The 57,671-nt window shown below is 70.4% G+C and carries 46 protein-coding genes, 1 tRNA gene and 1 pseudogene (1 of these 48 running past the window's edge); 9 read left to right on the forward strand and 39 right to left on the reverse strand.

The window, feature by feature from the left end:
• From N1028_RS08525 to uvrC, 4 genes and pseudogenes are all read right to left on the reverse strand, one after another.
• Window positions 1-78 (reverse strand): annotated as a pseudogene (locus tag N1028_RS08525) (superoxide dismutase); the annotation flags it as partial.
• A 108-nt stretch (window positions 79-186) separates the two neighbouring features.
• A complete protein-coding gene (gene whiA, locus N1028_RS08530) occupies window positions 187-1,164 on the reverse strand; it encodes a DNA-binding protein WhiA (RefSeq protein WP_259526593.1) in 978 nt (325 codons plus the stop codon).
• 44 nt (window positions 1,165-1,208) lie between these two features.
• Entirely contained in the window at window positions 1,209-2,087 is an 879-nt protein-coding gene (rapZ, locus tag N1028_RS08535; RefSeq protein WP_259526594.1) for an RNase adapter RapZ, read from the reverse strand.
• Window positions 2,088-2,126: 39 nt separating this feature from the next.
• Complete coding sequence (gene uvrC, locus N1028_RS08540) at window positions 2,127-4,046, reverse strand: excinuclease ABC subunit UvrC (protein WP_259526595.1); 1,920 nt, start codon at window positions 4,044-4,046, stop codon at window positions 2,127-2,129.
• A 95-nt stretch (window positions 4,047-4,141) separates the two neighbouring features.
• On the opposite strand from uvrC, the gene N1028_RS08545 reads away from it, so the two are divergent.
• A complete protein-coding gene (locus N1028_RS08545; protein ID WP_259526597.1) occupies window positions 4,142-5,428 on the forward strand; it encodes a plasmid pRiA4b ORF-3 family protein in 1,287 nt (428 codons plus the stop codon).
• A gap of 31 nt (window positions 5,429-5,459) precedes the next feature.
• Here the strand turns inward: N1028_RS08545 and uvrA are convergent, their stop codons facing one another.
• The gene (gene uvrA, locus N1028_RS08550; RefSeq protein ID WP_259526599.1) at window positions 5,460-8,348 is read right to left on the reverse strand and encodes an excinuclease ABC subunit UvrA; all 2,889 of its coding nucleotides are present in this window, start codon (window positions 8,346-8,348) and stop codon (window positions 5,460-5,462) included.
• Window positions 8,349-8,355: 7 nt separating this feature from the next.
• Between uvrA and N1028_RS08555 the strand changes: the two genes are divergently transcribed.
• Window positions 8,356-8,700: a hypothetical protein gene (locus N1028_RS08555; RefSeq protein WP_259526600.1), complete on the forward strand. Its 345-nt coding sequence runs from the start codon at window positions 8,356-8,358 to the stop codon at window positions 8,698-8,700.
• On the opposite strand, the gene uvrB is transcribed toward N1028_RS08555, so the two are convergent.
• Entirely contained in the window at window positions 8,670-10,739 is a 2,070-nt protein-coding gene (gene uvrB, locus N1028_RS08560; RefSeq protein ID WP_259526604.1) for an excinuclease ABC subunit UvrB, read from the reverse strand. The genes N1028_RS08555 and uvrB overlap by 31 nt on opposite strands.
• Before the next feature lie 100 nt (window positions 10,740-10,839).
• Here uvrB and N1028_RS08565 point away from each other — a divergent pair, with 100 nt between their 5' ends.
• Window positions 10,840-11,865 carry a 6-phosphofructokinase gene (locus N1028_RS08565; protein ID WP_259526607.1) on the forward strand — a complete coding sequence of 342 codons (1,026 nt, stop codon included), beginning with the start codon at window positions 10,840-10,842 and terminating at the stop codon, window positions 11,863-11,865.
• Window positions 11,866-11,871: 6 nt separating this feature from the next.
• Here the strand turns inward: N1028_RS08565 and N1028_RS08570 are convergent, their stop codons facing one another.
• From N1028_RS08570 to N1028_RS08615, 10 genes are all read right to left on the reverse strand, one after another.
• Window positions 11,872-12,912: a 5-oxoprolinase subunit C family protein gene (locus N1028_RS08570; protein ID WP_259526612.1), complete on the reverse strand. Its 1,041-nt coding sequence runs from the start codon at window positions 12,910-12,912 to the stop codon at window positions 11,872-11,874.
• Window positions 12,902-13,516 (reverse strand): 5-oxoprolinase subunit B family protein, encoded by a 615-nt coding sequence (locus N1028_RS08575; protein WP_259526613.1) that lies wholly within the window; start codon window positions 13,514-13,516, stop codon window positions 12,902-12,904. The genes N1028_RS08570 and N1028_RS08575 overlap by 11 nt, the downstream gene beginning before the upstream one ends.
• An 11-nt stretch (window positions 13,517-13,527) precedes the next feature.
• On the reverse strand, window positions 13,528-14,292 hold the full coding sequence (locus N1028_RS08580) for a LamB/YcsF family protein (protein ID WP_259526614.1): 765 nt from the start codon (window positions 14,290-14,292) through the stop codon (window positions 13,528-13,530).
• Window positions 14,289-14,960 (reverse strand): dephospho-CoA kinase, encoded by a 672-nt coding sequence (coaE, locus tag N1028_RS08585; RefSeq protein WP_259526618.1) that lies wholly within the window; start codon window positions 14,958-14,960, stop codon window positions 14,289-14,291. The genes N1028_RS08580 and coaE overlap by 4 nt, the downstream gene beginning before the upstream one ends.
• Before the next feature lie 87 nt (window positions 14,961-15,047).
• Window positions 15,048-16,499 carry a 30S ribosomal protein S1 gene (gene rpsA, locus N1028_RS08590; RefSeq protein ID WP_259526619.1) on the reverse strand — a complete coding sequence of 484 codons (1,452 nt, stop codon included), beginning with the start codon at window positions 16,497-16,499 and terminating at the stop codon, window positions 15,048-15,050.
• A 137-nt stretch (window positions 16,500-16,636) separates the two neighbouring features.
• On the reverse strand, window positions 16,637-19,192 hold the full coding sequence (locus N1028_RS08595; RefSeq protein WP_259526621.1) for a helix-turn-helix transcriptional regulator: 2,556 nt from the start codon (window positions 19,190-19,192) through the stop codon (window positions 16,637-16,639).
• A gap of 27 nt (window positions 19,193-19,219) precedes the next feature.
• Entirely contained in the window at window positions 19,220-19,645 is a 426-nt protein-coding gene (locus tag N1028_RS08600; protein WP_259526624.1) for a DUF4166 domain-containing protein, read from the reverse strand.
• 37 nt (window positions 19,646-19,682) lie between these two features.
• Window positions 19,683-20,669, reverse strand: a complete 987-nt coding sequence (locus tag N1028_RS08605) for an epimerase (RefSeq protein WP_259526626.1) — start codon at window positions 20,667-20,669, stop codon at window positions 19,683-19,685.
• A complete protein-coding gene (locus N1028_RS08610; protein ID WP_259526627.1) occupies window positions 20,666-21,328 on the reverse strand; it encodes a DUF4166 domain-containing protein in 663 nt (220 codons plus the stop codon). Before N1028_RS08610 ends, N1028_RS08605 begins: the two co-directional genes overlap by 4 nt.
• Window positions 21,325-23,025 carry a DUF885 domain-containing protein gene (locus N1028_RS08615; protein ID WP_259526629.1) on the reverse strand — a complete coding sequence of 567 codons (1,701 nt, stop codon included), beginning with the start codon at window positions 23,023-23,025 and terminating at the stop codon, window positions 21,325-21,327. The genes N1028_RS08610 and N1028_RS08615 overlap by 4 nt, the downstream gene beginning before the upstream one ends.
• A 49-nt stretch (window positions 23,026-23,074) precedes the next feature.
• Here N1028_RS08615 and imuA' point away from each other — a divergent pair, with 49 nt between their 5' ends.
• The 3 genes from imuA' (at window position 23,075) to N1028_RS08630 (ending at window position 29,148) form a co-directional block, all read left to right on the forward strand.
• Window positions 23,075-23,917: a DnaE2-dependent mutagenesis accessory factor ImuA' gene (gene imuA' / locus N1028_RS08620; protein WP_259526630.1), complete on the forward strand. Its 843-nt coding sequence runs from the start codon at window positions 23,075-23,077 to the stop codon at window positions 23,915-23,917.
• Complete coding sequence (locus N1028_RS08625) at window positions 23,917-25,527, forward strand: DNA polymerase Y family protein (protein WP_259526631.1); 1,611 nt, start codon at window positions 23,917-23,919, stop codon at window positions 25,525-25,527. The genes imuA' and N1028_RS08625 overlap by 1 nt, the downstream gene beginning before the upstream one ends.
• Before the next feature lie 135 nt (window positions 25,528-25,662).
• Window positions 25,663-29,148 (forward strand): error-prone DNA polymerase, encoded by a 3,486-nt coding sequence (locus N1028_RS08630; RefSeq protein WP_259526633.1) that lies wholly within the window; start codon window positions 25,663-25,665, stop codon window positions 29,146-29,148.
• A 190-nt stretch (window positions 29,149-29,338) separates the two neighbouring features.
• Here N1028_RS08630 and polA read toward each other — a convergent pair whose 3' ends face one another.
• Entirely contained in the window at window positions 29,339-32,008 is a 2,670-nt protein-coding gene (gene polA, locus N1028_RS08635) for a DNA polymerase I (RefSeq protein ID WP_259526638.1), read from the reverse strand.
• A gap of 53 nt (window positions 32,009-32,061) precedes the next feature.
• Between polA and N1028_RS08640 the strand changes: the two genes are divergently transcribed.
• A complete protein-coding gene (locus tag N1028_RS08640) occupies window positions 32,062-32,514 on the forward strand; it encodes a PaaI family thioesterase (protein WP_259526642.1) in 453 nt (150 codons plus the stop codon).
• Window positions 32,515-32,584: 70 nt separating this feature from the next.
• Here the strand turns inward: N1028_RS08640 and N1028_RS08645 are convergent, their stop codons facing one another.
• A complete protein-coding gene (locus N1028_RS08645) occupies window positions 32,585-33,190 on the reverse strand; it encodes an ANTAR domain-containing response regulator (RefSeq protein ID WP_259526646.1) in 606 nt (201 codons plus the stop codon).
• 39 nt (window positions 33,191-33,229) lie between these two features.
• Here N1028_RS08645 and N1028_RS08650 point away from each other — a divergent pair.
• Window positions 33,230-33,312 (forward strand) — tRNA-Leu (locus N1028_RS08650).
• Window positions 33,313-33,327: 15 nt separating this feature from the next.
• On the opposite strand, the gene N1028_RS08655 is transcribed toward N1028_RS08650, so the two are convergent.
• From N1028_RS08655 to N1028_RS08720, 14 genes are all read right to left on the reverse strand, one after another.
• On the reverse strand, window positions 33,328-34,107 hold the full coding sequence (locus tag N1028_RS08655) for a hypothetical protein (RefSeq protein ID WP_259526647.1): 780 nt from the start codon (window positions 34,105-34,107) through the stop codon (window positions 33,328-33,330).
• Between the two features lie 179 nt (window positions 34,108-34,286).
• Window positions 34,287-35,732: a pyruvate kinase gene (gene pyk, locus N1028_RS08660; RefSeq protein WP_259526648.1), complete on the reverse strand. Its 1,446-nt coding sequence runs from the start codon at window positions 35,730-35,732 to the stop codon at window positions 34,287-34,289.
• Between the two features lie 77 nt (window positions 35,733-35,809).
• Complete coding sequence (locus tag N1028_RS08665; protein ID WP_259526649.1) at window positions 35,810-37,267, reverse strand: glutamate synthase subunit beta; 1,458 nt, start codon at window positions 37,265-37,267, stop codon at window positions 35,810-35,812.
• Window positions 37,260-41,843, reverse strand: coding sequence for a glutamate synthase large subunit (gltB, locus tag N1028_RS08670; RefSeq protein ID WP_259526650.1), 4,584 nt, complete (start codon window positions 41,841-41,843; stop codon window positions 37,260-37,262). The genes N1028_RS08665 and gltB overlap by 8 nt, the downstream gene beginning before the upstream one ends.
• A gap of 169 nt (window positions 41,844-42,012) precedes the next feature.
• Window positions 42,013-42,807: a tryptophan synthase subunit alpha gene (trpA, locus tag N1028_RS08675; protein WP_259526651.1), complete on the reverse strand. Its 795-nt coding sequence runs from the start codon at window positions 42,805-42,807 to the stop codon at window positions 42,013-42,015.
• A complete protein-coding gene (trpB, locus tag N1028_RS08680; protein WP_259526652.1) occupies window positions 42,804-44,075 on the reverse strand; it encodes a tryptophan synthase subunit beta in 1,272 nt (423 codons plus the stop codon). Before trpB ends, trpA begins: the two co-directional genes overlap by 4 nt.
• Window positions 44,072-44,845 (reverse strand): indole-3-glycerol phosphate synthase TrpC, encoded by a 774-nt coding sequence (gene trpC / locus N1028_RS08685; protein WP_259526653.1) that lies wholly within the window; start codon window positions 44,843-44,845, stop codon window positions 44,072-44,074. Before trpC ends, trpB begins: the two co-directional genes overlap by 4 nt.
• Before the next feature lie 5 nt (window positions 44,846-44,850).
• Window positions 44,851-45,081 (reverse strand): DUF6704 family protein, encoded by a 231-nt coding sequence (locus N1028_RS08690; protein WP_259526654.1) that lies wholly within the window; start codon window positions 45,079-45,081, stop codon window positions 44,851-44,853.
• Window positions 45,078-45,848 (reverse strand): Trp biosynthesis-associated membrane protein, encoded by a 771-nt coding sequence (locus N1028_RS08695; RefSeq protein ID WP_259526655.1) that lies wholly within the window; start codon window positions 45,846-45,848, stop codon window positions 45,078-45,080. The genes N1028_RS08690 and N1028_RS08695 overlap by 4 nt, the downstream gene beginning before the upstream one ends.
• Window positions 45,848-47,386: an anthranilate synthase component I gene (locus N1028_RS08700; protein ID WP_259526656.1), complete on the reverse strand. Its 1,539-nt coding sequence runs from the start codon at window positions 47,384-47,386 to the stop codon at window positions 45,848-45,850. Before N1028_RS08700 ends, N1028_RS08695 begins: the two co-directional genes overlap by 1 nt.
• A complete protein-coding gene (gene hisI / locus N1028_RS08705; protein ID WP_259526657.1) occupies window positions 47,383-47,733 on the reverse strand; it encodes a phosphoribosyl-AMP cyclohydrolase in 351 nt (116 codons plus the stop codon). The genes N1028_RS08700 and hisI overlap by 4 nt, the downstream gene beginning before the upstream one ends.
• Window positions 47,730-48,500 (reverse strand): imidazole glycerol phosphate synthase subunit HisF, encoded by a 771-nt coding sequence (gene hisF / locus N1028_RS08710; RefSeq protein WP_259526658.1) that lies wholly within the window; start codon window positions 48,498-48,500, stop codon window positions 47,730-47,732. Before hisF ends, hisI begins: the two co-directional genes overlap by 4 nt.
• The gene (hisG, locus tag N1028_RS08715; protein ID WP_259526659.1) at window positions 48,500-49,339 is read right to left on the reverse strand and encodes an ATP phosphoribosyltransferase; all 840 of its coding nucleotides are present in this window, start codon (window positions 49,337-49,339) and stop codon (window positions 48,500-48,502) included. Before hisG ends, hisF begins: the two co-directional genes overlap by 1 nt.
• Before the next feature lie 52 nt (window positions 49,340-49,391).
• Window positions 49,392-49,655 (reverse strand): phosphoribosyl-ATP diphosphatase, encoded by a 264-nt coding sequence (locus N1028_RS08720; protein WP_259526660.1) that lies wholly within the window; start codon window positions 49,653-49,655, stop codon window positions 49,392-49,394.
• A 142-nt stretch (window positions 49,656-49,797) separates the two neighbouring features.
• On the opposite strand from N1028_RS08720, the gene N1028_RS08725 reads away from it, so the two are divergent.
• Window positions 49,798-50,202 carry a hypothetical protein gene (locus N1028_RS08725; RefSeq protein ID WP_259526661.1) on the forward strand — a complete coding sequence of 135 codons (405 nt, stop codon included), beginning with the start codon at window positions 49,798-49,800 and terminating at the stop codon, window positions 50,200-50,202.
• Window positions 50,203-50,210: 8 nt separating this feature from the next.
• Here N1028_RS08725 and N1028_RS08730 read toward each other — a convergent pair whose 3' ends face one another.
• The 7 genes in view from N1028_RS08730 to gmk are tightly spaced (at most 31 nt apart) and all read right to left on the reverse strand, a layout consistent with a single transcriptional unit that may run on beyond the window.
• Window positions 50,211-51,755 (reverse strand): RsmB/NOP family class I SAM-dependent RNA methyltransferase, encoded by a 1,545-nt coding sequence (locus N1028_RS08730; RefSeq protein WP_259526662.1) that lies wholly within the window; start codon window positions 51,753-51,755, stop codon window positions 50,211-50,213.
• The gene (gene fmt / locus N1028_RS08735) at window positions 51,752-52,681 is read right to left on the reverse strand and encodes a methionyl-tRNA formyltransferase (protein ID WP_259526663.1); all 930 of its coding nucleotides are present in this window, start codon (window positions 52,679-52,681) and stop codon (window positions 51,752-51,754) included. Before fmt ends, N1028_RS08730 begins: the two co-directional genes overlap by 4 nt.
• The gene (locus tag N1028_RS08740; protein WP_259526664.1) at window positions 52,678-54,696 is read right to left on the reverse strand and encodes a primosomal protein N' family DNA-binding protein; all 2,019 of its coding nucleotides are present in this window, start codon (window positions 54,694-54,696) and stop codon (window positions 52,678-52,680) included. The genes fmt and N1028_RS08740 overlap by 4 nt, the downstream gene beginning before the upstream one ends.
• 29 nt (window positions 54,697-54,725) lie before the next feature.
• Window positions 54,726-55,934, reverse strand: a complete 1,209-nt coding sequence (gene metK / locus N1028_RS08745) for a methionine adenosyltransferase (RefSeq protein ID WP_259526665.1) — start codon at window positions 55,932-55,934, stop codon at window positions 54,726-54,728.
• Window positions 55,931-57,181 (reverse strand): bifunctional phosphopantothenoylcysteine decarboxylase/phosphopantothenate--cysteine ligase CoaBC, encoded by a 1,251-nt coding sequence (gene coaBC / locus N1028_RS08750; RefSeq protein ID WP_259526666.1) that lies wholly within the window; start codon window positions 57,179-57,181, stop codon window positions 55,931-55,933. The genes metK and coaBC overlap by 4 nt, the downstream gene beginning before the upstream one ends.
• A 31-nt stretch (window positions 57,182-57,212) precedes the next feature.
• Window positions 57,213-57,476 carry a DNA-directed RNA polymerase subunit omega gene (gene rpoZ / locus N1028_RS08755; RefSeq protein WP_259526667.1) on the reverse strand — a complete coding sequence of 88 codons (264 nt, stop codon included), beginning with the start codon at window positions 57,474-57,476 and terminating at the stop codon, window positions 57,213-57,215.
• Between the two features lie 7 nt (window positions 57,477-57,483).
• Window positions 57,484-57,671 carry the final stretch of a guanylate kinase gene (gmk, locus tag N1028_RS08760; RefSeq protein ID WP_259526668.1) on the reverse strand. It continues 739 nt past the right edge of the window, so the window shows 188 of its 927 coding nt (coding positions 740-927); its start codon lies off the right edge, out of view; the stop codon is at window positions 57,484-57,486.

Below are 57,671 nucleotides of genomic sequence, written 5' to 3' on the forward strand. Positions count from 1 at the left end.
CTGCATGATCTTGCCCGAGATGTGGGGCTCGAGAGCGGCGTAGTCGTACGGCAGGTCCGGCAGAGTGTACTCAGCCATAAGAGATCTCCTCGTGATTGAGGCCGCCGACCCGGTGAGTGGCGGCTGTGAGTGACATGTTCAGTCTATTGCGTTCGGCTGAACAGGGGGTTGACGGCGGGGAGCCGTTCAGTCGTCGAGATCGGGCGGGAGGTTGGCCTCGGTGCCGGGGATGCCCTCGTCGGCGGCCTGTTTGTCGGCCATGGCGAGCAGGCGGCGGATGCGGCCCGCGATCGCGTCCTTCGTCATGGGCGGGTCGGCGTGGTGGCCGAGCTCGTCGAGGCTCGAGTCGCGGTGCGCGAGGCGGAGCTCGCCTGCGTACTTGAGGTGGTCGGGGATGTCGGGGCCGAGGATCTCCATGGCGCGCTCGACCCGCGCGCACGCGGCGACCGCGGCCTGGGCGGATCGGCGGAGGTTCGCGTCGTCGAAGTTGACGAGGCGGTTGGCGGTGGCGCGCACCTCGCGGCGCTGACGCATCTCCTCCCACTTCGTGACGGTCGCAGCCGCACCCATCACCGCGAGCATCGCGGCGATCGCCTCGCCGTCGCGGATGACGACGCGGTGGACGCCGCGGACCTCGCGCGCCTTCGTCGAGATGCCCAGGCGCGACGCCGCGCCCACGAGCGCCATGGCCGCCTCGTTGCCAGGGCAGGTGACCTCGAGGGCGGCGGACCGCCCCGGATCGGTGAGCGTGCCGCTCGCGAGGAACGCGCCGCGCCAGACGGCGGCGAGGTCTTCGCGCGTGCCCGTGGTGAGCCGGTTCGGAAGGCCGCGGATCGGCCGGCGGCGCGCATCCAGGAGCCCGGTCTGGCGGGCGAGGGTCTCGCCGCCGTCGAGCACGCGCACGAGGTAGGTGCCCTCACGTCGACCGCCGGAGGGGGCGACGAGCGAGACGTCGCCCTTCACACCGTAGAGCTCCACGAGGTCGCGGAGCACGCGCTTCACGATGTCGAGCGTGTCGACCTCCGCCTCGATGGCGATGCGGGACGAGATGAGGTGCAGACCTCCCGCGAACCGCAGCACGGTGGCGAGCTCGGCGGCCCGCACGGTGGTCTTGCTGACCGCGACGCGGGCCAGCTCGTCTTTGACGTCGGCTGTCAGAGCCAAGGAAACCTTCTTCTACTTCTGGGTCGTGAACGAGGGGTGGTCGCTCACTCGCGACCGAGGTCGCGGTGCTTCACATTCACCACGACACCCGGGTAGGTGCCGATCTTCTCGGCGAGCTCGCGCGCGATGGCGACGGAGCGGTGCTTGCCGCCCGTGCATCCGATGGCGATCGTCGCGTGGCGCTTGTTCTCGCGCTGGTAGCCCGCGAGCACGGGCTCGAGGGCCTTGGCGTAGGCGTCGACGAAGTCGCGCGCCCCCGTCTGGCCGAGCACGTACTCCGAGACCTCGGAGTCGAGCCCCGAGTGGGCGCGGAGCTCCGGCACCCAGAACGGGTTCGGCAGGAACCGCGCGTCGGCGATGCCGTCGGCGTCGGTGGGAGCTCCGTACTTGAAGCCGAAGCTCATGACCGTGACCTGCACGCCCGCGGTGTCGGCGTGCGAGAACCGCTCCTGCACCGTCGTGGCGAGCTGGTGGATGTTGAGGTCCGACGTGTCGATGATGATGTCGCTCGACTCGCGGATGGGGCTGAGCCGGGAGCGCTCGGCGCCGATGCCGTCGAGCAGCGTGCCGTTGCCCTGCAACGGGTGCGGCCGGCGCACCTGCTCGAACCGGCGGACGAGCGCCTGATCGGTGGCCTCGAGAAACACGACGCGGAGCTGCGTGCCGCTCCGGAGCGCCTGGATGATCTCCTGGAGGTCGGAGAAGAAGTCGCGGCCGCGCACGTCGACGACCGCGGCGATGCGCGGCAGCGTCGACCCGGCGTGTTCGGCGAGGTCGACGAGCGGCCGCAGCATCTGCGGCGGGAGGTTGTCGACGACGTACCAGCCCAGGTCTTCGAGCGCATTCGCCACGGTCGACCTGCCGGCGCCGGACATGCCCGTGACGATCAGCACTTCCTGCTGCTGAGGGGTGTCGGGTGCCATCGTGCGCTTTCGCTCGGTGTTCGGGATCGTTGGACCAGCCTACCTGGACAGGGTCTCGCGGATGGTCGTCGCCAGCTGAGGGCCGATGCCCTTGACCTCGGCGATGGCCTCGGGCTCCGCAGCCTTGAGCTGCGTGACCGAGCCGAAGTGCTTCAGCAGCTCGCGCACCCGGGAGGGGCCGAGACCGGGGATATCGGAGAGCACCGAGGTGATGTCGCGCTTGCGCCTGGACCGCTGGTGCGTGATGGCGAAGCGGTGGGCCTCGTCGCGGAGCCGCTGGATCATGAACAGGGCCTCGCTGCCGCGGGGCAGGATGACGGGGTAGTCGCTGTCGGGCAGCCATATCTCCTCGAGGCGCTTGGCGATGCCCGCGAGGAAGATGCCCTGCACGCCCGACTCCTCGAGCGCGCGCGCCGCCGCGTTCACCTGCGGCTGGCCGCCGTCGACGATCAGGAGGTTCGGCGGGTAGGAGAACTTCTTGCGCTTCGCGGGCTCGACCGGCGACTCGCCGTCGCTGAAGATCTGCGCCTCGGCCTCGGCCCGCTCGGCGGCCTGTGGATCCTCCTTGAGGTAGGCGAGCCGGCGGGTGAGCACCTGGTGGATGGAGTCGGTGTCGTCGGTCGACTCGGCGATCGTGAACCGGCGGTACTGGTCCTTCCGTGCCAGGCCGTCCTCGAAGACGACCATCGACGCCACGATGTTCGTGCCCGACAGGTGCGACACGTCGTAGCACTCCATCCGGAGCGGCGCATCGGTCATGCCGAGGGCCTCCTGGATGTCGGTGAGCGCCTGGGAGCGCGCGACGAAGTCGGAGGAGCGCCTGGTCTTGTAGAGCATCAGATTGTTCTTGGCGTTCATCGTGGCCGTGGCCATGAGCGCCGCCTTCTCGCCGCGCTGGGCGGTGCGCAGCTGCACCTTGCCCGTGCCCCTCCCCCTGGCCTCCGCCCGTCGGGTGCCGAGCCAGGTCTCGAGCTCCTCCTTGTCGTCCGGCAGCGCCGGCACGATGATCTCCTTGGGCGGCTCCTGGCCCTCGTAGGCGGACTGGAGGATCGAGTCGACGAGTTCCGCGGTGTCGAGGTCGAGTTCCTTGTCGACCGTCCACGACCGCTCGCCCCGGATGCGCCCTCCGCGCACGATGAACTGCTGCACGCTCGCCGCCAGCTCGTCGTGCTCGATGGCGAACAGGTCGGCGTCGACGCGGTCGCGCAGCACCACCGCGCTCTTCGCGAGCACCGCCTCGAGGGCCTGCAGCTGATCGCGGTACTTGGCCGCGGCCTCGTAGTCCTGGCGCTCCGCGGCCGCCCTCATGTTCTTCGTGGCCGCCGTGACGAAGCGCTTGTCCCCGCCGGCCATGAACGCCACGAAGTCGTCGACGATCGCGCGGTGCTCCTCGATCGTGACCTTGCCCGAGCACGGGCCGCCGCAGCGGCCGATCTGGCCCGGGAAGCACGGGCGCCCGGTCTGCATCGCGTGCTTGTAGCTCGAGTCGGAGCAGGTGCGGATGGGGAACGCCTTGATCATGAGGTCGATCGTGTCGCGCACCGCCCAGATCTTCGGATAGGGGCCGAAGTACCGCGCCCCCCTGACCTTGTGGTTGCGGGTCACCATCACGCGCGGCGCCTCGTCGGCGAGGGTGACCGCGAGGAACGGGTACGTCTTGTCGTCGCGGAACTTGACGTTGAAGGGAGGATCGAACTCCTTGATCCAGGTGTACTCGAGCTGCAGCGACTCGATGTCGGTCGCCACCACGGTCCACTCCACGCCCGCGGCGCTCGTGACCATGCGCCGGGTGCGCTCGTGCAGGCTCCGGAGCGGCGCGAAGTAGTTGCTGAGGCGCGCGCGCAGGTTCTTCGCCTTGCCGACGTAGAGCACCCGGCCGTTCGCGTCCTTGAAGCGGTACACCCCTGGCTGGGTCGGGATCTCCCCCGCCTTCGGGCGGTAGCTCACTGTGTCTGCCATGTCACCTACGATTCTTCCACTCGGGACCGACACCCGTGTCGGCCTAGGATCGATGCTCGGATGCCCGGTCGTCGGGCACGACGAGAGGATGCGCGATGGCTGACAAGGGGAACGACCGGGGTCGCTCGCAGGGAGCGGCCACGACGGCGCTGCTGATCCGCTTCGACAGGTGGTACACGAAGCACGTCGGCGCGGTCGCCGAGCACGATCACCTCGCCGCCGAGGAGTCGAAAGCCCTGCTCGGCGAGCTGTTCCAGCTCTCGTCGGGTGCCCTCCGCACCCCCACGGAGTCCGTCCTCGGCGCGGTCCTCGATGCGGTCGAGGCCGATCCGGAGCTCTCGCCGATGACGCCGCACCTCGTCGACACCCTCGAGCACTACCTCGACTTCGCGGTCGAGACGGGCATGTGGGCGCCGGCCGAGTCCGAGATCGACGCGAGCTACGAGCTGCTGGCCGACGCGGTCGACGAGGGCTCGGGACTGCTGCTCGACCTGATCGATGCGCTCGAGCTCGTGCCGGACGTGCCGTCGGCATCCGCTCGTCAGGCCCTCGAGGCGCTCGCGCCCCTGGTGCGGTCGGAGGAGGACCTGCTGGCCCGGATGCAGGGCGCTCTCGCAGACCTCGACCCCGCCGGCCCGATCGGCGCGCTCGTCATCGAACGCGTGCTCGGCGTGCTGTGCGTCGCGGTCTCGCCGGAGCTGCTCCCCGGCCTCGCGACCGCGCAGATCCTCGAGCTGCTCGACGAGGACGCGGGGGCCTCCGTGCCGGAGCTCGCCCTGGCCTCGCCGCTCACCGACACCATCCTCGCGGGACTCGTGCAGGACGGGATCCTGACGAGTGATGCCGCCGGTCGACTCGTCGCTCCCGTCGGGCTGCGGCCCGCGCTGGCGGACGTTCTGCTTGAACTCGCCGACGAGTTCGGGCTGTCCGAGGGCAATCCGCACCCCGAGGGCACGGTGCTCGAGATGACGGCCGCGCTCGAGGGCTCCGATCCGGCCGTGTGGCGGCGTCTCGAGATCGACGCGGACGCCGACCTCGGCGAGCTGCATCTCGCGCTCCAGCTCACGCTCGACTGGGCGAACACCGAGGAGCATCGCTTCACCACCGATCTGGAGCAGGGGTCGTCGGGCGCATCGGCGGAGGCCGGAGGGCCGGACGACGGATTCGAGGAGGATGACGTCGAGATCGGCGAGCTCCTCGTGGAGGACGGCGACGCGCTCGGGTATGACTACGACGGCGCTCGCGTGATCGTGACGCTCGAGCGCGTGACGGAGCCGCAGACGGCCGCCGCACCGGTCAAGCTGCCGCGCTGCGTCGGCGCCTCCGCGGAGATCGGGGCGGAGGAGGCCGATCGCCTCCTCGCCCCGCTCCGCGTGCGGTAGCGCTCGCGCGTGGGTCAGCGCTTGCGTGTGGTCAGCGCTTGCGTGTGGGTGCCGGCAGGATCTCGCGCAGGAACGACCCCGTGTGGCTCGCTTCGATGGTGGCGAGCTTCTCGGGGGTGCCGGCGCCGATGATCGTGCCGCCGCCCGCTCCGCCCTCGGGGCCGAGGTCGATCAGCCAGTCGGCCGACTTGATCACGTCGAGGTTGTGCTCGATCACGATGACCGTGTTGCCCTTGTCGACGAGGCCGTTGAGCACGAGCAGGAGCTTTCGCACATCTTCGAAGTGCAGACCCGTGGTCGGCTCGTCGAGCACGTAGACGCTCCGGCCGTTGGAGCGGCGCTGCAGCTCGGTGGCGAGCTTCACGCGCTGCGCCTCGCCGCCCGAGAGCGTCGTGGCGCTCTGACCGAGCCGCACGTAGCCGAGGCCGACCTCCACGAGGGTCTTGAGGAAGCGGTGGATGGCCGAGATGGGCTCGAAGAACTCGGCCGCCTCGGAGATCGGCATGTCGAGCACCTCGGCGATGTTCTTGCCCTTGTAGTGCACGCTCAGGGTGTCGCGGTTGTAGCGCGCACCCCCGCAGACCTCGCACGCGACGTAGACGTCGGGCAGGAAGTTCATCTCGATCTTGATCGTGCCGTCTCCCGAGCACGCCTCGCAGCGGCCGCCCTTGACGTTGAACGAGAACCGGCCGGGCAGGTAGCCCCTGGCCTTCGCCTCGGCCGTCTCCGAGAAGAGGTTGCGGATGCGGTCGAAGACTCCCGTGTAGGTCGCCGGGTTGGAGCGCGGGGTGCGGCCGATGGGGTTCTGGTCGACGTGCACGACCTTGTCGAGGTTCTCGAGGCCCGTGACGCGCTTGTGCTTGGCGGGCAGCTTGCGGGCGCCGTTGAGCTTGTTGGCGAGCACCCGGTAGAGGATGTCGTTCACGAGACTCGACTTGCCCGATCCGCTCACGCCGGTGACGGCCGTGAGCACCCCCAGCGGGAAGTCGGCCGTGACGCCTCGGAGGTTGTTGGCCTCCGCGCCCTGCACGGTGACCATGCGCTTGCGGTCGATCGGCCTGCGCTTGGCCGGGATGTCGATCGACTTGCGGCCCGAGAGGTAGTCGCCCGTGAGAGAGTCGGTGTTGGCCAGCAGCTCGTCGTAGTGGCCCGAGTGCACGACGGTTCCGCCGTTGACCCCGGCGCCCGGCCCGATGTCGACGATCCAGTCGGCGGTGCGGATCGTGTCTTCGTCGTGCTCCACCACGATGAGGGTGTTGCCGAGGTTCTTGAGCTTGACGAGGGTGTCGATGAGACGCCGGTTGTCGCGCTGGTGCAGGCCGATCGAGGGCTCGTCGAGCACGTAGAGCACTCCGGTGAGACCCGATCCGATCTGGGTGGCGAGACGGATGCGCTGGGCCTCGCCGCCGGACAGCGAACCGGCGGCGCGCGCCAGGTCGAGGTAGCTGAGGCCGACCTCGATGAGGAAGTCGAGCCGGGCCTTGATCTCGCGCAGAACCTGGGCGCCGATCATCGCCTCACGGTCGGTGAGGGTGAGGGTGCCCATGAAGCTCTGCGCGTCGGCGAGGCTGAGCTCGGCGACGTCGGCGATGCTGCGGTCGTTGACCGTCACCGCGAGCACCTCGGGCTTCAGGCGCTTGCCGTCGCAGACGGGGCAGGGCACCTCACGCAGATACTCGCTCCAGCGCACGCGCTGCGAGTCGGAGTCGGCCTGCAGGAACTGGCGCTCGATGTAGGGCATGACGCCCTCGAAGCCGGAGGTGTAGCTCATCTCGCGGCCATAGCGGTTCTTCCACTTGACCTTGACCTCGAAGTTGTCGCCGCGGAGGATCGCCTCCTGAACCTCGGGCTTGAGCTTCTTCCACGGCGTGTCGAGCGAGAACTTGAGGTCGCGCGCGAGGCCGTCGAGCAGCTTCTCGTAGTACTGGTAGAGGCCCTTGCCCTGTGTGGTCCAGGGGATGATGACGCCGTCGTTGATGCTGAGGTCCTCGTCGCCCAGGAGGAGATCCTCGTCGACCGACATGCGCGTGCCGAGACCGGAGCACTCGGGGCAGGCGCCGAAGGGGGCGTTGAACGAGAAGGTGCGCGGCTCGATCTCGGTGAGCTGGATCGGGTGCTGGTTGGGGCAGGAGAGCTTCTCGGAGAAGGTCTGCCAGGCCTCGGGGCCGTTCTCGTCGACGTAGTTGATCTGCACGAGGCCGTCGGTGAGGCGGAGGGCCGTCTCGAGCGAGTCGGTGAGGCGGCCGAGGATCTCGGGGCCGGCGACGAGGCGGTCGATGACGACCGAGATGTCGTGCTTGAACTGCTTCTTGAGCTTGGGCGGATCGCTCAGCTGGATCATGTCGCCGTCGACGATCGCGCGCGAGTAACCGCTCGCCGAGAGCTCCTTGAAGAGGTCGACGAACTCGCCCTTCTTCTGCGAGACGACGGGGCTGAGGATCTGGTAGCGCACCCCCTGCTCGTGCTCCATGAGCTGGTCGGCGATCTGCTGCACGGTCTGCGCCGCGATCCGCTCGCCGCAGACGGGGCAGTGGGCCACGCCGATGCGGGCCCAGAGAAGGCGCATGTAGTCGTAGATCTCGGTGATCGTGCCCACGGTGGAGCGCGGGTTGCGGTTGGTCGACTTCTGGTCGATCGACACCGCGGGGCTGAGGCCCTCGATGAAGTCGACGTCGGGACGGTCGACCTGGCCGAGGAACTGGCGCGCGTAGGCGCTCAGCGACTCGACGTAGCGGCGCTGGCCCTCGGCGAAGATCGTGTCGAACGCGAGGCTCGACTTGCCCGAGCCTGACAGCCCGGTGAACACCACGAGCGAGTCGCGTGGGATCTCGATGTCGACGTCTCGGAGATTGTGCACACGGGCCCCGTGCACGCTCAGTTTGCCCGTCGCCTGAAGCGGCTTCACAGGCTCAAAATCCATGGTTTCAATGCTCGAAATCGACACCCCGAAAGTCTATGTCGACCCACCGACACCGGCTCCCGATTACGCTCTGGGCGGCATCGCCCGGAGCGTTGACCGGTACCGCGCTCTGGGCGGCATCGCCCGGAGCGTTGACCGGTACCGCGCTCTGGGCGGCATCGCCCGGAGCGTTGACCGGTACCGCGCTCTGGGCGGCATCGCCCGGAGCGTTGACCGGTACCGCGCTCTGGGCGGCATCGCCCGGAGCGTTGACCGGTACCGCGCTCTGGGCGGCATCGCCCGGAGCGTTCACCGGCACCGCGCTGTCGGCGGCATCCGGCGTCAGCTGATGTGGCCGGCCTTCTCCATCTGACGGAGTTCGCGCTTGAGGTCCTGCACCTCGTCGCGCAAGCGGCCGGCGAGCTCGAACTTGAGCTCGGCGGCGGCCTCGAGCATCTGGCCGTTGAGGTCGGCGATGATGGCCTCGAGGTCGTTGGCGCCTTGAGCGGCGATGCCCTCGCGGCGGAGGTTGGGCGTGGGGCTCTTCTTGCCCCGGCCCGAGCGGTCGCTGAGCAGGGCCGCCGTGTCGGCGCCCTCGCGGGCGAGCGCCTCCGTGATGTCGGCGATCTTCTTGCGGAGCGGCTGCGGATCGATGCCGTGCAGGGTGTTGTAGGCCACCTGCTTCTCGCGCCGACGATCCGTCTCGTCGATGGCGAGGCGCATCGAGTCGGTCATCTTGTCGGCGTAGAGGTGCACCTCGCCCGAGACGTTGCGGGCCGCGCGGCCGATGGTCTGGATGAGCGAGGTCGACGACCGGAGGAACCCCTCCTTGTCGGCGTCGAGGATCGCCACGAGCGACACCTCGGGCAGGTCGAGGCCCTCGCGTAGGAGGTTGATGCCCACAAGCACGTCGTAGACGCCCATCCGGAGCTCGGTGAGCAGCTCGACCCGGCGCAGGGTGTCGACGTCCGAGTGCAGGTAGCGCACACGCACCCCGGCCTCGGTGAAGTAGTCGGTGAGCTCTTCCGCCATCTTCTTGGTGAGCGTCGTCACGAGCACCCGCTCGTCGCGCTCGGCCCGGATGCGGATCTCCTCCAGCAGGTCGTCGATCTGGCCCTTGGAGGGCTTGATGATGAGTGCGGGGTCGATGAGGCCGGTGGGGCGGATGATCTGCTCCACCACGCCATCCGCGATGCCCATCTCGTACCGCCCCGGCGTGGCCGAGAGGTAGACCGTCTGGCCCACGCGCTCCTTGAACTCGTTCCACTTCAGCGGCCGGTTGTCGAGCGCGCTCGGCAGCCGGAAGCCGTGGTCGACGAGGGTGCGCTTGCGCGAGGAGTCGCCCTCGTACATGGCGCCGATCTGCGGCACGGTGACGTGCGACTCGTCGATGACCACGAGGAAGTCGTCCGGGAAGTAGTCGAGCAGGCAGTGCGGCGCCTCGCCGGGGCCGCGCGCGTCGATGTGCCGGGAGTAGTTCTCGATGCCCGAGCAGAAGCCGATCTGCTCCATCATCTCGAGATCGAAGGTGGTGCGCATGCGCAGGCGCTGCGCCTCGAGCAGCTTTCCCTCGCGCTCGAGCTCGGCGAGCCGGTCGTGCAACTCGGTCTGGATGGTCTCGATGGCGCGGTGCATGACGCTCGTGTCGGCCACGTAGTGCGAGCCGGGGAACACCGAGACGCTGTCGAGCTTCTTGACCACGTCTCCCGTGAGCGGGTGCAGCGTGTAGAGGGCCTCGATCTCGTCTCCGAACATCTCGATCCGGATCGCGAGCTCCTCGTACATCGGGATGATCTCGATCGTGTCGCCGCGCACCCGGAAGTTGCCGCGCGAGAAGTCGACGTCGTTGCGCTGGTACTGCATGGAGACGAACTTGCGGATGAGGTGGTCGCGGTCGATCCGCTGACCCACCTGCAGCGCCATCATGGCGTTGAGGTACTGCACCGGGGCACCGAGGCCGTAGATGCAGGAGACCGTGGAGACGACGATCACATCGCGCCGCGACAGCAGCGAGTTGGTGGTGGAGTGGCGGAGCCGCTCGACCTCCTCGTTGATCGAGGAGTCCTTCTCGATGAAGGTGTCGGTCTGCGGCACGTAGGCCTCGGGCTGGTAGTAGTCGTAGTACGACACGAAGTACTCGACCGCGTTGTTCGGCATGAGCTCACGGAACTCGTTCGCCAGCTGCGCCGCGAGCGTCTTGTTGTGGGCCAGCACGAGGGTGGGTCGCTGCACCTGCTCGATCAGCCAGGCGGTGGTGGCCGACTTGCCCGTTCCCGTGGCGCCGAGCAGCACCACATCGGTCTCGCCCGCGTTGATGCGGCCCGCGAGCTCGGCGATGGCGGCGGGCTGGTCGCCGCTGGGGGTGTATTCACTGATGACCTCGAACGGGTGTACAGAGCGGGTCGGTTCCATGCGTTAAGTTTAGGGAGGACCACCGACATCAATGTCGGTGCTCGCTCACAGCGTGACGCGGAGCGACCCCTCTTCCACCACATCAGAGGCAGACATCACCATGCGAATCGGAATCCTCACCTCCGGCGGCGACTGCCCCGGCCTGAACGCGGTCATCCGCGGTGCCGTGCTCAAGGGCACCGAGATCAACGGCCAGGAGTTCGTCGGGTTCAAGGACGGCTGGCGCGGCGTCGTCAACGGCGACATCATCCCGCTCGAGCGCAGCGACGTGCGCGGCATCGCCAAGCAGGGCGGCACCATCCTCGGCACCTCCCGCACCAATCCGTTCGAGGGCAACGGCGGGCCGGAGCGCATCCAGGAGAACCTCGACCGGCTCGGCATCGACGCCATCATGGCGATCGGCGGCGAGGGCACCCTCGCGGCGGCGAAGCGGCTCACGGATGCCGGGCTCAAGATCGTGGGCGTGCCGAAGACGGTCGACAACGACCTCGACGCCACCGACTACACCTTCGGCTTCGACACCGCCGTCGAGATCGCCACCGAGGCCATGGACCGCCTGCGCACCACGGGCGACTCGCACAGCCGCTGCATGGTCGCCGAGGTGATGGGCAGGCACGTGGGCTGGATCGCGCTGCACTCTGGCATGGCCGCGGGCGCCCACGCGATCCTCATCCCCGAGCAGAAGACGAGCATGGAGCAGGTCGCCGAGTGGGTGCAGAGCGCCGCCGATCGCGGACGTGCACCGCTCGTGGTGGTGGCCGAGGGCTTCACGCCCGACCACGCCGACGACCCGCACTCCGAGCGCGGCCTCGACGCCTTCGGTCGGCCCCGGCTCGGCGGCATCGGCGAGCGGCTGGCGCCCATGATCGAGGACATCACGGGCATCGAGACCCGCGCCACGACGCTCGGCCACATCCAGCGCGGCGGCGTGCCGACCGCCTACGACCGCGTGCTCGCGACGCGCCTGGGCATGGCGGCCTCCGACATCGTGCAGGACTCCGCCTGGGGCCGCATGGTCGCGCTCCGCGGCACCGACATCGTGACCGTGGGGTTCGAGGACGCCCTCGGCAAGCTCAAGACCGTGCCGCAGCACCGTTACGAGGAAGCGGCGATGCTGTTCGGCTGATCAGCACTACTCGGTTCGATCGACGAATCGGACGGGGTCGCCCGGCCGCAGCTGCGCCGCGCGGTCGATGCTCGCCTCGGTGAGCACGCCGATCACCGGGTAGCCGCCCGTGACGGGGTGGTCGCGGAGGAAGACGACGGGCTGACCGTTCGGCGGCACCTGCACGGCACCCGCCACCATGCCCTCGCTCGGCAGCTCGCCGGTGGCGGCGAACAGGGGGGCGACGGCGATCGACGATTCGAGCCTGACGCCGATGCGGTTCGAAGCGGAGCCCGTCGTCCACGCCGCGTCGAGCAGAGCGCGCCACCCCGCTTCACCGAAGCGGTCGTCGCGCGGACCCCTCAGCAGGCTCAGGCGCATGGTCTCCGCCGCCGGCGGGATGCGCGTGGCGGGGCGCACGAAGTCGGCGGAGGGCCACGAGCCCGGGGCGTGGGCTGCGGCGGTGTCACGCGCGGTCGCGAACAGGGCCCCTGCAGCGAGCGGAGGAGGGCCGAGCCCGCTGAGGACGTCGGTGGAGCGGCTGCCGAGGGTCGGGGCTGCCGCGAATCCGCCCCGCACGGCGACGTAGTTGCGGAGCCCGCGCTCGGGCGGACCGAGGTGGAGGGTGTCCCCCGCGAACACGACGAACGACCGGTCGGTGGGGTGCGTGAAGACGGCGGTGCGACCGGCCTCGGCGGCGAGGACGGCTCCAGCGGCGAGGACGGCTCCGGTGCTCGGGCCTGTCCCGGCGAGCGGCGCGACCGGATGCGCGGGCAGGCCGAACGGGTCGCACGCGGGGCGGGTCACGGTCACGATGGCGGGGGCGCCCGTCACGGCGACGAGCGCTGTGCGCAGCACGCGCAGATCGAGGCCGCCGAAGACCGTCTCGAGAGCGGCCGCGCCGACCTGGTTGCCCACGAGCCGGTTCGCCGCGACGAAGGAGCCGCGATCGGCGGCGCCGGACGCCGTGACCCCGAGGTGGGCGTGTCCGGCGCGACCGCCGTCCTGGAGGAGGGCGAGCGGACCCGTTCGCAGGACCTCGAACACAGCTGACTGCTCAGTCGACACGCCGGAACCCTACCTCTGTGCCGGGGGCGACGAGCGCGGGATCGGCGCGCTCGGCGTCCCACAGCACCGCATCGGTCGTGCCGATGAGGTGCCAGCCGCCTGGCGACTCCCGCGGATAGATGCCGCAGTACCCCGCCGCGAGAGCGACCGCCCCCGGTGGCACGGCGGCCCGCGGTGTCGCGCGCCGCGGCACGTCGAGCCGGCCGTCGGCAGCCCTGAGATAGGCGAAACCCGGTGCGAAGCCGATGAAGGCAGCTGACCAGACCGCTCCGGTGTGTGCGGCCACGACCTCATCGGCCGTGATGCCCAAGAGCGTGGCGACGTCGGCGAGATCGGGGCCGTCGTAGCGCACGGGGATCGTCACGGCGCTGCCGCCCGCAGCCGGGATGCCATTCGGGTCCGCACCCGGCGCATCCGCCGCCGTGGCCTCGAGCAGCCACCGCTCGGCGGCCGCACGCGAGCCGGGATGCGAGACCACGAGGACGGTGCGCTCCGCGGGGACGAGATCCACCACCGACGGAGGCGGTTCGGCGAGGAGGCGACGGTAGAGCGTAAGCGTCGTCGTGGCATCCGGGAGCTCGACGAGGATCGCGGACTCCCCCATCGGGCGCAGTCTCATCGGGCCGTGAACGCCGCGATCGTGAGGCCGGCGCCCTCGAGCGCCGCCCGGACCGCTCGGGCGACGGCCACCGCACCGGGAGCGTCGCCGTGCACGCAGACCGTCTCGGCCGAGAGGGCGATGTCGGTGCCGTCGATGGCGGTGAGGATGCCTTCGGTGGCCAGACGCAGCATCCGCTCGGCGATCTCGGCGGGGTCGTGCAGCACGGCACCGGGCTCGGAGCGGGGCACGAGTGTGCCGTCCGGCCGGTAGGCGCGATCGGCGAAGGCCTCGGGCACGAAGCGGATCCCCTCGGCCTCGGCCAGACGGCCGATCTCGGAGTCGGGCAGGCCGACGATCGCGAGGGTCGGGTCGACCGCGATCACCGCGTCGACGACCGCGGCGGCCTGCACCTCGTCGTGCACCACGCGGTTGTAGAGGGCGCCGTGCGGCTTGAGGTAGAGCACGTGGGTGCCGGCGGCGGCTGCGATCCCCCGCAGGGCGCCGATCTGGTAGATGACGTCGGCCATCAGGTCGGCGGCGGGCAGGTCGAGGTCGCGGCGGCCGAAGCCGCGGAGGTCGGGGTAGGAGACCTGGGCGCCGAGGGCCACGCGACGGGAGGTGGCCAGGCGTGCGGTCTCGAGCAGGGTCGTGGGGTCGCCGGCATGGAAGCCGCAGGCGAGGTTGGCGCTCGTGACCACATCGAGCAGGGCGCGGTCGTCGCCGAGCCGCCAGGCGCCGTAGGACTCGCCGAGGTCGGCGTTGAGGTCGATGGAGGTCATGGCGCGGGCGGTCCCGAGGTGGGGGTGGGAGCATCCGGAGCCTCTCCACCGTGCTTCGCCGCTGCCCGCCGACGCACGACCTCCCACGCCGCATCGATCTGCTCGAGCGTGTGCTCGAGACTCCCACCGGAGTCGATGACGACGTCGGCGAGTGCTCGCCGTTCCGCGTCGCCGGACTGGGAGGCGATGCGTCGCTCGGCCTCGGACCGGTCCATCCCCCGCAGCTCCACGAGCCGGCGGATCCGCTGCTCCTCGGGCGCCTCGACCACGATCACGAACTCGAACGTGCCACCGCGCCGCCCTCCGGTCTCGGCCAGCAGCGGGATGTCGTAGACGACGATCGCCGACGGGTCGGCGGCCTCAGCGGCGCGCAGCCGCTCCTGGAAGAGCGCGATCACGGCCGGGTGCGTGATGCCGTTGAGATCGAGCCGTGCCGACTCGTCGGCGAACACGATGGCGCCGAGCGCCGGGCGGTCGAGGGCGCCGTCCGGCCCGATGACCCCCTCACCGAAGCGGGAGCGGATGGCGGCGAGCCCCGGCGATCCGGGAGCGACGGCCTCGCGCGCCAGCTGGTCGGCGTCGATGGTCACGGCGCCGAGCTCGCCGAGCCGCTTCGTCACCGTCGACTTGCCCGCGGCGATTCCTCCGGTGAGTCCGATCACGTACACGGGCCCAGCCTAGCGGGAGCGATCGACCCGGTTAACGGCCGGAAGGCCGCCCCCTGCGGGACGGCCTTCCGGATGTTCGGAACGAGATCAGCTGTTGGAGCTGAGCTTCTCGCGGAGCGCTGCGAGGGTCTCGTCGTCGGCGAGGGTGCCGGCGCCGGTCGACTCGCTCGAGAACGAGTTGCCCGCGGAGGGGACATCGCTGTTGAGCGCCTCGGCCGCAGACGTGGCGACCTGCTTCTTGTGGGCCTCCCAGCGAGCCTGGGCCTCAGCGTACTGCTGCTCCCATGCCTCGCGCTGGGTGTCGAAGCCCTCTTTCCACTCGTTGGTCTCCGGGTCGAAGCCCTCGGGGTACTTGTAGTTCCCCTGGTCGTCGTACTCGGTGAGCATGCCGTAGAGAGCCGGGTCGAACTCGGTGCCCTCGGGGTCGACGCCCTCGTTCGCCTGCTTCAGCGAGAGGCTGATGCGGCGACGCTCGAGGTCGATGTCGATGACCTTGACGAAGACCTCGTCGCCGACGGAGACGACCTGCTCGGCGAGCTCGACGTGCTTGCCGGAGAGCTCGGAGATGTGCACCAGACCCTCGATGCCCTCGGCGACGCGGACGAACGCACCGAACGGCACCAGCTTGGTGACCTTTCCGGGCGCGACCTGGCCGATGGCGTGGGTACGGGCGAACACCTGCCACGGGTCTTCCTGCGTTGCCTTGAGCGACAGGGAGACGCGCTCGCGGTCGAGGTCGACCTCGAGGATCTCGACGGTGACCTCCTGGCCCACCTCGACGACCTCGGAGGCGTGCTCGATGTGCTTCCAGGAGAGCTCGGAGACGTGGACGAGACCGTCGACGCCGCCCAGGTCGACGAACGCACCGAAGTTGACGATCGACGAGACGACGCCCTTGCGGACCTGCCCCTTCTGGAGGTTGTTGAGGAAGGTGGTGCGGCTCTCGGACTGCGTCTGCTCGAGCAGTGCACGGCGCGACAGGACCACGTTGTTGCGGTTCTTGTCGAGCTCGAGGATCTTGGCCTCGATCTCCTGACCCAGGTAGGGGGTGAGATCGCGCACGCGGCGGAGCTCGATGAGCGACGCCGGGAGGAAGCCGCGGAGTCCGATGTCGACGATGAGGCCACCCTTGACGACCTCGATGACCGAACCGGTCACCACGCCGTCGGCGTCCTTGATCTTCTCGACATCGCCCCAGGCACGCTCGTACTGAGCGCGCTTCTTGGAGAGGATGAGGCGGCCTTCTTTGTCTTCCTTCTGGAGGACGAGCGCCTCGACACTGTCACCGACCTGAACGACCTCGCTCGGGTCGACGTCGTGCTTGATGGAGAGTTCTCGCGAAGGGATGACGCCCTCCGTCTTGTAACCGACGTCGAGGAGGACCTCGTCGCGGTCGATCTTCACGACGACACCCTCGATGAGGTCTCCGTCGTTGAAGAATTTCAGAGTCTTTTCGACCGCGGCGAGGAAGTCTTCAGCAGATCCGATGTCATTGATGGCGACCTGCTTGGGTGCCTTTTCGGTCGTTGCGATTGTCATGTAGTGGTTGCTCCGTTATGGACATGATTCGGGCCGGTCGCGAGTAATGCGATAGTGGTTCCGCGACTGGCGGGCGGATAGATGGTCACAGAAGTGACGCTCTAGTCTAGCTATCTCCAACCGGGCGGAGCAACCGCTTATTCCGCGCCGTCGCCGACTCGCATCGGTGTCGGAACGACCCGGCTCGAGCTGGTGAGGGCTTCGGACAGACCCGTGCGCCCGCGGATGCCGAGCTTTCGATAGACCCGCAGCAGGTGGGTCTCGACGGTTCTGATCGAGAGCACGAGCCGATCCGCCACCTCACGGTTGGAGTGGCCTTCCGATGCGAGCTGCGCGATCTCCGCTTCTCGATCGGAGAGCTGCACCTTCTCGTGCCCCCGCACCAGCGCCGGCCGGACCGGGCCGCACAGCGCGAGCTGCTCCTCGGTGAGACGAGCCGCAGCTGCAGCCGGCCGTTCGCGCCCGCACCGGCGGAACAACGCGGAAGCTGCAGAGTACGCCTCAGCGGCGTACGAATGCATACCGAGAGTCGCGTAGTCGTCTCCGATTCGATTGAATTCCTCGCCGGTGCGGCCCATTTCCGCCGGGTCCGACGAACCCGACTGGTTGGAGGCGAGCGCTCGCACGAAGCGGACGGCTGTCTCCGCGTACCTGCCTTCGACGACCTCTCCCAGACTCTCGACGCGGGCGAGAGTCACGCCGGCGCGCCCGGCGCGGGCCGAGTCGAGCAATGCGAGCAGGCTCCAGAGTCGGTATCCCGAACTCTCATAGGCATCGGCGGCTTCGCAGAACGTCGCTTCCGCCTCCTCCGATTGCATGGCCGCCGTACGGACGCACGCCAGACCGTGCAAGGCCCATCCTTCGAGAAAGGGCTGCTTCTCCGAGAGCAGGAGAACTGGTTCAAGGCAATCCAGCGCCGATTCCACCGAACCACGGGCTGCCAACGCGATCGCCAGAGATACCCGTGCCAGATAAGCGGATTCATGGATGCCGTTCGATTCGAGAGCAGCAACGGCCCTCGTCAGTTCGGGGATCGCCTCATCGACCTTGCCGCAGGCGGCGAGAAGCGCTCCGTCCATCCACTCGCACAGTCCGAGGTCACCACCTCGACCGGCCGCAGCCGCCTCCACGCTCAGTTTCTGCATTCTGAGTCGGGAGACCTCGACAGGACACTCGTAGAGCCCGGCGAACACCCTCCCCCAACGAACGCGGAAGGAGTCGGCACCGTGGGCGCGCAGGAGCGCCTCCGCCTGGTCGAGGAGCGCGTTCGCCGCCTGCATCCTGCCGTCGAGCGACGCCACCGATGCCTCCAGCGCGAGCCGCTCCCCCTCGAGAACCACCGGGTCATCTGTCGATGCCGCCCCGCCGCCCCGCCCGTCGAGCGGCGGCTGGACTGCAAGAGCGCTCAGCTGGATCGACGTGATGAGGTCGAGTTCGCCGTCGGGCACCGCCGGCATCGACGCCAGACTCCACGCAGATGCCCGATCCGCGAGCCGAGAGGCGACCAATCCTCGCAGGTCGTCCCGCGCCTGGAATCGATCGGGCTCGAGAAGGGGATCGATCAGCAGTCCGTCGAGCCTCGCCAGCGCCTGTTCCGACCGGCCGAGTTGTGACTCCGCCAGGGCCATGACCAACTGGGCCTCGTTCGATCCCTGTGCCACAGCGAGCGTCGCGAGCTGCCACGCCAGTTCTGGGCGAGCTGATCTCACTGCCAGTTCCGCGGCACGTTTCAGTGCCAGGGGATGGACTCCGCGGCCGTTCTGGAGTGCGTGCTGCACAAGAGCAAGAGCTTCGCTGGTCACGAGTTCGCGCGTCGGGCGGTCGTTCACCACCTCGATGATCGCAGTGCCCATGCGCCGTCGCCGGACACGACCCATGGTCTGCGGAAGGAGGAGCTCGATGATGGGATCACGGAGGCGAGGCCGGAGAATGCCGGAGCGCTCGAAGACCTCGATCACTCCGAGGGCTTCCAACCTCTCCACCTCCCAGGCCGGATCTCCCGGAACGAGGTTGCCCACGATCATCTCGAGGTGCTCCACTGAGAGTTCGGGTGCCATAGCAATCACATCGAGCAGCGTGACCGCCGGCGCCGCCTCAGGGCCTTCACCGAGCCTTGCGAGGATCAAGCGGCGGAGGTCGCCGTCGGGCGGCACGTGCGATGTCAGCCGCCACCCACCGGATCCGTGGGCCAGAACCCCTGCGCCCCGTGCGGCTGCAAGAGCCTCACGGAGGATGACGAGGTCCCCTCCTGGGCGGGACGGGACGAACGCCGGCACGGACTTCGGATCGAGGGGACCACCGAGGAAGCTCTCGGCGACACGCAGAACCTCCGCGCTCTTCAACGGACTCAGGCGGAGCTGAGTCACCAGGCCGTCACGCACGAGCAGATCGATGGGTGAACCATGTTCCGGTGCGGTCGCCATGACCGGTACGACGCGTCCGGCGCGGACGGCATCAGCCACTTTCGATGACCGCTCGGCGTCGAGGCGATCCACATCGTCTCCGATCCAGACCCGTTCTCTCACCGCCGGTTCGAGGAGGCGGATCAGTGACTGGAGGAAGTGGGTTCGGCCTGCACCGCGGTCGCCGACGACGAGCAGGCCACGAGCGTTCCCGACGTGGGACCGCGCCACGTCGAGAAGGTCACCGCGCTCGGAGTCGCTGTCGAACATCTCTCCCATCGTCACCACCATCGCCCCCTCCCCCCGCGGCGAGTCCGCTCAGATCGCCCGCCCGCCATTCCGATGGAACATTCTCGCTCGTGGATCGTCGTCCTCGCCATACCCAGAACGGTGGGCACCGAACGGAGGGCGCAGAACGGTGGACGCCCGACGCCCGCCGGGTCTCGCGGGGCGGATCTCGTAGTGGAAGGTGCCCGTGTACTCGTAGAGGGCACCCTCCCCCGCGTTCGCGGCGTCGTCGAAGCGTTCGACCACCGTGACCCGCGGGCAGAGCGAGGCCGGCAGAGCGACGTGCAGCCGGCCGATGCGGAGCTCGAGCGCGGTAGAGGTGAGGTGCAGCTCGCCGAGCCAGGCTTCGGGCGGATGCCGCGGTGCGGTCACGAGGACGGGTACCACATCCCTCTTCGACACGGCCTCGGCCAGTCGCCATCCGGCCTGCTCGCCGAGCGTCCGATCGTCGTCCACCAGGCCTCGACGCGTTTCGGGTCGGACAGCGAGACTGCTACGTCCGACTGCTTCCACCCACGATGTGCGCGAGGGCCTCCTCGTGGTGGGGGTGGAGGAAGCGGTAGCCGGCGGACTCGAGGCGCTCGGGGAGCACCCAGCGGCTCTTCAGCACGAGCTCGGTCTCGGTGCGGATCACGGCCGAGCCGACCTCGAGCATCCAGCGCCAGGTGGGCAGGCCGAAGCGCGCTCCGACCGCGCGGCGCACCGAGGCCATGAAGATGCGGTTGTCGGTGGGGTGCGGGGCCGCGGCGTTGATCGGGCCCTCGAGCTCGGGGTGGGCGTCGAGGAAGCGGATGATGCCCACCACGTCGTCGAGGTGCACCCAGCTGAACCTCTGGCGTCCGTTCTTCGTGCGCGGGCGGTACTCGTGAAAGGTGCCCGCTGCGCGCCTGGCCCGGGTGGCGAGCCAGCGGCCGTCGAACTGGGGGCCGCCGAGACCCGCGCGGGCGAGCGCGCGGATGGGCCCGAGCGCGCTGCCGTCGCCCAGCACGATGGCCATCCGGAGCGCGACCCGGCGGGTGCCGGGCAGGGTCCCGCGGAAGAGCTCCTCCTCCCAGCTGGTCGCCACGTTCACCGAGAAGCCCTCGCCGATCTCGCCCGTCGACTCGGTCATCGGCCGGTCGTCGGCGTGCCGGTAGATGGTGGCCGTCGAGGAGTTGATCCAGAGGGTGGGCGGACGTGCCGCGGCGGCGATCGCGGCGTGCAGCTGCCGCGTGGTGTCGAGCCGGGAGCGGAAGATCTCGGCGCGGTTCGCGGGGGTGTAGCGGCAGTTCACGCTCTTGCCCGCCATGTTGATGAGCAGGTCGGCGCCGTCGACGAGGGCGCCGATCGCCGCGGCATCGCCCCAACGGGCGTCTGGCCCGTTGCGGCCGATGAGCGCGACCTCGGCACCGTCCTCCCGGAAGGCCTCGGCGAGCCGGGCGCCGATGAATCCGGATGCTCCGGCGATGACGACACGACGGACGGGGGCTGCTGCAGTCATTCGGGGCGCACCTCATAGCGGAAGGAACCGGTGTATTCGTAGAGCCGGCCGAGCACGGGGGCGTCGACGACGACGGAGACGCGCTGGGCGCCCTCCGCCGTCTCGCTGCTGCCCGGCGCTCCCCCGTCGGCGTGGTCGTCGAAGCGCTCGGTGAGCAGCACGCGGGGAGAGATCGCCGCCGGCAGCACGATGTGGCGACGACCGAGGCGCACGGCGAACTCCGTCGAGACCAGGTGCAGCTCGCCCCGCACGACCCGCGCCGCGAGCCGCACCCGGAAGCGGCGGCCCCTGCCGAGGTGGTCGACGAGACCGTCGGCTCCTCCCGAGTCGGCGGTGATCGCATCCACCATCTCGCCGGCGCCGCGGGAGAAGTGGAAGCGCCGCACGGCGACGACGGCGGTGCGGCCGTCGCGGTCGGTCAGCGGTGCGTTGACGACGGTGAAGGGCACGGATCGCTCCCAGGCGGGGAAGAGGATCGACTCGCGGGCGAGCAGCCGCAGCACCGGCCAGAGCCAGCGCCGCGGCGTGCCGGCGAGCTCGAACACGCCGCTGCCGTAGCCGCGGCTGCCCTCCGGGATGGCCGCGAAGTACCGCCGGAGCGCGGGGTGCAGGTCGTCGAGCGCCGATCCCACCGTCAGTTCATAGGGCGAGCGTGTCACGCGGGGCCGAGCAGCGTCGAGCGCAGGGTGTCGAGACCCACGCCGCCGAGGTCGAGCGCGCGGCGGTGGAACTCCTTGGCCGAGAACGCGGATCCTTCCCGGGCGCGGAACGCGTCGCGGAGCTCCTCCCAGATGCGCTGGCCCACTTTGTACGACGGGGCCTGGCCCGGCCAGCCGAGGTAGCGGTTGACCTCGAAGCGGATGAAGGCGTCGTCCATGTTCACGTTCTGCCGCATGAACTCGAGGGCGTAGTCGGCGTCCCAGGCGCCGTCTCCCGTGAGCCGGGGCTTCTGCAGATGCACGCCGATGTCGAGCACCACGCGGGCCGCGCGCATCCGCTGCCCGTCGAGCATGCCGAGGCGGTCGGCGGGGTCGTCGAGGTAGCCGAGCTCCTCCATCAGCCGCTCGGCGTAGAGCGCCCACCCTTCGGCGTGGCCGCTCGTGCCGGCGAGCTGCCGGCGCCAGGTGTTGAGCTTCGCGCGGTTGTGCACGGCCTGGCCGATCTGCAGGTGATGGCCGGGCACGCCCTCGTGGTAGACGGTGGTGAGCTCGCGCCAGGTGTCGAACTCGGTGACACCCTCGGGCACCGACCACCACATCCGGCCGGGGCGGGAGAAGTCGTCGGTGGGGCCGGTGTAGTAGATGCCGCCCTCGTGGGTGGGCGCGATCAGGCACTCGAGGGTGCGGATCTCCTCCGGGATGTCGAAGTGGGTGGCACCGAGCTCGGCGACCGCGCGGTCGCTCGTGGCCTGCATCCAGGCCTGGAGCGCGTCGGTGCCGTGGAGCTTGCGGCTCTCGTCCTGGTCGAGGAAGGCGATGGCCTCGTGCACGGAGGCGCCGGGCAGGATCTCCTCGGCGATCGCCTCCTGCTCGCGCACCATGCGGCCGAGCTCCTCGATGCCCCACTCGTAGGTCTCGTCGAGATCGATCGTGGCGCCGAGGAAGCGGCGGGAGTGCAAGGCGTAGGCGTCGCGCCCCACGGCATCCTGCTCGCCGGCCGCGGGGGCGAGCTCGTTCTCGAGGAACTGGGCGAGTTTGGAGTAGGCCTCGGACGCTGTGCCGGCGTTGCGCTCGAGATCGGCGCGGAGGCTCGCGGGCAGCTCCCCCTCGGCGGGGGCGGCCCGAGCGGCGAGGGTGGCGAAGAAGTTGTCGGGGCCCGAGTTGCCCCGGCTCTGCAGGAGCACTTCGGCGACCTGGCGGCGGGCGGGGACGACGCCCTCGCGGAGGCCCTTGCGGAGGGTGAGGATGTAGCCGTCGACGGCGTCCTCGACGGCTTGGAGGCGCTTGGCGATCGTCTCCCAGTCGTCGGTCGAGGCGGTGGGCATGAGATCGAAGGCCTCGCGGATGTGCTGGCTGGGCGAGTCGATCACGTTCAGGTCGCGTCGCTCGAGCCCGGCCTCCGCGCTCTGAAGCGACAGCTCGAGCTCGCTCGACAGATCGGTCTTCGTGACCACGTCGACGTCGTCGGCGGGGACGGCCCTGGTGAGCTCGGCGAGCACCGCACGGGTGGCCGCGATCTTCTGCTCGTGACCCGCGGGCGAGAGGTCGCCGAAGCGGTCGTTGACCTCGGTGCGGCCGATGTAGGTGCCGAGCACGGGCTCGAGCTCGACGAGCGTGTCGACCCAGCGCTCGGCGATCCGGTCGACGTCGGTCTGGGGGCGGTTGTCGGTCGGCGGACGTAGGCTCGGACTGCTCATCCTCCGACCCTATTCCTCCCTCCGGGGCCCGATTGACTTCTTCGAACATATGTTCGAATATGAGGGCATGACGGATGCCGCGCTCTCGATCTCCTCTCCCGCTCCGGCGGGCGACGAGATCCGGGCGCTGCGCTCCCGCATCCAGCAGATGCAGGCCACGAAGCTCGACAGCCGGAGCGTGCGCACGCATCCCGCCCTCGAGTCGCTCCTGCCCGGCGGAACGCTCAAGGCGGGGTCGGCCTACTCGGTCGAGCGGTCGACGGCCCTCGTGATGGCGCTCATGGCCGGGCCTTCCGCCGACGGCGTGTGGTGCGGCGTGGTGGGCATGCCCGACTTCGGGCTCGAGGCGGCGGCGGGCTTCGGCATCGACCTCGCCAGGCTCGCGCTCGTGCCGCATCCGGGCGACGAGTGGCTCACGGTCACGGCGGCGATGGCCGACGTGGTGGGGGTCGTGGTCACGGTGCCGCCCAAGCGCGTGCCGGACTCGGCGGTCGCCCGGCTGCAGGCGCGCATCCGGCAGCGGGAGGCGCTCTTGATCGTGCTCGGCGAGTGGCCGCAGAGCGAGGCGACGCTGCGCATCACCGAGAGCCGCTGGACGGGCATCGGCTCGGGGCACGGCTACCTCGCCGGGCGGCAGGCCGTGGTGTCGGCCACGGCCAGGGGCGGCCTGGGGCGGCCGCGGCGGGCACGGCTGTGGTTGCCCGACGGCGACGAGCTGTTCCGGCCCGTGGAGGGGCAGGTCGGTGCCGGGCAGGTCGGGGCTGGGCAGCTCGGTTCTGGACAGCTCGGTTCTGGACAGCTCGGTACTGGGCAGCTCGGTACTGGGCAGCTCGGCGGCGGCTCGGGCCTCGAGCGTGCCCGCCCGCGCATCCTGCACGAGGTGGCGAGCTGATGGCGCGCGGGAGACGAGCCGGCGCAGCCGGCCGCAGCACGCCGGTGCGGAGCATGGTGGTGTGGTGCCCCGACTGGCCGGTGGTGGCCATGGCGAGGGCCGAGGGCGTGGCCGAGGATGCGGTGCTGGCGGCCGACGAGTTCCTGGCCGTCATCGAGAAGGGCCTCGTCTACGCCTGTTCGGCGGCCGCTCGTGCCGACGGCGTGCGGCGGGGGCTGCGCATCCGCGAGGCCCAGGCGCGCTCGCCGCGGCTGCGGGTGTTCGAGCTCGACACCGCGGTGGTCAATCGCGCCTTCGAGCCGGTGATCATGGCGCTCGAGGAGCTGAGCCCGGGCGTGCAGGTCGTGCGGCCGGGCACGTGCGCCCTGCGGGCCAGGGGGCCGGCGCGCTTCTACGGCGACGAGGAGGGCGCTGCGGTGGCCTTCCTCGCCCGGCTCGCCGAGATCGGGGTGACGGATGCGCGGATCGGCATCGCCGACGGCCTCTTCGCCGCCGACCACGCGGCCCGCCTGCCGGGCCGGGAGCTCGTGCGGATCGTGCCGCCCGGGGGGTCGGGAGACTTCCTCGCTCCCCTGCCGGTGGGGTTCCTCGGGGGGCTCGAAGGTGCCGACGAGCTCATCCCCCTGCTCGGCCGGCTCGGCATCCACTCGCTCGGCGAGTTCGCCCGGCTGCCGCTCGAAGACGTGCAGAGTCGCTTCGGCGACGACGGTGCCAGGGCTCACCTGAAGGCCTCGGGGCGCGACGGCCAGCCCGTCGTGCCGCGCATCCCGCCCGAGGTGCGCGAGAGCGTGAGCGAGTTCGAGCCGCCGCTCGACCGCATCGACCAGGTGACCTTCGGCATCCGCGCCGCGGCCGACCTGTTCGTGCAGAGGCTCTCGGAGTCGCGGCTCGTCTGCACGGGCATCCGGGTGGAGCTCACGAGCGAGCGCGGGCAGGTGCGCGAGCGCAGCTGGCTGCATCCGCGCTGGTTCAGCTCCTCCGACGTGGTCGACCGGGTGCGCTGGCAGCTGCAGGGCGGCGACGCGATCGAGACGGCGCTCGAGTCCGGCATCAGCCGGGTGCGCGTGATCGCCGAAGCGGTCGACGCGAGCGCGAAGCACGAGACGGGCCTGTGGGGCAGCGGATCGGAGGAGCGCGTGCACCACGGGATGGCCCGCCTGCAGAGCATGGTGGGCCACGAGGGCGTGCTCACGGCGACGATCGGCGGGGGCAGGGCGCCGGGCGAGCGCATCCGGTTCGCGCCCTGGGGAGACCGCGTGGAGGCATCCGGAGCCGGCGCACCGTGGCCGGGGAGTCTGCCTCCTCCCCTGCCCAGCACCGTGTTCGAGCAGCCGCGGGTCGTGCAGGTCGCGACGGCCGAGGGCGAGCCGGTGGAGGTCTCTGCGCGCGGCGAACTCTCGGCGGCTCCGGCGCTGTTCTCCGAGACGGGTGCGCTGCACGACCTCAGGCCGCTGAGTGCCTGGGCGGGCCCGTGGCCCACCGAGGAGCGCTGGTGGGATGCGACGGCCCACCGCCGGGTCGACCGCTTCCAGGTGGTCGACGACTGCGGCGGCGCCTGGCTGCTCGCCCTCGAGAACCACCGCTGGCGCGCGGAGGCCCGCTATGACTGAGCGGCGCCCGCTGCCCCTCCCGCCCCGCGCATTTCTTCCACTTCGCCCGCCGGGTAGCGCTAACTGCGCGAAACGTGCGGGTTTGGAGCGGTTGGCGCTACCTGGATCCGGTGAGTCGGGGTGGGGGCAGGGCTGATGGGGTTCAACAATCCGCCCGTGCCGTGGTCGGAGCTCGAGAACGCGCTGTCGGACCGGCGGAGACCGGGCTCGCCGCCCGCCGACGGCGGCGACAGCCCGGCGTGGTCGACGAAGCGGCTGCCCTACGACCCCGGGCTCCTCCCGCCGGTCGAGAGGGAGGCCGGTCCGCTCGTGCCCTATGCCGAGCTGCACGCGCACTCGAACTTCAGCTTCCTCGACGGCGCCTCCTCTCCTGAGGAGCTGATCGAGGAGGCCACCCGGCTGCGCCTGCACGCCCTCGCCCTCACCGACCACGACGGCCTCTACGGCATCGTGCGCTTCGCCGAGGCCGCCGAGAAGCACGAGCTCGCCACGGTGTTCGGCGCCGAGCTCTCGCTCGATCTGAGCGGGCCGCAGAACGGCAGCCCCGATCCGGAGGGCTCGCACCTGCTCGTGCTCGCGCGGCGGCAGGAAGGCTACCACCGGCTCGCGGGGGCGATCACCTCCGCCCAGCTCGCCCCGGGCGCCGAGAAGGGCCGCCCTCTCTACGACCTCGAGGAGCTCGCGGGCCACGCCGACGGGCACTGGGCCGTGCTCACGGGCTGCCGCAAGGGCCCGGTGCGGCAGGCCCTCGACGACACGGGGGAAGACGGCGCTGCGGCCGAGATCGATCGCCTGGTGGCCCTGTTCGGCCGGGAGAACGTGCTCGTCGAGCTCTCCGACCGCGGCGACCCACGCGACAGCACCCGCAACGACGCTCTCGCCGCGATCGCCGGCAGGCAGGGGCTCGCCACGATCGCCACCGGCAACGTGCACTACGCGGCCCCCGGCCGGCACCGGCTCGCCCAGGCCCTCGCTGCGGTGCGCGCGCGGCGGAGCCTCGACGAGCTCGACGGCTGGCTCCCCGCCTCCCCGCACCTGCACCTGCGCTCCGGTGCAGAGATGGCCACCCGCTTCGGCCGTTTCACCGGAGCGGTGGAGCGCACGGTCGAGGTGGCCGACGACCTCTCGTTCCGGCTGCGCACGGCGAAGCCGAACCTGCCGAGGCAGGAGGTGCCGGAGGGGCACACGCCGATGTCGTGGCTCCGGCGGCTCGTGCAGGGCGCCATCCCCGAGAAGTACCCGCGGGCGAGCGAGGACGACCTGGCCCGCATCGACAAGGAGCTCGGGGTGATCGAGCTGAAGGACTTCCCGGGCTACTTCCTCATCGTCTACGACATCGTGCGCGAGGCCAGGAGCAGGGGCATCCTCTGCCAGGGCCGTGGCTCGGCCGCCAACTCGGCGGTCTGCTACCTGCTCGGCATCACCGCGGTCGACGCGATCGCCCGGCAGCTGCCCTTCGAGCGCTTCCTCTCGAGCATGCGCGACGAGGAGCCCGACATCGACGTCGACTTCGACTCGGACCGGCGGGAGGAGATCATCCAGTACGTCTACGAGAAGTACGGGCGCCGGAACGCGGCCCAGGTGGCGAACGTCATCACCTACCGGCCCAAGTTCGCGGTGCGCGACATGGCGAAGGCGCTCGGTCACAGCCCCGGGCAGCAGGATGCCTGGTCGAAGCAGGTGGAGCGCTGGGGCGGAGTCGTCGAGAGCGCCGACCACGACATCCCCGCCGAGGTGGTCGAGCTCGCCGAGCAGGTGCTGAAGTTCCCCCGCCATCTCGGCATCCACTCCGGCGGCATGGTGCTGACCGACCGGCCCGTGGGCGAGGTCTGCCCCATCGAGAATGCGCGCATGGAGAAGCGCACCGTGCTGCAGTGGGACAAAGACGACTGCGCCTGGATGGGACTCGTGAAGTTCGACCTGCTGGGGCTCGGCATGCTCTCTGCGCTGCAGTACACGATCGATCTCGTGAAGGAGTCGACCGGCACGGAGTGGTCGCTCGAGAACATCCCCAAGGAGGAGGAGGGTGTCTACGACATGCTCTGCCGCGCCGACTCGATCGGCGTGTTCCAGGTGGAGTCGCGGGCTCAGATGGGCACCCTGCCGCGCCTGCAGCCGAGGCGGTTCTACGACCTCGTGGTGGAGATCGCCCTCATCCGGCCCGGGCCCATCCAGGGCGGGGCCGTGCATCCGTACATCAGGCGCAAGCTCGGCCTCGAGGAGGTCACCTACCTGCACCCCAAGCTCAAGCCCGTGCTCGAGCGCACGCTCGGGGTGCCGCTGTTCCAGGAGCAGCTCATGCAGATGGCGATGGCGGTAGGCGACTGCTCGGCTGAGGATGCGGATCTGCTGCGCCGGGCGATGGGCTCCAAGCGCGGGCTCGAGAAGATCTCGTCGCTGCGGGAGAAGCTCTACAGCGGCATGGCCGGCAACGGGATCGTGGGCGACGACGCCGATCTGATCTACCGCAAGATCGAGGCGTTCGCGAACTTCGGCTTCGCCGAGAGCCACTCCACGAGCTTCGCGCTGCTGGTCTACGCGAGCTCGTGGTTCAAGCTGCACTACCCGGCCGCATTCCTCGCGGCGCTCCTGCGGGCGCAGCCCATGGGCTTCTACTCGCCGCAGACCCTCACGGCCGACGCCCGCCGTCACGGGGTGGAGGTGCGGCGGCCCGACATCCAGCGCTCGGGCGTGCAGGCCGGGCTCGAGCCCCTGCTGCTCGCGCACGGTGCTCCGGATGCTTCGGTTGAGCCGGGCGCGCGGGGCGCGACGGGCACGTCGGGCACGTTGGGCGCGACGGGCTCGCCGCTCGACGAGACGGGACTCGACGGCTGCGTGCTCGAGCCACCGCCCGTGCCGAATGTGTTCGACCGGTCGAAGCCCGACCGCTCGGCCGAGCACCGGCGCGACGGCCGGCTCGCCGTGCGGCTCGGGCTCGCGGAGGTCACCTCCATCGGCGAGACTCTCGCCACCCGCATCGTGACCGAGCGCGAGGAGCGCGGCCCCTACCTCAGCATGGCCGATCTCTCCCGCCGGGTGGGTCTGACCACCCCGCAGCTGGAGGCGCTCGCCACGGCCGGCGCCTTCGAACCGCTCGGCCTCACCAAGCGCGAGGCGCTGTGGGAGGCGGGCAACGCGTCCCAGGAGCGGCCGGAGTACCTCCCCGGCACCTTCGTGTCGGTGCAGCCGCCTCTGCTGCCGATGCTCTCGGCCGAGGAGCAGGTGGTCTACGACCTCTGGGCCACCGGCATCTCACCCGAGGGCCACCCCCTGCAGCACGTGCGCGCGCAGCTCCGGCAGCGCGGGGCCCTCTCGGTGGCGGATCTCGCGACCGCGGAACCGGGTCGCCGGATCGAGGTGGGCGGCGTGGTCACGCACCGTCAGCGCCCGGCCACCGCGAGCGGCATCACGTTCATGAACATCGAGGACGAGACGGGCCTCCTCAACGTGATCTGCGGTGTGGGGGTCTGGACCCGCTACCGCAGGGTGGCCCGGGAGTCCCCCGCCCTCATCGTGCGGGGGCTCCTCGAACGCACGAAGGAGGGCATCACGAACCTCGTGGCCGACCGCTTCGAGCCCCTCACCCTGAGCGCCAAGACCAACTCGCGCGACTTCCGCTGAGCGCCCGCCGCCACCGGGGAAACGACGGAGCCCGGTGCCAGACCGAGCGGTACGTCCGTCGATTGCCACCGAGCCTCCCGATCTCCGTCGATCGCCACCGGGCCGCCCCGATCCCCGTCGTCTCCGCAGGGGGCAGGGGGCAGGGGTGGGGGTGGTAGGGGCAGAGGGGGCGACGGTGGAAGGCAGCCGGCTAGTGCGCGGCCTCGTTCCAGTTCTGCCCGCGGCCGATCTGCACCTCGAGCGGCACCGAGAGGTCGGCGGCGGTCGACATGCGGTGCGTCACGACCGCCGAGAGCGCCTCCCACTCCCCCGGCGCCACGTCGAACACGAGCTCGTCGTGCACCTGCAGAAGCATCTTCGACGACAGCTCCTGCGACGCGAGGTCGGCGGCGATGTTCACCATGGCGATCTTGATGATGTCGGCGGCCGTGCCCTGGATGGGTGCGTTCAGCGCCGCCCGCTCGTCGTTGTCGCGGAGCACGCGGTTGTTGCTGTTGAGGTTCGCGAACGGCCGGCGGCGACCGAAGATGGTCTCGGTGTAGCCGTCGACCTTGGCCTGCACCACCACGTTGCGGAGGTAGTCGCGCACGCCGCCGAACCGCTCGAAGTAGTCGGTCATGAGCTGCTTGGCCTCGGCCGTCTCGATTCGGAGCTGCTTCGAGAGACCGAAGGCCGAGAGCCCGTAGGCGAGGCCGTACGACATCGCCTTGACCTTCGTGCGCATGTTCGGCGTGACGTCGGCGGGGTCGACCGAGAAGATCCGCGACCCCACGAAACGGTGCAGGTCTTCTCCCGAGTGGAAGGCCTCGATCAGCCCGGTGTCTCCCGAGAGGTGCGCCATGATGCGCATCTCGATCTGGGAGTAGTCGGCGGTGAGGAGGGACTCGAATCCGGAGCCCACCTGGAAGGCGGCACGGATGCGACGCCCCTCCTCGGTGCGCACCGGGATGTTCTGGAGGTTGGGATCGGTCGACGAGATGCGGCCCGTCGACGAGCCCGTCTGCACGTAGGTGGTGTGCACCCGCTCGTCCGGCGCGATCGCCTTGTCGACAGACTCGATGATCTGCCTGAGCTTCGTGGCGTCGCGGTGGGCGAGCAGCAGCCCGAGGAACGGATGCGGGTTCGAGGCCTGCAGGTCGGCCAGTGCCCCGGCATCGGTGGAGTACCCGGTCTTCGTGGCGCGGGTCTTCGGCATGTCGAGCTGGTCGAACAGCACCTCCTGGATCTGCTTGGGTGAGCCCAGGTTGACCTCGCGGCCGATGATGCCGAAGGCCTCGGTGGCGATGGCGGCGGCCGACTCGCCGAGCTCGCTCGAGAGCGCGGAGAGCTCGGCATGGCTCACGGTGACGCCCGTGAGCTCCATCTGGGCCAGCACGAGCAGCGTGGGCAGCTCGATGTCGACGAGCACGCCGCGCGTGCGGTCGTCGAGGAGCACAGACAGCGCGTCGGCCACCCGCAGGGCGTACCAGGCCTCTTCGGCAGGCCCCGTGACGGTGTCGCTGTCGGGCACGAGCTGGTTCGGATCGGCGGTGGGCAGGGTCTCGAGGAGGTGCCGGTCGACGAGCTGCGCGAGCGAGCGGTCGGCGCTCGACTCCGGCTTCAGCAGCCAGGCCGCGATCACCGGATCGAACGCCAGACCGGAGACGGGGAGGCCGGCGGCCACGAGCGACTTGATCTGCTTCTTGGCGTCGAACAGGATCTTGGGTGCCGACGAGGCGAGCCAGGCCTCGAGCGGCGCGTAGTCGCGGCTCGACGGCGTCCAGGGCAGGAAGACGGCCTCGTGCCTGGTGGCCAGCCCGATGGCGATGGGCACCGTGTCGAGCGTCTCGATCTGCACCGCCACAGGGTCTTTCTGCCGGGCGAGCCACGCGGCGAGCTCCTCGTCGAGCAGCGTCACGGGCACCGGCGCCTTCTCGGCCTTGGCCGCGGCCTCGGCGGCGGCCGCCTGGCCCACCTCGGAGTCTCCGGCGATGCCCTCGAGCTTCAGCACGCGGTCGAGCAGGGTGCGGAACTCCAGCCGCGCGAACACGTCGCGCACCTGCTGCTCGTCGGCGGGCTTGCGGAGGAGGTCTGAGGGGCCCACGGGGAGTTCGACATCCGTCAGCAGCCGGTTGAGCTTGCGGTTGCGGATGGCGTTGTCGGCGAACTCGCGCAGGTTGTTGCCGACGACCCCGGGGATCTCGTCGCGGTGCGCGAGGATCTCGTCGAGCGAACCGAACTGGTTGAGCCACTTGACCGCGGTCTTCTCGCCCACCTTGGGGATGCCAGGCAGGTTGTCGCTCGTCTCGCCCACGAGGGCCGCGATCTCCGGGTACTGCTCGGGGCGGATGCCGTAACGGTCGAACACCTTCGCCTGGTCGTAGCGCGTGAGGTCGGAGACGCCCTGGCGGGAGGGGTAGAGCAGGGTGACCTTGTCGGTGACGAGCTGGATGGCATCCCGGTCGCCGGAGACAACGAGCACGCGGTAGCCCTGCTCGCTGCCCTGGGCGGCGAGGGTGGCGAGGATGTCGTCGGCCTCGTAGTCCTCCTTCTCGATGGTCGTGATGCCGAGGGCGTGCAGGGCCTCCTGCAACAGCGGGACCTGGCCGATGAACTCGGGCGGGGTCTCGCCGCGGGTGCCCTTGTACTCCGGGTATTCGCGGGTGCGGAAGGAGAACCGCGAGATGTCGAACGCCACCGCGAGGTGGGTGGGCTTCTCGGCCTTGAGGAGGTTGATCAGCATCGCGATGAAGCCGTGGATGGCGTTCGTGTGCTGCCCATCACGGGTCTGGAAACTGTCGACGGGAAGGGCGTAGAACGCCCGGAACGCTAGTGAATGACCATCGATGACGAGGAGGGTAGGCTGATCTTTTTCCGGCACACGATCAGCCTACACACGGCCTCCGACAGCCATCCGAGACAGGAAGCGCAGCCATGACCGACGCATCGGACTCTTCACCTCTCGACGTCATGGAGGTGTTCGGCTACCGCGGCATCGGCACGCTCGCCGAGCGCATGGGCATCGAGTTCCTCGAGCTCACGGCCGAGCGCGCCGTGGCCAGGATGCCCGTAGAGGGCAACACACAGCCGCTCGGTCTGGTGCACGGCGGCGCCTACGTGGTGCTCGCCGAGAGCCTCGGCTCCACGGCGGCGAACCTGCACGCGGGCCCGGGCAAGGTGGCGATGGGGATCGAGATCAACGCGAGCCACTCCGGATCGGCCACCCAGGGCTGGGTGATCGGCACCTGCACGGCCATCCACCTCGGCCGGAGCCTCGCGACCCATCAGATCGAGGTCGACGACGAGAACGGCCGCCGGCTCTCGACGGTCCGCATCACGAACATCATCAAGGACCGACGGCCGGACCAGGTCTTCGAGAAGAGCTAGCGCAGAGAAGAGCCAGCGCAGAGTAGAGCCAGCGCAGAGAAAAGCTAGCGCAGAGAAGAGCGGCTAACCCCTATTTCTTCGGGCTCAACTGCTCGATGATCGCCTGCGCGACATCGTGCATGGTGAGCCGGCGATCCATCGAGGCCTTCTGGATCCAGCGGAACGCCTCGGGCTCGGTGAGGCCCATCTTCTCGTTGAGCAGGCCCTTGGCCCGGTCGACGAGCTTGCGGGTCTCGAAGCGCTCGACGAGGTCGGCGACCTCGGACTCGAGCGTGATGATCTGGGCGTAGCGCGAGAGGGCGATCTCGATCGCGGGCAGCAGGTCGTTCGGCGTGAACGGCTTCACCACGTAGGCGAGGGCGCCGGCTTCGGTGGCGCGTTCGACGAGCTCCTTCTGACTGAAGGCGGTGAGCAGCACGACCGGGGCGATGTGGTCCTTCGACAGTCGCTCGGCCGCGGAGATGCCGTCGAGCTGGGGCATCTTGACGTCCATGATCACGAGGTCGGGACGGAGCTCCGTGGCGAGGGCCACGGCGGTCTCGCCGTCTCCGGCCTCGCCCACCACGTCGAACCCGTTGTCCCGGAGGATCTCGACGATGTCGAGGCGGATCAGGGATTCGTCTTCGGCCACCACGACGCGGCGAGGCGCGGGTGTCGCTGGTTCTTGGTCAGTCACGATTCAACCCTACGGTATTCTTGAGCTCGCTCGTAGCAAGCCGGTGTGGCGGAATGGCAGACGCTGCGCACTCAAAATGCGCTGTCCGTAAGGGCGTGTGGGTTCGAGTCCCACCACCGGTACGAGGGCGGGGCGCCTCAGCCCTGGGGAATGGGCGTCGGTGTCGCGGTCGGCGTCGGCGTCACCTCGGTGCTCGCCTTCGACTCCTCCTCGGAGAAGATCGCCACGGGCACGTACTGGTGCACCACCTGGGTCGTGTAGGTGTTCGACAGCGGGCTGGTCTCGAACGAGACCTGCATGGCGAAGTCGAGCATGAGGCCTTCGGTGTCCTCTGCGAGCACGCCGATCTGCTGCGACTCGAGCTGGAACCCGCCCTTCGGCGAGGTGATGAGAAGACCGAGGCCCTGCTCCGAGCGCAGCGCCTCCGGGTCGAGGGTCACCTTCAGCGGGTCGGTGTTGAGCGCGTAGGGCAGCTCGACCTCGCCGGAGGTCGTCGTGGTCTTGGCCGTCACGGTGAGGTTCGACATGTAGACGCGGCGCTTCTGGTCGAACGTGGCCTCGGCCGAGACGCGGTTGTCGTAGACGCCGATGACGAACGAGAAGCGCTTGTCGGCCATCGGGGTCCAGTCGTGGGTCTTCTGCTCGGTCCAGACGTCGAGCTTCAGCTCGAGCTGCTCGGCGACGTCGACCGTGGGGTGCACGGAGCCCATGTCGGTGAAGACGGAGGCGAACTGCAGGCCGGGCTCGACCACGGCCACCGACTCGCCGTCCTCGCTGACCACGTTGGCCTTCTGACCGGCCGGGGTGGGGCCGACGCCGAACAGGGGCATGATCGTCGAGCAGCCCGAGAGCGCGACGACCGCGGCGAGGGCTGCACCGGCGCTGAGGGCACGGAGGGCGAGACGCTTACGAGACATGGGGGTGTTCTTTCGCTTCGGGTCAGACAGGAGATCGGCCCAGTGGGTGCTGGAGCATCCGAAATCTAGCAGTGCGTCCGCCTGCCGAAACGGGGTTCGGCCAGGAACCGATCGAGTCTTGATCGAATCCTGGCCGAATCCTGAGGGTCGCCCACCTGAGGGCAGGGAACACCGTGCGACTAGTTGTCGTAGAGCTCCGGAGCCAACGGGTTGTGTGCCGAGCCGACGATGTGCACGCGCATGTCGTTGGTGGTGCCGGCGGTTCCGGGAGGGGATCCGGAGATCACGATGACCTTGTCGCCGAGGGCAGCACGGCCGTTGCCGAGCAGGATGTCGTCGACCTGCACCATGAGCTCGTCGGTGTGCTTCACACGGTCGACGAGGTAGGAGCGCACGCCCCAGCTGAGCGCCATGCGGTTGCGGATGCCGGGCTCGGGCGTGAAGCCGAGGATGGGGATGCTCGAGCGCAAGCGGGTCATGCGGCGCACGGAGTCGCCGGACTCCGTGAAGACGCAGAGGAACTTGGCGCCCACGAAGTCGCCGACCTCGGCCGCGGCCAGGGTGACGGCTCCGCCCTGGGTGCGCGGCTTCGTGCCGAGGGCGGGGATGCGCTCGAGGCCGTGCTCCTCGGTGGACTCGATGATGCGCGCCATGGTCTGCACGGTGATCACCGGGAACTCGCCCACGCTCGTCTCGCCCGAGAGCATGACCGCGTCGGCGCCGTCGAGCACCGCATTGGCGCAGTCGGAGGCCTCGGCGCGCGTGGGGCGCGGAGACGAGATCATGGACTCGAGCACCTGGGTGGCGACGATGACGGGCTTGGCCATCCGGCGCGACAGCTCGACCGCGCGCTTCTGCACGATCGGAACCGCCTCGAGGGGCAGCTCCACACCGAGGTCGCCTCTGGCCACCATGATGCCGTCGAAGGCGTCGATGATCTCCTCGAGGTTGTCGACGGCCTGCGGCTTCTCGATCTTGGCGATGACGGGGACGCGGCGCCCCTCCTCCTCCATGATCGAGTGCACGTCGTCGACGTCGGCGGCGTTGCGCACGAAGGAGAGGGCGATGTAGTCGGCGCCGAGCTTGAGGCCCCAGCGCAGGTCTGCGATGTCCTTCTCGCTCATGGCGGGGACGTTGACGGCGACGCCGGGCAGGTTGATGCCCTTGTTGTTCGACACGGCGCCGGGGACCTCGACGCGCGTGGTGACCACGGTGCCGTCGGTCTCGAGCACGCGGAGGCCGACCTTGCCGTCGTCGATCAGCAGCGGGTCGCCCGGTGCCACGTCGTCCGGCAGACCCTTGTAGGTCGTGGAGGAGATCTCCTTGTTGCCGATGATGTCCTCGATGGTGATCTTGAAGATGTCACCCTCGGCGAGGTCGTAGGGGCCGTTCTCGAACTTGCCGAGCCGGATCTTCGGGCCCTGCAGGTCGACGAGCACGGCCACGGCGCGGCCCGAGTCCTCGGCGGCCTTGCGGACGTTCGCGTAGACGGCCTCGTGCACGTCGTAGCTGCCGTGGCTGAGGTTCATCCGGGCGACGTCGACGCCGGCGTCGATGATGGCTCTGATCGTGTCATAGCTAGAGGTTGCCGGACCGAGGGTGGCGACGATTTTCGCACGTCTCATCAGTGTGTACTTCTCCGAGTTCTGCGCGGTAGCGCATGGGGGTGGTGGATGTGGAGAGCGGTTTCGCAGGGAGGCTATCAGACCGAGATGGCGCGGTCGGTGGGCTTCACGGGGAAGGGGAGCTCGGTCGATCCTTCGAGGTAGCGGTCGACCGCGGATGCGGCTGCGCGCCCCTCGGCGATCGCCCAGACGATGAGCGACTGGCCGCGGCCGGCGTCGCCCGCCACGAAGACACCGGGGGTGGTGGTCTGGTAGTCGCCGTCGCGCTCGAGGTTGCCTCGTTGGTCGAACCGGGTGTCGAGCTGACCGAGGAGCTGGTCCGGCTCCGCGCCCGTGAAGCCGAGCGCGAGCAGCACGAGGTCGGCGGGGATCTCGTGCTCGGTGCCCGCCTTGGGCACCCGGCGGCCGTCGAGGTACTCGGTCTCGGCCACGCGGATGGCGCGCACCTCGCCCGAGTCGTTGCGCAGGAACTCCACGGTGGAGGCGAGGTACTTGCGCTCCCCGCCCTCTTCGTGGGCGCTCGACACCTCGAACAGCGTCGGGAACATGGGCCAGGGCTGGTGCTCCGGGCGCTCGGTGGGCGGCTGGATGCCGATGGCGAGGTTGGTGACCGAGAGGGCGCCCTGGCGGTGGGCGGTTCCGATGCAGTCCGCGCCGGTGTCGCCGCCGCCGAGGACGACGACGTGCTTGCCCTCGGCCGTGATCTGGCCGAGCAGGTCGTCGCCCGCTCCGGCCTTGTTCTGCTGCACGAGGTACTCCATGGCGAAGTGCACGCCGTCGAGATCGCGGCCGGGGATGGCCAGGTCGCGCGGCACGGTCGATCCGGTGCAGACGATCACGGCGTCGTAACGCGCCCGCAGATCGCTCCACGAGATGTCGACGCCGATCTCGATGCCGGCGCGGAAGCGGGTGCCCTCGGCCATCATCTGGGTCAGTCGCGCCTCGAGGTGCTTCTTCTCCATCTTGAAGTCCGGGATGCCGTAGCGCAGCAGGCCGCCGATGCGGTCGTCGCGCTCGTAGACGGCCACGGTGTGGCCGGCCCGGGTGAGCTGCTGAGCGGCGGCGAGGCCGGCGGGGCCCGAGCCCACGACGGCGATCGTCTTGCCGGTGAGGCGCTCTGGCGGGTGCGGCTGCACCCAGCCGTTCGCGAACGCCTGATCGATGATCGAGACCTCGACCTGCTTGATCGTCACAGGCGGCTGGTTGATGCCGAGCACGCACGACGACTCGCACGGAGCAGGGCAGAGGCGCCCGGTGAACTCCGGGAAGTTGTTCGTGGCGTGCAGCCGCTCGATGGCCTGGCGGCCCTCGTCGCGCCAGGTCAGGTCGTTCCACTCCGGGATCAGGTTGCCGAGCGGGCAGCCGTGGTGGCAGAACGGGATGCCGCAGTCCATGCAGCGTCCTGCCTGTCGCCGGGTGGTGGCCGCGTCGCCCTGCTCGTAGACCTCTTTCCAGTCCATGAGCCGCACGGAGACCGGTCGGCGTGCGGGGAGTTCGCGGTCCTGTGTCTTCAGGAAGCCCTTGGGATCAGCCACCTGTCACCTCCAAAATGCGGCCCCAGACGACGTCGCCGTCGGGGTCCAGTCCTTCTTCGACCGCTTCCTGCCGGGTGGCCAGCACTGCCGCGTAGTCACGCGGGAGCACCTTGGTGAAGGCGGCGATGGTCGTGTCGAGATCGGCGAGCATCCTGGCCGCCAGCGGCGACCCGGTCTCCGACTCGTGGCGCTTCAGCAGCTCGCGCACGATCTCGGCGTCGGCGGCTGTGAGCGGGAGCAGCTGCAGCTCCCCGGATCCCAGCGAGTCGGCGTTCACGCTCTCCGGGTGGAGGTCGTGGATGTAGGCGGTGCCGCCCGACATGCCGGCGCCGAGGTTGCGGCCCGTGGCGCCGAGGATGAGGGCCGTGCCGCCCGTCATGTACTCGAGCGCGTGGTCGCCCACGCCCTCGACGACGGCGGTGGCGCCCGAGTTCCGCACGAGGAAGCGCTCCCCCACGATGCCGCGGAGGAACATGCTGCCGCGCGTGGCGCCGTAGCCGATCACGTTGCCGGCGATGACGTTGCGCTCGGCCGGGAAGACCGAGCGGCGGTCGGGGCGCAGGATGATCTCGCCGCCCGAGAGCCCCTTGCCGACGTAGTCGTTGGAGTCGCCCTCGAGGCGGAGCGTGATGCCCGCGGGCAGGAACGCGCCGAGCGACTGGCCGGCCGATCCCAGCAGGGTCACCTGGATGGTGCCGTCGGGAAGGCCCTTCTCGCCGTGCCGCTTCGTGACCTCGTGGCCGAGCATGGTGCCCACGGCCCGCTCGGTGTTGCGGATGGGCAGGGTGATGGCCACGGGCTCGGCGTGGTCGAGAGCCGCTCCGGCCTCCTGGATCAGGCGGTTGTCGAAGTGCTCGTGCAGCTCGTGCTCCTGCGCGCGGCGGTTGGCGCGCGGCTCGTCCTCGGCGAACACCGGGCCCACGAGCACGGGGGCGAGGTCGAGGCCGTCGGCCTTCCAGTGGTCGACCGCGGCATCGACGTCGAGCAGCTCGTTGTGGCCGATGATCTCCTCGAGCGAGCGGAAGCCGAGCTCGGCGAGGTACTCGCGCACCTCCTGGGCCAGGAACTCGAAGAAGTTCACCACGAACTCGGGCTTGCCGGTGAAGCGGGCGCGGAGCTCGGGGTTCTGCGTGGCGACGCCCACGGGGCACGTGTCGAGGTGGCAGACGCGCATCAGGATGCAGCCCTCCACCACGAGCGGCGCCGTCGCGAAGCCGTATTCCTCGGCGCCGAGCAGGGCGCCGATGATGACGTCGCGGCCGGTCTTCATCTGGCCGTCGACCTGCACCACCACGCGGTCGCGCATGCCGTTGAGCATAAGGGTCTGCTGGGTCTCGGCGAGGCCGATCTCCCACGGGGTGCCCGCGTGCTTGAGGGAGTTCAGCGGGCTCGCACCCGTGCCGCCGTCGTGGCCGGAGACGAGCACGACGTCGGCGAGGGCCTTCGTGACACCCGCTGCGACAGCGCCGATGCCGTTCTGGCTCACGAGCTTGACGTGCACGCGGGCCTCGGGGTTGGCGCGCTTGAGGTCGAAGATGAGCTGCTTGAGGTCTTCGATCGAGTAGATGTCGTGGTGCGGCGGCGGCGAGATGAGGCCGACACCGGCGGTGGCGTGACGGGTGCGTGCGACCCACGGGTAGACCTTCGTGGGCGGCAGCTGGCCGCCCTCGCCGGGCTTCGCGCCCTGCGCCATCTTGATCTGGATGTCGGTGGCATGCGTGAGGTACATGCTCGTCACACCGAACCGGCCCGAGGCGACCTGCTTGATCGCGCTCCGGCGCTCGGGGTCGAGCAGGCGGTCGGCGTCTTCGCCGCCCTCACCGGTGTTCGACTTGCCGCCGAGGCGGTTCATCGCGATCGCGAGGGTCTCGTGCGCCTCCTTGGAGATCGAGCCGTAGCTCATGGCTCCGGTGGAGAAGCGCTTGACGATCGACTCGACCGACTCCACCTCGTCGAGCGGCACGGCGGGGCGGATGCCCGTGCGCAGCTTGAACAGGCCCCGCAGGGTCATCAGGTTCTGGGCCTGGTCGTCGACGAGCTGCGTGTACTCGCGGAAGATGTCGTAGCGGCGCGCCCGGGTGGCGTGCTGCAGCCGGAACACGGTGTCCGGGTTGAACAGGTGCGGAGGGCCCTCGCGGCGCCACTGGTACTCGCCGCCCACGGCGAGCGGCTCATGTGCGGTGACCGCGCCGTCCTCCGGGTAGGCCAGGCGGTGGCGGGAGGCGCTCTCGGCGGCGATCACGTCGATGCCGACGCCGCCGAGCTTGGAGGAGGTGCCCGTGAAGTACTCGGCGACGAACTCGGGAGCGAGGCCGACGGCCTCGAACGTCTGCGCCCCCGCGTAGGAGGACACCGTCGAGATGCCCATCTTCGACATGATCTTGAGCACGCCCTTGCCGAGCGCCTTGATCACGTTCTTGACGGCCTTCTCGGGGGTGACCCCCGTGATGACACCGGAGCGGACGAGGTTCTCGACCGTCTCCATGGCGAGGTACGGGTTGACGGCGGAGGCGCCGTAGCCGATCAGGAGCGCGATGTGGTGCACCTCGCGCACGTCACCGGCCTCGACGATCAGTCCGACCTTCATGCGGGTCTGCTTGCGGATGAGGTGGTGGTGCACTCCCGCGAGCATGAGCAGGGAGGGCACGGGCGCCAGGTCTTTGTTGGAGTCTCGGTCCGAGAGCACGAGGAACTCGGCTCCGGCCTCGATCGCCTCGTCGGCTTCACGGCACATCGCGGCGATGCGGTTCTGCATCGCCTTGGGGCCCTCGTCGACCCGGTAGAGGCCCTTGAGGGTGGTGGTGAGCCGGCTGCCGGAGGTCGGGTCGATGTGCTGGATCTTCGCGAGCTCGTCGTTGTCGATCACCGGGAAGTCGAGGATGACCTGACGGGTGTGCTCCGGCGTGGCCGCGAGCAGGTTTCGCTCGGGGCCGAGGCCCAGGCGGAGACTCGTGACGACCTCTTCGCGGATGGAGTCGAGCGGCGGGTTCGTGACCTGCGCGAACTGCTGCGTGAAGTAGTCGAAGAGCAGCCGCGGGCGCTCGGAGAGCACGGCGATGGGGGTGTCGGAGCCCATGGCGCCGAGCGGCTCGGCACCGTTCTTCGCCATCGGGGTCAGCAGGATCCGCACCTCCTCCTCGGTGTAGCCGAATGTGCGCTGACGGCGGGTGACCGACGCCGGGGTGTGCACGATGTGCTCGCGCTCGGGCAGGTCGCGGAGGTTGATGCGGCCCTGCTCGAGCCAGGAACCGTAGGGCTCGGCGGACGCGAGCTCTGCCTTGATCTCGTCGTCCTCGATCAGGCGCCCGGCGGCGGTGTCGACGAGGAACATCTTGCCGGGGCGGATGCGGCCCTTCCGCACGACCCGCGAGGGGTCGACATCCGGGAAGACGCCGATCTCGCTCGCGAGCACCACGAGGCCGTCGTCGGTGATGAGGTAGCGGCCGGGGCGCAGGCCGTTGCGGTCGAGCGTGGCGCCCGCGAGCGTGCCGTCGGTGAAGATGAGGGCGGCGGGGCCGTCCCACGGCTCCATCATCATCGAGTGGTACTCGTAGAAGGCGCGACGGGCCTCGTCGAAGTCCTTCTGGTTCTCCCAGGCCTCGGGCACCATCATCATGATGGCGTGCGGCAGTGAGCGGCCGGCGAGCGTGAGCAGCTCGACGACCTCGTCGAACGAGCCGGAGTCGCTGAGGCCGGGGGTCACGATCGGGTAGAGCGGCGAGAGGTCGCCGAGCAGCTCCGACTCGAGCTGCGACTGGCGCGCGCGCATCCAGTTGCGGTTGCCCTGCACGGTGTTGATCTCGCCGTTGTGCGCCATCATGCGCAGCGGCTGCGCGAGCGGCCACGACGGGAACGTGTTGGTGGAGTAGCGCGAGTGCACGAGCGCGAGCTTCGAGGCGAAGCGCTCGTCCGAGAGGTCGGGGTAGAACGGCTCGAGCTGGAGCGTCGTCACCATGCCCTTGTAGGTGAGCGTGCGGCACGAGAGCGACATGAAGTACACCTCGTGCTCGAGCTCGGCGCGCTTGCGCAGGCGCCAGGTCTGGCGGTCGAGATCGATGCCCGACAGAGTGGCTCCGGATGCCGTGGTGCGCACCGACTGCAGGAAGAGCTGGAAGATGGCGGGCATGGCGTCCCGCGCCAGGCGACCGAGCTCGTCGGGGCGCACGGGCACCTCGCGCCAGCCGAGGATCTGCAGGTCCTCCTGGTGGGCGAGGTCGCGGATGCGGTCCATGACCTCCTGACGCTCCGCGGCGTCGAGCGGGAGGAAGGCGTTGCCCACGGCGTAGCGGCCCACGGGAGGCAGCTCGAAGCCCGCGACGGCGCGCAGGAACTCGTCCGGGATCTGGGTGAGGATGCCGGCGCCGTCGCCGGTGCCCGCGTCGGAGCCGATGGCGCCGCGGTGCTCGAGGTTGCGCAGGGCGCCGAGCGCCGTGTCGATGATGTCGTGACCGGCGGTGCCGCGGAGCGTGGCGACCATGGCGAGGCCGCAGGCATCCTTCTCGGCGGTGGGGTCGTAAAGACCTTGAGCCGCGGGAAGGGCGCTGAAGCTGAAACTCTGGTTCGGCTGGGTGGCCATAGAGAACCGTCCTCTACGTGTTGCTTAGGGAACTGGGACGACGATGGCCCATGGATATCAAGGATTCCCGCGGAAGATCTGCGCGGGTGAGGATCGCTCCGAATTCACTTGTGGCGCTCGGGTCGATCGATCCTACCTCAGCGGGGGCTGCGGCGGATGAAGGGCGACCTCAGCGCGCGGTGCCCCCCGCCAGCGTGGCGGCGAGGCGGCCGACCGCGGGCACTCCCCCGTCGGCCAGCGCCTTGACGAGAGCGGATCCCACGATAGCCCCGTCGGCGTAGCCGAGGATCTCGGCGATCTGCTCGGCCGTCGAGATGCCGATGCCTACGGCGAGGCTCTCGGCGCCCTGTTCGCGAAGGCGGGTCACGAGCGTGCGGGCCGCGGCGTCGAGGTCTGCCCGCGCTCCGGTGATGCCCATGGTCGAGACCGTGTAGACGAAGCCCCGGCTGTGCTCCACGGCGAGCCGGAGGCGCTCGTCGGTCGAGGTCGGTGCCGCGAGGAACACGCGGTCGAGGCCCGTGCGGTCGCTCGTGACGAGCCAGTCAGCGCCTGAATCGACCGTGAGGTCGGGCGTGATGAGCCCGGCGCCGCCCGCCGAGACGAGGTCGTCGGCGAAGCGGTCGACGCCGTACTGCAGCACGGGGTTCCAGTAGGTCATCAGCAGCACGGGGGCGTCGACACGGGCGCGGATGCGCTCCACGGCCCTGAACGCGTCGCCGAGGCGGGTCCCGTTCTTCAGCGCCTGCACGGTGGCGGCCTGGATGACCGGTCCGTCCATGACCGGGTCGGAGTAGGGCAGCCCGAGCTCGAGCACGTCGACGCCGTTCTCGACGAGCGCGACCGCCGCGTCGATGCTCGCGTCGAGCGTGGGGAACCCCACGGGCAGGTAGCCCACGAGAGCGCCCGAGCGGTCGGAGTTGGCGCGCGCGATGGCGGAACCCACCGGGCTCACGATGGTGGTCATGTCCTGGCGTTCCCCTGCTCGTCGAGCACGTCGAAATAGTGGCCGGCGGTCTCGACGTCCTTGTCTCCGCGACCCGAGAGGTTGACGAGGATCGTGGCATCCGGACCGAGCTCGCGGCCGAGCTCGATCGTGCCGGCCAGCGCGTGCGCCGACTCGATCGCCGGAATGATGCCCTCGGTCGTGCAGAGCAGCCGGAAGGCCGCCATGGCGGCGGAGTCGGTGACGGGGAGGTACTGCGCCCGGCCGATCGAGGAGAGCCATGCGTGCTCGGGCCCGACGCCCGGGTAGTCGAGGCCGGCCGAGATCGAGTGGGAGTCGAGCGTCTGGCCGTCCTCGTCCTGCAGCATGAAGCTGCGCGAGCCGTGCAGCACACCCGGGCGGCCCTTGGTGATGGTCGCGGCGTGCTGCGGGGTGTCGACCCCGAGACCGGCGGCCTCGTAGCCGAAGAGCTTGACCGAGGGGTCGTCGAGGAAGGCGTGGAAGATGCCGATCGCATTCGATCCGCCGCCGACGCACGCGGTGACGGCGTCCGGCAGCGAACCGGTGAGGTCGATCACCTGCTGGCGGGCCTCCTCACCGATGACCTTCACGAAGTCGCGCACCATGGCCGGGAAGGGGTGCGGACCCGCGACCGTGCCGAGGAGGTAGTGAGTGGACTCGACGTTGGCGACCCAGTCGCGGAACGCCTCGTTGAGAGCGTCCTTGAGCGTGCGGGTGCCGCTCGCGACGGGCACGACCTCGGCGCCGAGCAGGCGCATCCTGGCCACGTTGAGGGCCTGGCGCTCGGTGTCGACCTCACCCATGTAGACGACGCACTCCATGCCGAACAGCGCGGCTGCCGTCGCCGTGGCCACGCCGTGCTGGCCGGCGCCGGTCTCGGCGATCAGGCGCTTCTTGCCGATCCGCTTCGCCAGCAGGGCCTGGCCGAGCACGTTGTTGATCTTGTGCGAGCCCGTGTGGTTGAGGTCCTCGCGCTTCAGGATGATGCGGGCGCCGCCGGCGTGGCGGGCGAAGCGGGGCACCTCGGTGAGGATCGACGGCCGCCCCGTGTAGGTGCGGCCGAGCTCGGCGAGTTCGCGGTGGAACTCCGGGTCGAGCTTGGCGAGCTGGTAGGCCTCGTCGAGCTCGTCGAGGGCGGCGATGAGCGACTCGGGCATGAAGCGCCCGCCGAACTCACCGAAGAAGGGGCCCGCCTCGGCGCGGAGCGACGGCGCGGCATCCGGTGTCGGTGCGGCCGGGGTGGTCGAGGTCTGGGTCGTGTCGGTCATACGGAGAGGAACTCCTTCAGTGTCGCCACCGGGTCGCCGTTCGTGACGAGGGCCTCGCCGACGAGGACGACGTCGGCGCCGGCGGCGCGGTAGTGGGCCACGTCGGCGGCGTTCAGGACGGCCGATTCGGCGATCTTGACGGTGCCCGTGGGGATGCGTTCGGCCAGTCGGCCGAAGAGGTCGGAGTCGAGCTCGAAGGTGCTGAGGTCGCGCGCGTTCACGCCGATCAGCCCGGCTCCGAGATCGACGGCGCGCGACACCTCGACGGCGTCGTGCGTCTCGACGAGCGGCGTCATGCCGAGCGAGAGCACGAACTCGTGCAGGCGCACGAGGGTCGGCTGGTCGAGGGCGGCCACGATGAGCAGCACGAGGTCGGCACCGGCGGCACGCGCCTCGAGCACCTGGTACTCCTCGGCGATGAAGTCCTTGCGGAGCACGGGGACCTCGACCCTTGCCCGCACGGCCTCGAGGTCGGCGAGCGACCCCTTGAAGCGGCGGCCCTCGGTGAGCACGCTGATGGCGGAGGCTCCACCCGCGGCGTAGAGGCCCGCGAGCTCGGCGGGGTCGGCGATGTCGGCGAGGTCACCGCGCGAGGGGCTCGCGCGCTTGACCTCGGCGATGATTTTGACGCGGTCGGCGGGGGCCAGCAGGGCGAGGGCGTCGAGTGCGGGGGCCTTGGCCTCCGCCGCCGCCTCCACCGCCGCGAGGCTCCGGACCGACCGGCGCTCCGTCGCGTCCTCGAGCGCTCCGGCTACGAGTTCGGCGAGCACCTGGGTCAGTGCTCCTTCTGCAGAGTCTTCGTGCCGTTCACGCCGTAGCCGGCGCGCGAGAGGATGAAGCCCAGCAGGAATCCCAGCAGCGTGAGGCCGGCAGCGGCCCAGACGAGCCACTGCACGTCGAAGAAGAAGGCCACGGTGCCGATCGCGATGCCCACGAGCGACACGATCACGCCGGTCCAGGCGGCGAGGGAGTGGCCCTCGCCCAGTTCGTCCTCTTCGTGGCTCATCGATCTCTTCCTGTCTGGTGGTCGTCGTTCGAAGTCGAGTCTACCGGGGTCTCCCGGTGGGCCGAGCCAGCGCGCCGGGTCGGATCCGTGCCGCGGGTCAGGTCGTCCCAGCTGTCGACGGCGGCATCCCGCGCGGTCGTAGCGGGCGTGCGGTGTGGGGGGCCGGCATCCGGATCGTCGTCGAAGAAGTCGGCCAGATCCCCGCTCTGCCGCCCGTCGGCGCCCTGGAAGGTGACCGCCTGGTACTTGCGGCCCGCGCTCGGCCAGCGCCGGACGGTCGCGATCACCACGAGTCCCGCGACCACCATGAGAGCGCCGAGCGCGACCGTGACGGCGGGCCAGGGGCTCTGCTCGCCCACCTCGACGAGGGCACGCACCGAGCTCGTGCCTGCCACACCGGTGGTGGTCGTGACGACAGCGGCGCCGGCGGCCACCGGGTCGGTCAGGGCCCCGGTGCCCGACCAGAGCACGCTCGCGCCGAGCAGCACCTCGAGGGCGCCGAGCACGATCCGCACGACCGGCCCGGCGATCGCGAGCGCTCCCGCGAGGGCGAGCCCGGCGAGGCCCAGCGCCGAGAGCGCGGGGGCTGCGACCGAGCCGGGCACCTCGAGAACGCGTTCGGAGGTGGAGTCGGCCGCCACGAGCACGAGACTCCCCCAGGGCTGGGACCAGGCGAGGAACGCGAGCGCCGACAGCAGCAGCACCGTCACGATCGTGAGCAGCTTCAGCCGGCGGCCGTCGCCTGTGCGCTCCGGGGCGGTCGACATCAGCGCACCCTGGTCATGGCGTTGGCCACGGCCACCGCGCGAAGCGGCGCCGCCGCCTTGTTCTGCGACTCCTGGAACTCGCTGTCGGGGTCGGAGTCGGCCACCAGCCCGCCGCCGGCCTGCACCCGGGCGATGCCGTCGCGGATGGTGGCGGTGCGGATGGCGATCGCGAGGTCGGCGTCGCCGCCGAACCCGAAGTAGCCCACGACTCCCCCGTAGAGGCCGCGCTGGGCGGGCTCGAGCTCGTCGATGATCTCGAGAGCGCGGGGCTTGGGCGCGCCCGAGAGCGTGCCGGCCGGGAAGGTGGCCCTGAAGACGTCGATCGCATCGACTCCGGGTCTGAGCGCGCCCTCGACCGACGACACGATGTGCATGATGTGGCTGAACCGCTCCACCCGCATGAACTCCGTGACCTCCACGGAGGCCGCCTCGCAGACCTTCAGCAGGTCGTTGCGCGCGAGATCGACGAGCATGAGGTGCTCGGCGCGCTCCTTCTGGTCGCCGAGCAGCTCCTGCTCGAGTTCGAGATCCTGCTGCGGCGTGCTGCCGCGGGGCTTGGAGCCGGCGATCGGATGCGTCAGGGCCCGGCCCTTCTCCACCTTCACGAGCGCCTCGGGGCTCGACCCCACCACCTGGTAGGGCGTGCCGTCGGTGTCGACGAGCGTGAGCAGGTACATGTAGGGGCTCGGGTTGAGCGTGCGCAGCACCCGGTAGACGTCGAGCGGATGCGCCGTGCTCTCGAGCTCGAAGCGCTGCGAGATCACGACCTGGAAGATGTCGCCCTCGCGGATGTGCTCCTTGGCCACCTCGATGGCGTCGAGGAAGTCTGCTCGCTCGGTGCGCGCATCCGGAGTCGTCGACAGTGAGAAGTCGGCGGTGGCGAGCCAGGCCTCGGAGGGGGCTGCGAGGGCGCCCTGCAGGCGGTCGAGGCTCTCCTGGGCCTCCCCCCACAGCGTGTCGGACGCTGGTGCGTCGGCCGCGTGATCGCCGTCGGCGAGCACGTTCACGACGAGCTGCACGGTGCCCTCGCGGTGGTCGACCACCACGATCTCGGAGACGAACGAGAGCCCCTGGCTCGGGATGCGGTAGTCGGCGGGCGGGCGGTTCGGCAGCCGCTCGATCTGGCGCACGGTCTCCCAGCCGATGAAGCCGACGAGGCCTCCGGTGAGGGGCGGATGCGTGGGCACGGCGGGCGTCTTCCACTGGTCGTAGAGCGCGCTCACCGCGGCCAGCGGTCCCTCGGGGAGCCCGCCGGGGAAGGCGCGCTCGACCGGCAGTCCGAGATCGAGCCAGCGCGCGGCGTCGCCCTCCTCGGTGAGCAGGCCGAAACTGGAGACGCCGATGAACGAGAAGCGCGACCAGATGCCGCCCTGCCCGGCAGACTCGAGCAGGAACGTGCCGGGCCTGCCGTCGGCGAGCTTGCGGTAGATGCCGAGCGGGGTCTCGCCGTCGGCGAAGAGCTCGCGGATGACGGGGATGACCCGGTGCCCCTCACGCAGGCGGTCGAACTCCGCGCGGGTGGTGCTGGAGGAGCTCACGGGAGCACCACCGGGTCGAGCGGGTCGACGTCGAAGCAGCGGCGCGCGCCGGTGTGGCAGGCGACGCCCACCTGGTCGACCTGCACGAGCAGCGTGTCATCGTCGCAGTCGAGCGCGGCGCCCTTGACGAACTGCACGTGGCCCGAGGTGTCGCCCTTCCGCCAGTACTCCTGGCGCGAACGCGACCAGTAGGTCACGCGGCCCTCGGTGAGGGTGCGGCGGAGCGCCTCGGCGTCCATGTAGCCCAGCATGAGCACCTCCTTGGTGTCCCACTGCTGGATGACGGCGGGCAGGAGGCCCTTGTCGTCGAAGTGGGCCCGTGCGAGCACGTCGTCGACCTCGCTCATCGCACGACCACCCCTTCCCGTCTCAGTTCGTCCTTGACGTCGCCGACCGTCATCTCGCGGAGGTGGAACACGCTCGCGGCGAGCACGGCGTCGGCTCCCGCCCGCACCGCGGCACCGAAGTGCTCGACCTTGCCCGCGCCACCCGAGGCGATCACGGGCACGCTGCTGGCCTCGCGCATGAGGGTCACGAGCTCGAGGTCGAAGCCGTCCTTCGTGCCGTCGGCGTCGATGGAGTTGACCAGCAGCTCGCCGGCCCCGCGCTCGACGGCCTCGCGGGCCCAGTCGAGGGCGTCGAGCTCCGTCTCGCGGCGGCCGCCGTGCGTGGTCACCACGAAGCCGCTCGGGGTGCGGCCCGGCTCACTCGTGCGCTTGACGTCGAGCGAGAGCACGAGCACCTGGGCCCCGAAGCGGTCGGCGATCTCGCCGAGCAGCTCGGGCCGGGCGATCGCGGCGCTGTTGACGCCCACCTTGTCGGCACCGTGGGCGAGGAGCCTCGCCACGTCGTCGTCCGAGCGCACGCCGCCGCCGACGGTGAGCGGGATGAAGACCTGCTCGGCGGTCTGGCGCACGACGTCGTACATCGTGTCGCGCGCGTCGACCGTCGCGGTGACGTCGAGGAAGGTGATCTCGTCGGCACCCTGCTCGGAGTAGAGCCGGGCGAGCTCGACGGGGTCGCCGGCGTCGCGGAGGTTCTGGAAGTTCACGCCCTTCACCACGCGGCCCGCCGCCACGTCGAGACAGGGAATGACCCGCACGGCGAGCGACATCAGATCCTCGCGGCGTGGATGGGGCTGACCAGGATGGCCCTGGCACCCACCTCGTAGAGCGCGTCCATGACCTGGTTCGTGTCGCGCCGGGGCACCATCGAGCGCACGGCCACCCACTCGGGGTCGTGCAGCGGCGAGATGGTGGGGCTCTCGATGCCGGGGGTGAGGGCGGATGCCTCGTCGAGGTGCTCGACGCGCACGTCGTAGTCCATGAGCACGTACTGTCGCGCCACGAGCACGCCCTGGAGGCGGCGCAGGAGGGTGCCGGCGCCGGGGTGCTCGGTGCCCGAGGAGATCAGCACGGCGGTGGACTCGAGGATCACGGGGCCGAAGATCTCGAGCCCGGCCGTGCGGAGCGTCGAACCCGTGCTCACCACGTCGGCCACGGCATCCGCGACCCCGAGGCGAACGGCGGATTCGACGGCGCCGTCGAGGCGCACGAGGGTGGCCGTGATGCCGCGTTCCTTGAGGAACGCGCCGACGAGGCCAGGGTAGCTCGTGGCCACGCGCTTGCCCTCGAGGGTCTCGAGCTCGATGCCGGTGCCCTTGGGGCGCGCGAACCGGAAGGTCGACTCGCCGAAGTCGAGCGTGGCGGTCTCGGTGGCGGGCGACTCGGAGTCGAGCAGCAGGTCGCGGCCGGTGATGCCCACGTCGAGGGCGCCGGAGCCCACGTAGGTGGCGATGTCGCGAGGGCGCAGGTAGAAGAACTCGACGTCGTTGCGCGGGTCGAGCACCACGAGCTCGCGCGAGTCGCGACGGCCTTGGTAGCCCGCCTCGGCGAGCATCTGGAAGGCGGTTTCGGAGAGGGAGCCCTTGTTGGGCACCGCGATCTTGAGCATGGGGGTGGGGGTCTTTCGGGTGGGGATCGGTCTCGGGACGCGCTCGAACGGTCTACAGATGTCGGTAGACGTCGGCCGGGGTGAGACCCTTGGCCAGCATCAGCACCTGCAGGTGGTAGAGCAGCTGGGAGATCTCCTCGGCCGCGTTCTCGTCGCTCTCGTACTCGGCGGCCATCCACACCTCGGCGGCCTCTTCGACGATCTTCTTGCCGATGAAGTGCACGCCGGCGTCGAGCTCGCGCACGGTGCCGGAGCCCTCGGGGCGCTCGGCGGCCTTGGCGGAGAGCTCGAGGAACAGCTCGTCGAAAGTCTTCACCCCACAAGGCTACTAGTCACCCGCCCCGGCCCTGTCCATCTGCACGGATCGCGGCTCCTGCACAAGCTCGGTGTGAGGGCCGGCAGTCCACAGATTTCGGCACCACGGTCATCGGAGGCGCGGGACCGGCGAGGCTCGCCGCATGACTGATGCACCAGCAGGAGCGATGACGGAGCCGATCGAGAGCGACCACGAGCTCGGGCGGGTGGTGGAGGACGTGGTGGGGGCGGCGATCGTGGATCGAGTGTGGTTGCTGTTCCTCGACGGGGAGCGACGGGTGCTGCCGACGCTGCTGCCGGTCGACGGGTTCCGGCTGGGTGATCCGCTCACGAACGGAGAGGTCAGGGCGCTCATCCGCCTCGCGGAGGGCGTGGCGGCCACGATCGATGCCGTCGAGGCCGTCGTGGTGTGGGAGCGCGTCGGCGGGCGTCGCCTCCTGGCGGCAGAGCGGGTGCTCGTCGATCGGCTGACCGCGCTGTTCCCGCTCGACGGGCTGGTGCTGAGGGCGCAGTTCCTCAGTCACTCACTGGGGGTGCTGAAGCTGTGATGCGCGCCTCAGGCCGGGAGCTTGCGGAAGAGCGCGACGAACATGGCGTCGGTCGAGTTGCGGTGCGGCCAGAGCTGAACGGCCGCATCCGGCGCACCGAGGGCGATGGCGTCGCCCGTGACCTCGCGGAGGACGGCCTGGGCATCGAGCTGCTCGAGCGTGTCCGGCCAGCGGCGGAGGGCGCCCTGCACCTGACCTCGCGTCTCCCCCACGTGCGGCGAGCACGTGACGTAGGCGAGCACTCCCCCGGGCTTCAGGGCGGCGACGGCGGAGTCGATGAGGCGCTGCTGCAGGTCGACGAGCTCGGCGACGTCGCTCGGCGCCTTGCGCCAGCGCGCCTCGGGGCGGCGGCGGAGGGCGCCGAGGCCGGTGCACGGCGCGTCGACGAGGATGCGGTCGAACGACTCCGGTTCGGCGTCGCCCACGGTGGTGCCGTCCCGTTCCCACACGACGGGGGGCTCCGGCAGTGCGGCGACGGCCCGGCGCACGAGGCCGGCGCGTGCGGGCACGGGCTCGTTGGCCACCACGGTGGCGCCGCCCAGCCGTGCTTCGGCGGCGAGCAGGGCGGTCTTGCCGCCGGGGCCCGCGCAGAGGTCGAGCCAGCGCTCGCCCTCCACGATCGGGCGGGCGCGGCTGAGGGCCAGGGCGGCGAGCTGCGAGCCCTCGTCCTGCACCCGAGCCGTGCCGTCGTGCACGGCGGGGATGCCGGTCGGGTCGCCGCTCGGGGCGCGCAGCCCCACGGGCGAGAGCGGCGACGGTTCGGTGCCTGCGCCCACGTCGTCGCGGTCGACGAGGCCCGGGAGCGCGGCGAGGCTGAGCGCCGCCGCGGTGTTGTCGGCCTCGAGCAGCTCGTCGAGCTGGAAGGGCACGTCGGCGGCGGGCACGCCATCGGCCGCGAGAGCCCGGCGGAAGGCCCGGATGACCCAGGCCGGGTGCGAGGCGGCCGCGGCGAGCCGGTCGTCGTCGTCGGTCGCCGCGTCCATCACCTTCTCGAGCCACTCGGAGGCCGGTGTCCTGGTGATGCCGCGGAGCACGCCGTTCACGAACCCGGTGGCCGAGCGCGAGGCGACCTGGCGGGCGAGCTCGACCGACTCGTTGACGGCGGCGTGGGTGGCCACCCGCATCGAGAGCAGCTGGTGGCAGCCGAGCTCGAGCACGTCGAGCACGGCGCCGTCGATCTCGGCGACGGGGCGGCCGGAGGCGAGCTCGATCACACGGTCGTAGTAGCCGCGCAGCCGGAGCGTGCCGTAGGTGAGCTCGGTGGCGAGGCCCGCGTCGGCGGAGTCGAGACCGGCCGCGGCGATCTTGGAGGGCAGCAGGAGGTTCGCATAGGCGTCGTCTTCCCGCACGGCGCGGATGACCTCGAGGGCGATGCGCCGGGCGGGCTGCACCGAGCCGGGCCGGTCGGAGGGTGTGGCGGGCTTCCGCCGGTCGGGGCCGCGGCGCTTGCCGTCGCCGGAGGCGGGCCGTCGGCCGGTGGAGGAAGCGGCTGCGCCCCCTCCGCCTGTGCCCCGGCGGGGATCGTCCTGGGGGCCTCGGGTGCTGGGGCTCATCGTGCGGTCATCCTCTCGACTCCCGACCCGCGCCACCAGTCGGCGGCGGGCATCGGCTTCTTCCCGGCGGGGTGCACTCTCAAGAGCTCGAGCGGGTCGGTCGCCGTGCCCACGAGCACGCGTCTGCCGGAGGCGACCACCTCGCCCGGGGCCGGCCGTCGCTCGTCGCGGGCGGGCGCGGCGTCGAGCACCTTCACCCGCACGTCGTCGAACTCGGCGAACGCACCCGGTTCGGGGGTGACCCCGCGGAGCCGTCGGTAGACCTCGTCGAGCGGGGCGGAGAAGTCGAGGTGCGCATTCTCGAGCGAGAGCTTCGGCGCGAGGGTGACCTCGCCTGTCTCGACGGTGCCGACCTGTTCGGTGGCCGCGAGCGAGCCGTCGGCGATGCCGTCGACGGTCTGCACGAGCTGAGCCGCACCGGACTCGGCGAGCCTGCCGAGCAGGTTGCCCGCCGTCTCGTTTCCGCCGATCGGCGTGCGGGTCGTGCTCCAGACGGCACCGGCGTCGAGGCCGGGCACGAGCTGGAAGACGGTGGCCCCCGACTCGGTGTCGCCCTCGATGATCGACCACTGCACGGGAGCCGCGCCCCGCCAGCGCGGCAGCAGCGAGAAGTGCAGGTTGATCCAGCCGAGGCGCGGCGTGGAGAGCAGCGGTTCGCGCACGAGACCGCCGTAGGCCACGATGACCCCGAGGTCGGCGGCGAGCCCGGCGACCGCGGCGGTGACCTCGTCGTCGAGGCGGTTCGCCTTGATCACCGGCAGTCCGAGCTCCTCGGCGGCCAGGGCCACCGGAGACGGGGTGAGCACGCGCTTCCGGCCGAGGGGCGCGTCGACGCGCGTGATGACGGCCGCCACATCGTGGGCGGCGGCCAGAGCGGTGAGGCTCGGCACCGCCACGGCGGGGGTGCCCGCGAACACGAGTCTCATTCCATGATCTCCGAATCGTCGAGCCGCACGCGGAGCGTCGGCGGGGGCGGGCGGTAGCCCGCGGCGCGGCCGGCCTTCGAGCGGCGGGTGGTGGCGTTCTTCACCACGAGTGCCCGCAGGTGACGGGCCACGGACGAGCCGATCGAGTAGTCGAACCGCACGATCGCTCGCACCGTCCCCTCGTCGGCCGGCACCGGACCGAGCGTATCCATCTTCGCCCACTCGGCCTCGGTGAGCAGCGCCTCGAGGTCAGTGAGCGTGGCATTCACAGCATCGGTGGTGCCGGTGATGGTGGCGAGCCGCACGGCGGGCGGGAAGCGCAGGGCCCGCCGGTCTGCGAGCTCGGTGGCGGCCACCTGCTCCTGCTGCCAGGTGGCGAGGCTCCGCGCGAGTTCGCCACCCACCCCCACGAGCACGCTCGTGGCGCGCGGTGCCGAGAGTGCTATCGCGTTCGACCACCAGCGCAGGCAGTCCTCCGCCACCCGCAGCGACTCGCGGGCCAGCATGCGCGGACCGTCCAGCAGCAGCACGGCACGATAGCCGCCGGATGCCCGGGGCTCGGCCCCGCGCGTCGCCACCACGAGGGCGGGCCTCGCGTCGACCGTGAGCACGTGGTGCTCGCCGTCCGAGACGATGACGCGCGTGCCGGGGAAGGCGCGGCCGAGCTCGTCCGCGGTGCGGCCCGCTCCGATCGAAGCGAAGCGGAACGTCTTCCCCTGGCAGTGCGAACACGACCAGTTCGCCGCGATGGCACCGCACAGGCTGCACGAGGGCCGCTCCCGCGCTCCGCCGACCTTGAGCGGCCCCCCGCAGACCGTGCACGATGCGGGCGCCCGGCAGGTCGTGCAGGCGAGGACGGGCGCGTAACCGGGGCGAGCCACCTGCACCAGCACCGGTCCCTCCTCGAGGGCCTTGCGGGCCACCGCCCACGCGGCCGAGGGGATGCGCGCCGCGTTCTGCGGAGCATCCGCATCGTCCTGCTCCGCTGTCGGCACGACGCGGGGCAGATAGCGCGGCGTCGGCGCCACAGGGTGCAGGAAGCCGAGCTCGACGAGGCGCTGCACCTCCGTGCTCCTCGAGTGCGAGACGAAGGCCAGCCGGGCCCCCGACTGCTCCTGGCGCACGAGGGCGGCATCGCGCACGTGCACGTAGGGGGCGAGCGGCTCGCTCTGCAGGGCGTCGCCGTCGTCCCACACCACGATCTGGCCGAGGTGCGAGACCGGGGCGTAGATGCTCGAGCGGTTGCCGATCACCACGTGCGGGCGGCCGTCGAGAGCGGTGAGGAAGTGCGCGTAGCGCTCGGTGCGGGCCTGCCGGGCGTCGAGGCGCACGACGTCGTCGACCCCGACGTGGGCGAGGGCGGCCTCGAGCTCCTCCTGGTCGCGGTAGTCGGGGAGGGCCACGATCACCGACTCACCCGCCCGGTGCACGGCGGCGGCGAGCTCGGCCACGGTGAGCGCCCAGTGGCCCACTGTGGTCTGCTCGTCGAGCACGGCCACCGTGGCGACGGCGGCGATGGCGGCCCGGGCGCCGGGCTCGGCGAGATGGGCTGCATCGGATGCCGAGTAGCCGGCCAGGGCGACGGCCGGCAGGGCGGGCTCGGGGGCCTCAGCGGGCGCAGCCGCGTCATCATCCTCGGGTTCGCCACCCGCCGCGGCCTGCCGCGCCATGAACTGCTTCTCGACCCGCACGAACCGCGGCGGCACCGCGAGCCGCACGATGTCGCACGCGCTCCCGGCCGCGCGGTCGGCGAGCCTGCGGGCGAGCGCCCACACCTCAGGCGTCAGCACCGGCACGGGCGACACGACCTCGTCGAGATCGCTCAGCGCGCCCTCGTACCCGGCCGCACCCTCCTCGCCCCGGTCCTCGAGCTCCACGATGTACCCGCGGGCGCTCCGCCCCGCCGAGCGCAGCGGAACCTTCACCCGCACGCCCGGTGCCGCAGCGGCAGCCAGGGCCTCGGGCACGCGGTAGTCGAACAGTCGATCCAGCTGCGGCAGGGGCGACTCGAGCATCACCCGGGCCACCCGAGTGGCCGGCACGGCTACAGGCCGGCTGCGGCGCGGATCTCCTCGACCCGGTCGAGGCGTTCCCAGGTGAACTCGGGGAGCTCACGGCCGAAGTGGCCGTAGGTGGCCGTCTTGGCGTAGATCGGGCGCAGCAGGTCGAGGTCCTCGATGATGGCTGCGGGCCGCAGGTCGAAGACCTCGCGGAGGGCGTTCGTGATCACGTCGTCGGACACCACGCCGGTGCCGAACGACTCCACGTAGAAGCCCACGGGGGCGGCCTTGCCGATGGCGTAGGCGATCTGCACCTCGAGCCGCGAGGCGAGCCCGGCCGCCACGGCGTTCTTGGCCACCCAGCGCATGGCGTAGGCGGCGGAGCGGTCGACCTTCGACGGGTCCTTGCCGCTGAACGCGCCGCCGCCGTGCCGCGACGCACCGCCGTAGGTGTCGACGATGATCTTGCGGCCGGTGAGCCCGGCATCGCCCTGCGGCCCGCCGATCTCGAACACGCCCGTGGGGTTGATCAGGATGCGCACGCCGGAGTGGTCGAGCTTCAGCCCGCCCTCCTCGGCCGCCTCGAGCACGGGGCGGATGACCACACGCTCCACGTCGGCCCGCAGTTCGTCGAGTCCGATGCGCGGAGAGTGCTGGGTGGAGAGCACGACGGTGTCGACCGTCTTCGGCACGACACCGTCGTAGCCGATGGTGACCTGGGTCTTGCCGTCGGGCCGGAGGTAGTCGAGCAGGCCCTCCTTGCGCACGGCGGCGAGGCGCTCCGAGAGCCGGTGCGCGAGCCAGATCGGAAGCGGCATGAGCTGCGGGGTCTCGGTGGTGGCGTAGCCGAACATGATGCCCTGGTCGCCGGCGCCCTGACGGTCGATCGCATCGGTCGACTCGCCCTCGCGGGTCTCGAACGCGTTGTCGACGCCCTGCGCGATGTCGGGCGACTGCCCGCCTATCGACACCGAGACGCCGCACGAGCGGCCGTCGAACCAGACGTCGGAGGAGGTGTAGCCGATGGAGGTGATCTTCTCGCGCACGATGGCGGGGATCTCGACGTAGCCCTTGGTCGTGACCTCACCGGCCACGTGCACGAGCCCGGTCGTGACGAGCGTCTCGACCGCCACCCGTGAGTGCGGGTCGACCGTCAGCAGTGCGTCGAGGATGCTGTCCGAGATCTGGTCGCAGATCTTGTCGGGGTGGCCCTCGGTGACGGACTCGGAGGTGAAGAGACGAAGAGAGGTCATGGTGCTCCTGTTAGGGCGGCGGCGAACACTCCGAGGATGTCATCTGCCACCGACGTTTTGCTGCCGGATGCCTCCAGAACTATATCGCCGGAGGCGTCCAGAACCGTGACGCTGTTGTCGGCCGTGGCGAAACCCGTGGTCCAGCCGACGGTGTTGAGCACGAGGTAGTCCGAGCCCTTGCGGGCGATCTTGGCGCGGCCGAGCTCCAGGAGCTCCTCGGGTGAGGCGGCGGTCTCGGCGGCGAAGCCCACGATCAGCCGGCCGGTGCGCGGCTCGGCCGAGATGGTGGCGAGGATGTCGGGGTTCTGCACGAGCTCGAGCGTGAGCCGCTCGCCGGTGGCGGCCTTCTTGATCTTGCCGTCGGCCACGCCCACCGGCCGGTAGTCGGCCACGGCGGCGGCCATGATCGTCAGGTCGTGCAGCGGCGCCTCTGCCGACGTGGCGGTGAGGAGCTCGGCTGTGGTCTCCACGCGGAGCACCGTCACCCCTGTGGGCGGTGGCACCTCGAGGTGCGCGGCGATGAGGGTCACGGATGCCCCGCGGTCGCGGGCCGCCTCGGCCAGCGCGACGCCCTGCCGGCCGCTCGAGCGGTTGCCGATGAAGCGCACGGGATCGAGCGGCTCGCGCGTGCCTCCCGCGGTCACGAGCACGCGACGCCCCTCGAGGTCGCGGCCGCGATCCGGCTCCGCCGAGGCGCCGGATCGGGTGGGATGGCGTTCGCGGGCTGACGCCACGGCCAGCGCCTCGGCCACGATGTCGTCGGGCTCGGCCATGCGCCCCACCCCCGCGTCCTTCCCCGTGAGCTGCCCGCTGACGGGCCCCACGAGGTGGATGCCGCGGGAGCGCAGCGTCTCGACGTTGGCGGCGGTGGCGGGGTTCTGCCACATCTCCGTGTGCATCGCGGGGGCGATGACGACGGGGGCCGTGCTCGCGAGCACGGTGTTGCCGAGGAGGTCGTCGGCGAGGCCGTGCGCGAGCTTGGCGATGGTGTTCGCGGTGGCCGGAGCGATCACGATGAGGTCGGCGGCCTGGCCGATGGCCACGTGCCGCACCTCGGCCACGGCCTCGTAGAGGTCGGTGTTGACCGTGTTGCGGGAGATCGCCTCGAGGGTGGGCCTGCCGACGAAGCGGAGGGCGGCCTCGGTGGCGACGACGTGCACGTCGTGCCCGGCGAGAACGAGACCACGGATGACATTCACGGCCTTGTAGGCCGCGATGCCACCCGTGATGCCGACGACGATGTTCACGTGTGCGCGTATCGAGGTGAGTGGGCGGTGACTACTCGATCGGAGCGGCGGGCTTGACGACGAGCTTGTCCTCGTTGATCTCGTGCATGGCGACCGAGAGGGGCTTGTCGTCGATGGTGGAGTCGACGAGCGGTCCGACGTTGTCGAAGAGGCTTCCCTCGTGCAGGTCGGCGTAGTAGTCGTTGATCTGGCGGGCACGCTTCGAGGCGAAGATCACCAGGGCGTACTTCGAGTCGACCTTCGAGAGAAGTTCGTCGATGGGCGGGTCGATGATGCCGAGCTTGTTGGTGGGCATTGTGTGCTTACTCCTTGCCGCGAAGGCCGGCCTCCTGAGCGGGCGCCTTCTGAATCTGCATCAATTCTACGACCTCCGCCGCCGCGGCCTGCACATCGCTGTTCACGACACGGTGATCGAACTCGTCCTGGGCCGCCAGCTCGACCTTCGCGGTGGTCAGCCGGCGCTCCTGCTCCTCGGGCGTCTCGGTGCCCC

Origin of the sequence: Herbiconiux oxytropis (assembly GCF_024979315.1) — a bacterium.
Classification (GTDB): domain Bacteria; phylum Actinomycetota; class Actinomycetes; order Actinomycetales; family Microbacteriaceae; genus Herbiconiux; species Herbiconiux oxytropis.

Coding starts and splice junctions, on each gene's coding strand:
- rapZ (WP_259526594.1), bottom strand. CDS start 2,087: ATGGCACCCGACACCCCTCAGCAGCAGGAAGTGCTGATCGTCACGGGC.
- uvrC (WP_259526595.1), bottom strand. CDS start 4,046: ATGGCAGACACAGTGAGCTACCGCCCGAAGGCGGGGGAGATCCCGACC.
- N1028_RS08545 (WP_259526597.1), top strand. CDS start 4,142: ATGGCTGACAAGGGGAACGACCGGGGTCGCTCGCAGGGAGCGGCCACG.
- uvrA (WP_259526599.1), bottom strand. CDS start 8,348: ATGGATTTTGAGCCTGTGAAGCCGCTTCAGGCGACGGGCAAACTGAGC.
- N1028_RS08555 (WP_259526600.1), top strand. CDS start 8,356: ATGCTCGAAATCGACACCCCGAAAGTCTATGTCGACCCACCGACACCG.
- uvrB (WP_259526604.1), bottom strand. CDS start 10,739: ATGGAACCGACCCGCTCTGTACACCCGTTCGAGGTCATCAGTGAATAC.
- N1028_RS08565 (WP_259526607.1), top strand. CDS start 10,840: ATGCGAATCGGAATCCTCACCTCCGGCGGCGACTGCCCCGGCCTGAAC.
- N1028_RS08575 (WP_259526613.1), bottom strand. CDS start 13,516: ATGGGGGAGTCCGCGATCCTCGTCGAGCTCCCGGATGCCACGACGACG.
- N1028_RS08580 (WP_259526614.1), bottom strand. CDS start 14,292: ATGACCTCCATCGACCTCAACGCCGACCTCGGCGAGTCCTACGGCGCC.
- rpsA (WP_259526619.1), bottom strand. CDS start 16,499: ATGACAATCGCAACGACCGAAAAGGCACCCAAGCAGGTCGCCATCAAT.
- N1028_RS08595 (WP_259526621.1), bottom strand. CDS start 19,192: ATGGTGGTGACGATGGGAGAGATGTTCGACAGCGACTCCGAGCGCGGT.
- N1028_RS08605 (WP_259526626.1), bottom strand. CDS start 20,669: ATGACTGCAGCAGCCCCCGTCCGTCGTGTCGTCATCGCCGGAGCATCC.
- N1028_RS08615 (WP_259526629.1), bottom strand. CDS start 23,025: ATGAGCAGTCCGAGCCTACGTCCGCCGACCGACAACCGCCCCCAGACC.
- imuA' (WP_259526630.1), top strand. CDS start 23,075: ATGTTCGAATATGAGGGCATGACGGATGCCGCGCTCTCGATCTCCTCT.
- N1028_RS08625 (WP_259526631.1), top strand. CDS start 23,917: ATGGCGCGCGGGAGACGAGCCGGCGCAGCCGGCCGCAGCACGCCGGTG.
- N1028_RS08630 (WP_259526633.1), top strand. CDS start 25,663: ATGGGGTTCAACAATCCGCCCGTGCCGTGGTCGGAGCTCGAGAACGCG.
- N1028_RS08640 (WP_259526642.1), top strand. CDS start 32,062: ATGACCGACGCATCGGACTCTTCACCTCTCGACGTCATGGAGGTGTTC.
- N1028_RS08655 (WP_259526647.1), bottom strand. CDS start 34,107: ATGTCTCGTAAGCGTCTCGCCCTCCGTGCCCTCAGCGCCGGTGCAGCC.
- pyk (WP_259526648.1), bottom strand. CDS start 35,732: ATGAGACGTGCGAAAATCGTCGCCACCCTCGGTCCGGCAACCTCTAGC.
- gltB (WP_259526650.1), bottom strand. CDS start 41,843: ATGGCCACCCAGCCGAACCAGAGTTTCAGCTTCAGCGCCCTTCCCGCG.
- trpA (WP_259526651.1), bottom strand. CDS start 42,807: ATGACCACCATCGTGAGCCCGGTGGGTTCCGCCATCGCGCGCGCCAAC.
- trpB (WP_259526652.1), bottom strand. CDS start 44,075: ATGACCGACACGACCCAGACCTCGACCACCCCGGCCGCACCGACACCG.
- N1028_RS08690 (WP_259526654.1), bottom strand. CDS start 45,081: ATGAGCCACGAAGAGGACGAACTGGGCGAGGGCCACTCCCTCGCCGCC.
- N1028_RS08695 (WP_259526655.1), bottom strand. CDS start 45,848: ATGTCGACCGCCCCGGAGCGCACAGGCGACGGCCGCCGGCTGAAGCTG.
- hisI (WP_259526657.1), bottom strand. CDS start 47,733: ATGAGCGAGGTCGACGACGTGCTCGCACGGGCCCACTTCGACGACAAG.
- hisF (WP_259526658.1), bottom strand. CDS start 48,500: ATGTCGCTCGCCGTGCGGGTCATTCCCTGTCTCGACGTGGCGGCGGGC.
- hisG (WP_259526659.1), bottom strand. CDS start 49,339: ATGCTCAAGATCGCGGTGCCCAACAAGGGCTCCCTCTCCGAAACCGCC.
- N1028_RS08725 (WP_259526661.1), top strand. CDS start 49,798: ATGACTGATGCACCAGCAGGAGCGATGACGGAGCCGATCGAGAGCGAC.
- N1028_RS08730 (WP_259526662.1), bottom strand. CDS start 51,755: ATGAGCCCCAGCACCCGAGGCCCCCAGGACGATCCCCGCCGGGGCACA.
- fmt (WP_259526663.1), bottom strand. CDS start 52,681: ATGAGACTCGTGTTCGCGGGCACCCCCGCCGTGGCGGTGCCGAGCCTC.
- N1028_RS08740 (WP_259526664.1), bottom strand. CDS start 54,696: ATGCTCGAGTCGCCCCTGCCGCAGCTGGATCGACTGTTCGACTACCGC.
- metK (WP_259526665.1), bottom strand. CDS start 55,934: ATGACCTCTCTTCGTCTCTTCACCTCCGAGTCCGTCACCGAGGGCCAC.
- rpoZ (WP_259526667.1), bottom strand. CDS start 57,476: ATGCCCACCAACAAGCTCGGCATCATCGACCCGCCCATCGACGAACTT.